The 57,671-nt window shown below is 49.0% G+C and carries 50 protein-coding genes, 1 tRNA gene and 2 riboswitches (2 of these 53 cut by a window edge); of the genes, 34 read left to right on the forward strand and 17 right to left on the reverse strand.

Going from position 1 to position 57,671, the window contains the following annotated elements:
* Both GI364_RS05385 and GI364_RS05390 read right to left on the reverse strand, forming a co-directional pair.
* Window positions 1-1,093: the 5' portion of a phospholipase D-like domain-containing protein gene (locus tag GI364_RS05385; RefSeq protein ID WP_198852664.1), read on the reverse strand. 605 nt of this gene lie to the left of the window's left edge; the window shows 1,093 of its 1,698 coding nt (coding positions 1-1,093); the start codon lies at window positions 1,091-1,093; its stop codon lies beyond the left edge, outside the window.
* A gap of 142 nt (window positions 1,094-1,235) precedes the next feature.
* Window positions 1,236-1,886 carry a hypothetical protein gene (locus GI364_RS05390; RefSeq protein ID WP_198852665.1) on the reverse strand — a complete coding sequence of 217 codons (651 nt, stop codon included), beginning with the start codon at window positions 1,884-1,886 and terminating at the stop codon, window positions 1,236-1,238.
* An 88-nt stretch (window positions 1,887-1,974) separates the two neighbouring features.
* On the opposite strand from GI364_RS05390, the gene GI364_RS05395 reads away from it, so the two are divergent.
* Entirely contained in the window at window positions 1,975-2,220 is a 246-nt protein-coding gene (locus tag GI364_RS05395) for a YkuS family protein (protein ID WP_198852666.1), read from the forward strand.
* A gap of 239 nt (window positions 2,221-2,459) precedes the next feature.
* On the opposite strand, the gene GI364_RS05400 is transcribed toward GI364_RS05395, so the two are convergent.
* Entirely contained in the window at window positions 2,460-4,658 is a 2,199-nt protein-coding gene (locus GI364_RS05400; protein ID WP_198852667.1) for a peptidoglycan D,D-transpeptidase FtsI family protein, read from the reverse strand.
* A 517-nt stretch (window positions 4,659-5,175) separates the two neighbouring features.
* Here GI364_RS05400 and trxB point away from each other — a divergent pair.
* Entirely contained in the window at window positions 5,176-6,138 is a 963-nt protein-coding gene (trxB, locus tag GI364_RS05405) for a thioredoxin-disulfide reductase (RefSeq protein WP_198852668.1), read from the forward strand.
* A gap of 947 nt (window positions 6,139-7,085) precedes the next feature.
* Here trxB and GI364_RS05410 read toward each other — a convergent pair.
* Window positions 7,086-7,808 carry a demethylmenaquinone methyltransferase gene (locus tag GI364_RS05410; protein ID WP_198852669.1) on the reverse strand — a complete coding sequence of 241 codons (723 nt, stop codon included), beginning with the start codon at window positions 7,806-7,808 and terminating at the stop codon, window positions 7,086-7,088.
* 510 nt (window positions 7,809-8,318) lie between these two features.
* On the opposite strand from GI364_RS05410, the gene GI364_RS05415 reads away from it, so the two are divergent.
* Complete coding sequence (locus GI364_RS05415; RefSeq protein WP_198853863.1) at window positions 8,319-9,380, forward strand: ATP-binding cassette domain-containing protein; 1,062 nt, start codon at window positions 8,319-8,321, stop codon at window positions 9,378-9,380.
* Complete coding sequence (locus GI364_RS05420; RefSeq protein WP_198852670.1) at window positions 9,377-10,192, forward strand: ABC transporter permease; 816 nt, start codon at window positions 9,377-9,379, stop codon at window positions 10,190-10,192. Before GI364_RS05415 ends, GI364_RS05420 begins: the two co-directional genes overlap by 4 nt.
* Before the next feature lie 387 nt (window positions 10,193-10,579).
* Here GI364_RS05420 and GI364_RS05425 read toward each other — a convergent pair whose 3' ends face one another.
* The 3 genes from GI364_RS05425 to GI364_RS05435 all read right to left on the reverse strand — a co-directional run bounded on the left by GI364_RS05425 (window position 10,580) and on the right by GI364_RS05435 (window position 13,608).
* The gene (locus tag GI364_RS05425; protein ID WP_198852671.1) at window positions 10,580-11,740 is read right to left on the reverse strand and encodes a sensor histidine kinase; all 1,161 of its coding nucleotides are present in this window, start codon (window positions 11,738-11,740) and stop codon (window positions 10,580-10,582) included.
* Window positions 11,737-12,411: a response regulator transcription factor gene (locus GI364_RS05430; protein WP_198852672.1), complete on the reverse strand. Its 675-nt coding sequence runs from the start codon at window positions 12,409-12,411 to the stop codon at window positions 11,737-11,739. The genes GI364_RS05425 and GI364_RS05430 overlap by 4 nt, the downstream gene beginning before the upstream one ends.
* Window positions 12,412-12,528: 117 nt before the next feature.
* The gene (locus tag GI364_RS05435; protein WP_198852673.1) at window positions 12,529-13,608 is read right to left on the reverse strand and encodes a sensor domain-containing diguanylate cyclase; all 1,080 of its coding nucleotides are present in this window, start codon (window positions 13,606-13,608) and stop codon (window positions 12,529-12,531) included.
* 210 nt (window positions 13,609-13,818) lie between these two features.
* Between GI364_RS05435 and rbsK the strand changes: the two genes are divergently transcribed.
* Entirely contained in the window at window positions 13,819-14,730 is a 912-nt protein-coding gene (gene rbsK, locus GI364_RS05440) for a ribokinase (RefSeq protein WP_198852674.1), read from the forward strand.
* A 101-nt stretch (window positions 14,731-14,831) separates the two neighbouring features.
* Here rbsK and GI364_RS05445 read toward each other — a convergent pair whose 3' ends face one another.
* From GI364_RS05445 to GI364_RS05455, 3 genes are all read right to left on the reverse strand, one after another.
* Window positions 14,832-15,746: an aldo/keto reductase gene (locus GI364_RS05445; protein ID WP_198852675.1), complete on the reverse strand. Its 915-nt coding sequence runs from the start codon at window positions 15,744-15,746 to the stop codon at window positions 14,832-14,834.
* 170 nt (window positions 15,747-15,916) lie between these two features.
* Window positions 15,917-16,741: a L,D-transpeptidase family protein gene (locus tag GI364_RS05450; RefSeq protein WP_198852676.1), complete on the reverse strand. Its 825-nt coding sequence runs from the start codon at window positions 16,739-16,741 to the stop codon at window positions 15,917-15,919.
* Window positions 16,742-17,100: 359 nt separating this feature from the next.
* Window positions 17,101-17,439 (reverse strand): winged helix-turn-helix transcriptional regulator, encoded by a 339-nt coding sequence (locus GI364_RS05455; protein ID WP_198852677.1) that lies wholly within the window; start codon window positions 17,437-17,439, stop codon window positions 17,101-17,103.
* A 372-nt stretch (window positions 17,440-17,811) separates the two neighbouring features.
* Here GI364_RS05455 and GI364_RS05460 point away from each other — a divergent pair, with 372 nt between their 5' ends.
* The 6 genes from GI364_RS05460 (at window position 17,812) to GI364_RS05485 (ending at window position 24,338) form a co-directional block, all read left to right on the forward strand.
* Window positions 17,812-18,702: a phosphotransferase gene (locus GI364_RS05460; protein WP_198852678.1), complete on the forward strand. Its 891-nt coding sequence runs from the start codon at window positions 17,812-17,814 to the stop codon at window positions 18,700-18,702.
* A gap of 11 nt (window positions 18,703-18,713) precedes the next feature.
* Complete coding sequence (locus GI364_RS05465) at window positions 18,714-20,378, forward strand: glycosyltransferase (protein WP_198852679.1); 1,665 nt, start codon at window positions 18,714-18,716, stop codon at window positions 20,376-20,378.
* 137 nt (window positions 20,379-20,515) lie between these two features.
* Window positions 20,516-21,052 carry an N-acetyltransferase gene (locus GI364_RS05470; RefSeq protein WP_198852680.1) on the forward strand — a complete coding sequence of 179 codons (537 nt, stop codon included), beginning with the start codon at window positions 20,516-20,518 and terminating at the stop codon, window positions 21,050-21,052.
* A gap of 65 nt (window positions 21,053-21,117) precedes the next feature.
* Window positions 21,118-21,318: riboswitch (cobalamin riboswitch) on the forward strand.
* 193 nt (window positions 21,319-21,511) lie between these two features.
* The gene (locus GI364_RS05475) at window positions 21,512-22,528 is read left to right on the forward strand and encodes an ABC transporter substrate-binding protein (RefSeq protein ID WP_198852681.1); all 1,017 of its coding nucleotides are present in this window, start codon (window positions 21,512-21,514) and stop codon (window positions 22,526-22,528) included.
* Window positions 22,525-23,544 carry a FecCD family ABC transporter permease gene (locus GI364_RS05480; RefSeq protein WP_198852682.1) on the forward strand — a complete coding sequence of 340 codons (1,020 nt, stop codon included), beginning with the start codon at window positions 22,525-22,527 and terminating at the stop codon, window positions 23,542-23,544. Before GI364_RS05475 ends, GI364_RS05480 begins: the two co-directional genes overlap by 4 nt.
* Entirely contained in the window at window positions 23,541-24,338 is a 798-nt protein-coding gene (locus GI364_RS05485) for an ABC transporter ATP-binding protein (RefSeq protein WP_198852683.1), read from the forward strand. Before GI364_RS05480 ends, GI364_RS05485 begins: the two co-directional genes overlap by 4 nt.
* 47 nt (window positions 24,339-24,385) lie before the next feature.
* On the opposite strand, the gene GI364_RS05490 is transcribed toward GI364_RS05485, so the two are convergent.
* Window positions 24,386-24,841, reverse strand: coding sequence for a DUF420 domain-containing protein (locus GI364_RS05490; protein WP_198852684.1), 456 nt, complete (start codon window positions 24,839-24,841; stop codon window positions 24,386-24,388).
* A gap of 173 nt (window positions 24,842-25,014) precedes the next feature.
* Between GI364_RS05490 and GI364_RS05495 the strand changes: the two genes are divergently transcribed.
* The 5 genes from GI364_RS05495 to GI364_RS05515 all read left to right on the forward strand — a co-directional run bounded on the left by GI364_RS05495 (window position 25,015) and on the right by GI364_RS05515 (window position 29,214).
* The gene (locus GI364_RS05495; protein ID WP_198852685.1) at window positions 25,015-26,253 is read left to right on the forward strand and encodes an MFS transporter; all 1,239 of its coding nucleotides are present in this window, start codon (window positions 25,015-25,017) and stop codon (window positions 26,251-26,253) included.
* A 149-nt stretch (window positions 26,254-26,402) separates the two neighbouring features.
* Window positions 26,403-27,689 carry an MDR family MFS transporter gene (locus tag GI364_RS05500; RefSeq protein ID WP_198852686.1) on the forward strand — a complete coding sequence of 429 codons (1,287 nt, stop codon included), beginning with the start codon at window positions 26,403-26,405 and terminating at the stop codon, window positions 27,687-27,689.
* A 145-nt stretch (window positions 27,690-27,834) separates the two neighbouring features.
* Window positions 27,835-28,386: a spore coat protein gene (locus GI364_RS05505; protein ID WP_198852687.1), complete on the forward strand. Its 552-nt coding sequence runs from the start codon at window positions 27,835-27,837 to the stop codon at window positions 28,384-28,386.
* 271 nt (window positions 28,387-28,657) lie between these two features.
* The gene (locus tag GI364_RS05510) at window positions 28,658-28,984 is read left to right on the forward strand and encodes a YbjQ family protein (RefSeq protein WP_198852688.1); all 327 of its coding nucleotides are present in this window, start codon (window positions 28,658-28,660) and stop codon (window positions 28,982-28,984) included.
* Window positions 28,981-29,214 carry a hypothetical protein gene (locus GI364_RS05515; RefSeq protein WP_198852689.1) on the forward strand — a complete coding sequence of 78 codons (234 nt, stop codon included), beginning with the start codon at window positions 28,981-28,983 and terminating at the stop codon, window positions 29,212-29,214. Before GI364_RS05510 ends, GI364_RS05515 begins: the two co-directional genes overlap by 4 nt.
* 47 nt (window positions 29,215-29,261) lie before the next feature.
* Here GI364_RS05515 and GI364_RS05520 read toward each other — a convergent pair whose 3' ends face one another.
* Complete coding sequence (locus GI364_RS05520) at window positions 29,262-29,501, reverse strand: hypothetical protein (protein ID WP_198852690.1); 240 nt, start codon at window positions 29,499-29,501, stop codon at window positions 29,262-29,264.
* 340 nt (window positions 29,502-29,841) lie between these two features.
* Between GI364_RS05520 and GI364_RS05525 the strand changes: the two genes are divergently transcribed.
* The 6 genes from GI364_RS05525 (at window position 29,842) to GI364_RS05550 (ending at window position 37,836) form a co-directional block, all read left to right on the forward strand.
* Window positions 29,842-31,482, forward strand: coding sequence for a spore germination protein (locus GI364_RS05525; RefSeq protein WP_233096022.1), 1,641 nt, complete (start codon window positions 29,842-29,844; stop codon window positions 31,480-31,482).
* Entirely contained in the window at window positions 31,479-32,609 is a 1,131-nt protein-coding gene (locus GI364_RS05530) for a GerAB/ArcD/ProY family transporter (protein WP_198852692.1), read from the forward strand. Before GI364_RS05525 ends, GI364_RS05530 begins: the two co-directional genes overlap by 4 nt.
* Entirely contained in the window at window positions 32,578-33,852 is a 1,275-nt protein-coding gene (locus tag GI364_RS05535; protein ID WP_198852693.1) for a Ger(x)C family spore germination protein, read from the forward strand. Before GI364_RS05530 ends, GI364_RS05535 begins: the two co-directional genes overlap by 32 nt.
* A 15-nt stretch (window positions 33,853-33,867) precedes the next feature.
* Window positions 33,868-34,092, forward strand: a complete 225-nt coding sequence (locus GI364_RS05540) for a CLC_0170 family protein (protein WP_198852694.1) — start codon at window positions 33,868-33,870, stop codon at window positions 34,090-34,092.
* 181 nt (window positions 34,093-34,273) lie between these two features.
* A riboswitch (cyclic di-GMP riboswitch) is annotated at window positions 34,274-34,364 on the forward strand.
* Between the two features lie 84 nt (window positions 34,365-34,448).
* Window positions 34,449-36,317: a FapA family protein gene (locus tag GI364_RS05545; protein WP_198852695.1), complete on the forward strand. Its 1,869-nt coding sequence runs from the start codon at window positions 34,449-34,451 to the stop codon at window positions 36,315-36,317.
* Window positions 36,318-36,405: 88 nt separating this feature from the next.
* Window positions 36,406-37,836 (forward strand): TolB family protein, encoded by a 1,431-nt coding sequence (locus GI364_RS05550; protein WP_198852696.1) that lies wholly within the window; start codon window positions 36,406-36,408, stop codon window positions 37,834-37,836.
* A 201-nt stretch (window positions 37,837-38,037) separates the two neighbouring features.
* Here GI364_RS05550 and GI364_RS05555 read toward each other — a convergent pair whose 3' ends face one another.
* Window positions 38,038-38,316, reverse strand: coding sequence for a hypothetical protein (locus GI364_RS05555; RefSeq protein ID WP_198852697.1), 279 nt, complete (start codon window positions 38,314-38,316; stop codon window positions 38,038-38,040).
* Between the two features lie 248 nt (window positions 38,317-38,564).
* Here GI364_RS05555 and GI364_RS05560 point away from each other — a divergent pair, with 248 nt between their 5' ends.
* The 3 genes from GI364_RS05560 (at window position 38,565) to GI364_RS05570 (ending at window position 41,022) form a co-directional block, all read left to right on the forward strand.
* Complete coding sequence (locus GI364_RS05560; protein ID WP_198852698.1) at window positions 38,565-39,236, forward strand: SOS response-associated peptidase; 672 nt, start codon at window positions 38,565-38,567, stop codon at window positions 39,234-39,236.
* Between the two features lie 53 nt (window positions 39,237-39,289).
* Window positions 39,290-40,258: a CPBP family intramembrane glutamic endopeptidase gene (locus GI364_RS05565; protein ID WP_198852699.1), complete on the forward strand. Its 969-nt coding sequence runs from the start codon at window positions 39,290-39,292 to the stop codon at window positions 40,256-40,258.
* 200 nt (window positions 40,259-40,458) lie between these two features.
* Window positions 40,459-41,022, forward strand: coding sequence for a beta-class carbonic anhydrase (locus GI364_RS05570; RefSeq protein ID WP_198852700.1), 564 nt, complete (start codon window positions 40,459-40,461; stop codon window positions 41,020-41,022).
* 437 nt (window positions 41,023-41,459) lie between these two features.
* Here the strand turns inward: GI364_RS05570 and GI364_RS05575 are convergent, their stop codons facing one another.
* The 3 genes from GI364_RS05575 to GI364_RS05585 form a co-directional block, all read right to left on the reverse strand.
* Window positions 41,460-43,013 (reverse strand): ATP-binding protein, encoded by a 1,554-nt coding sequence (locus GI364_RS05575; RefSeq protein ID WP_198852701.1) that lies wholly within the window; start codon window positions 43,011-43,013, stop codon window positions 41,460-41,462.
* The gene (locus GI364_RS05580) at window positions 42,967-43,383 is read right to left on the reverse strand and encodes an ATP-binding protein (protein ID WP_198852702.1); all 417 of its coding nucleotides are present in this window, start codon (window positions 43,381-43,383) and stop codon (window positions 42,967-42,969) included. The genes GI364_RS05575 and GI364_RS05580 overlap by 47 nt, the downstream gene beginning before the upstream one ends.
* Window positions 43,384-43,603: 220 nt before the next feature.
* Window positions 43,604-43,679, reverse strand: a tRNA-Pro gene (locus tag GI364_RS05585).
* 242 nt (window positions 43,680-43,921) lie between these two features.
* On the opposite strand from GI364_RS05585, the gene GI364_RS24835 reads away from it, so the two are divergent.
* Both GI364_RS24835 and ligA read left to right on the forward strand, forming a co-directional pair.
* Complete coding sequence (locus tag GI364_RS24835) at window positions 43,922-46,465, forward strand: UvrD-helicase domain-containing protein (protein WP_233096023.1); 2,544 nt, start codon at window positions 43,922-43,924, stop codon at window positions 46,463-46,465.
* Between the two features lie 105 nt (window positions 46,466-46,570).
* On the forward strand, window positions 46,571-48,643 hold the full coding sequence (gene ligA / locus GI364_RS05600) for an NAD-dependent DNA ligase LigA (protein WP_198852703.1): 2,073 nt from the start codon (window positions 46,571-46,573) through the stop codon (window positions 48,641-48,643).
* 91 nt (window positions 48,644-48,734) lie between these two features.
* On the opposite strand, the gene GI364_RS05605 is transcribed toward ligA, so the two are convergent.
* Window positions 48,735-48,890, reverse strand: a complete 156-nt coding sequence (locus GI364_RS05605) for a hypothetical protein (RefSeq protein WP_198852704.1) — start codon at window positions 48,888-48,890, stop codon at window positions 48,735-48,737.
* Between the two features lie 152 nt (window positions 48,891-49,042).
* On the opposite strand from GI364_RS05605, the gene GI364_RS05610 reads away from it, so the two are divergent.
* The 7 genes from GI364_RS05610 to GI364_RS05640 form a co-directional block, all read left to right on the forward strand.
* Complete coding sequence (locus tag GI364_RS05610; RefSeq protein ID WP_198852705.1) at window positions 49,043-49,249, forward strand: hypothetical protein; 207 nt, start codon at window positions 49,043-49,045, stop codon at window positions 49,247-49,249.
* 75 nt (window positions 49,250-49,324) lie between these two features.
* Window positions 49,325-50,284 carry an MraY family glycosyltransferase gene (locus tag GI364_RS05615; protein ID WP_198852706.1) on the forward strand — a complete coding sequence of 320 codons (960 nt, stop codon included), beginning with the start codon at window positions 49,325-49,327 and terminating at the stop codon, window positions 50,282-50,284.
* Window positions 50,285-51,289: 1,005 nt separating this feature from the next.
* Complete coding sequence (gene gatC / locus GI364_RS05620) at window positions 51,290-51,610, forward strand: Asp-tRNA(Asn)/Glu-tRNA(Gln) amidotransferase subunit GatC (protein WP_198852707.1); 321 nt, start codon at window positions 51,290-51,292, stop codon at window positions 51,608-51,610.
* 2 nt (window positions 51,611-51,612) lie between these two features.
* Window positions 51,613-53,058, forward strand: coding sequence for an Asp-tRNA(Asn)/Glu-tRNA(Gln) amidotransferase subunit GatA (gene gatA, locus GI364_RS05625; RefSeq protein ID WP_198852708.1), 1,446 nt, complete (start codon window positions 51,613-51,615; stop codon window positions 53,056-53,058).
* A gap of 3 nt (window positions 53,059-53,061) precedes the next feature.
* Window positions 53,062-54,495 (forward strand): Asp-tRNA(Asn)/Glu-tRNA(Gln) amidotransferase subunit GatB, encoded by a 1,434-nt coding sequence (gatB, locus tag GI364_RS05630; RefSeq protein WP_198852709.1) that lies wholly within the window; start codon window positions 53,062-53,064, stop codon window positions 54,493-54,495.
* 143 nt (window positions 54,496-54,638) lie between these two features.
* Complete coding sequence (rlmD, locus tag GI364_RS05635) at window positions 54,639-56,195, forward strand: 23S rRNA (uracil(1939)-C(5))-methyltransferase RlmD (protein ID WP_198852710.1); 1,557 nt, start codon at window positions 54,639-54,641, stop codon at window positions 56,193-56,195.
* A 257-nt stretch (window positions 56,196-56,452) separates the two neighbouring features.
* Window positions 56,453-57,671 carry the 5' portion of a PAS domain-containing sensor histidine kinase gene (locus GI364_RS05640; protein WP_198852711.1) on the forward strand. The gene runs 839 nt beyond the window's last position, so 1,219 of the gene's 2,058 nt are visible here — the first part of the coding sequence; the start codon lies at window positions 56,453-56,455; its stop codon lies beyond the right edge, outside the window.

The following is a 57,671-nucleotide window of genomic DNA, read 5'->3' on the forward strand; positions in this document are numbered from 1 at the left end:
GAGTAGGCACGGCCAGTTCTTCCGCAGCTTCAATCAACGGAAATTTGTCGCGAAGGGAAGCTTTTGAGCGTGCGCCGGCTTTGTTCGCGAACTTTGACGTCGAGCGTCCTTTGTGTCTGCATTTGTGTCTGTAGTTGAGATTGCCCTTTACCTTCAGTGGAACCCCGATGTCCCAGATGGCATCGAACACTTGCTGCAAATACTTCGTTCCCTCGCCTGTCAATTGCAAGTGTGTGTCGCGCCAAAACCCCGCATCTTCACTCTTACCTGTATATTCATCGCCAATGTTCATTCCGCCGATGAGGCCAGTGTGTTGGTCTATGGTGACGATTTTATTGTGATCGCGATGGGTCACCATTGGACTAAACCAGACAGACAGCGGATGCACGGTTCTGACTTCAATTCCCGCATTCGCCATAGCCAGAAGAACCCTTTTCGGCAGTTTCCGACTTCCGAGACCATCACGGAGCAGGCGAACGCGAACACCGTGCATCGATTTATCGATGAGAATCTTGGTCACAGTCTGGCCCACCTCGTCGTTCCTGTATATGTAGTACTCCATATCAATGGTTTCCTTAGCGCTTCGAAGGGTCCGAAGCAGCATTCTGTACTTCGCTAAGCCATTCTTGAGGATGACGACTTCAGCGGGCAGGGGAGGACGCTCTAGCATGCGCGTCGCCCATGCGGAAATCGTTTGTGCTGCTCTCGCGTTGAGACGAGGTGAAGGCTCTGCTTCGGAATACTTTTCCTGGGAAAACCCTGCATGAGATTGCCCAGCCACAGAGGGCTTAGCCAGAGAGGGCTTAGCCAGAGAGGGCCCAGCCAGAGAGGGCTGTGCTTCGGCAGATCCTGTTTCGTCCCCGTGCAGCAGTGTAACTGCCGTTTTGATTTTATGTCCTCGTCGCACCTGCAAATACCTGCGCACCTGACGTTGTGACAATAAGAAATAGGCCATTGGTGCGAGAACCGGAATAACGAGGCTGAAGACAATCCAAGTAAGTGCAAGGATAGGTCGCTGAACCTCGCGAATGGCAATAATGAGAGATACGATAACGGAAGTAAAATAAAGGAAAAACAAAATGGTGAACAACATACGAACACCTCCCTTCGTGCTCATCTAGAATGAGCCAAGAAGGGCTGCTCTATACCTTGCAGGTCCACAGCATTGGAGTCGTCCGTCATATCGCCTGCGCAGAAGGCAGTATGTGGAGGGAGCAGTATGTGGAGGGAGGATGTTACAAGGTTTGGAATACCGATTTCAATTCAGAAACAGGCTCCTGATACCGCGCTCTGTCCCAAGAGTTGTACGAGGGATGGGGTATGCCGTGAATGACTTTCCAATGAGGACTGGTTACATTGGCCAGTCGAAAGAACTTCTGTGCGAACCGGCCGCATGGTACGACGACAAGGGATGCATCTGTTTGTTTCAGCAACTTTCGCCGCAGACTCTCTACCAATAAGGCTTGTCCATGATTGCACTGCTCATCGGAGTAGCTGTCTCGTTGGTTGTTGGAGCGAATGAACTCCAGAGTACGGATTGCATCTGCGTGAATTTGACGTAGTGGAGAGCTGCCGTAGGCAGCAGCCTGCATAGGTACATTACATACATTAACAAGGCCGAGGGCGTCGAGGCGGGGACGGTGAACTTCGTGATCGACATTCTGTCTTATCAGTCGCCCCAAAGGGAACTTTGCATATTCATCTCCAAACAAGTGCTTCGTCATTGTACTCCCGGAGGACCCGGAGACGGGGGCACCGTACTTCAATTCCTGAACATGAGGAGATTCGAGAATGAATATGAGTTTCGTAGACGGAGTGATGATATCTGAAACCGTAAACTCCTTGGCAAGCTGGGTTAACGAATCCTTAAATGTGCTGGCTTGCAACGCAGGAACCTCCTTCTATGAGTGCATAATTCAGGTTCGTTCCGGTTAACTTGAAACAGTGTATGACAGTCCAAGGGAGGAACGAGGTATGAAACGAGTCGCAGTTGAACAGGGATTACATCCCGTAAAAGCATATTTAGAGCAGAAAGGCTGTCAAGTCATAGACATGGCCACTGGCAGCTCCAACGTCGGTGACGCCGCCGCAATTGTTCTCACAGGCGGAGACGAAAATATCATGGGTATGGAGGATAAGTTGGCCGACGTACCCGTCGTAACGGCGGACGGACTATCTCCAGAGGAAGTCTATCAACGGATTGAGCGCTTTATTCACTAGGTCCATTCTAGAATACAATACAGCTGAGGACCACCATCGACGCAGATGACGCTGCGAACTGCTTCTATACACAGAATAACAAAAAGTCACGTAAAAGGGGACGACAATACTCGCTCTCGAGTTTATCCGTCCCCTCTTTGTCGTTAAGCTGAGCTTGCTGTCCGTGAAACGCATGTGCTCAGTCTCATGTGATTGAAGGTGCGTGCAGTTACGGCTGTGCACGGTTGTTCCAAAAATGGTTACTTTGCGTTCTCCGGAATCGTGTAAGCCTTCGTTTGTTTCCAGTTCTTCGGAATATCCGTATTTGTCCACTGACTCTTTTTAAAGAATTCGTGGTGTTCTTTAAAGTAGGCATCCAGCATGTCTTTTGCGATGGGTGCCGCAGTTGTGGCACCATATCCTCCTCCAGGCACCATTACGGCAACGGCAACCTGCGGATTATTGTAAGGCGCATAGGCAATGAACACGGAATCCGTAGTCTTGTGACCGTTGAGCACAATGTCTGCAGTCCCCGTTTTGCCTGCAGCGTCATACGGCGTATTGTGAAACACGTAATAACCAGTGCCCAGCGGATCGTGGGTTACACCGTACATGCCCTGCTGCGCCAGTTTCAAGTATTGAGGCTTAATGTGCAGGTTTGTCTCGCTCGGTTTAAATTGCTTGTAGACCTGGTCTTGTCCTACCGGCGTAAGCCCTGGCTGGAGTACCTTGTCCAGCAGGTGCGGCTGAATCTTCGTGCCATTGTTCGCGATGGTGGCCACATATTGGCCCAATTCAATTGGAGTAAATTGCTGCTCTTGACCAATACCGGAGAGCGCAATGCCGATTGGGCTGATAAATCTGGTGGCCTTTCTTGTCACTGTGTGGTTCTTGCCGTTTTTTCCTTTAATGACTTCCGTGTACTGGTCCTGGGTGACATATTGATGATTTCTCTTATAAGCAGCCTCCGCTTTTTTTAGATCGAACGGATACGCATTACCAAGAGCTGCAGCATCAATCGTATAGAAGTTACCAAGCTGTTCGCCTGGTAAGTCTATATGGGTTAAGACGCCCAAGCCAAAACGTTCTTCTCCGCCAAACAAGTCAATTAATCCTTTTACTGCTGCTGTTCTACTCCACTTTGTTGCAGACATGCCAGCAGGCGGACTTCCCGGATGGGTAGCTGACGAGCCAAACCACTGACCGACCCTTAGAGCAAGTTTATAGAAAAAGACGTCCGATGACACTGCAATGGCTGTTACGTCGTTGACATATCCGTGATTCATGTCGTCGTGTTTCCTACCGCTCGGGCCCGGTGTAATCTGAAGCCAGTACGGAACTGGATATCCAGTGTACGGCGTGATGGCTCCATGCTCCAATCCGATAATCAAATTCGCCGGCTTCACTGTCGACCCTGGGTACTGAGGCTGACTAATTGCATAGTTAATTGATGCATGCGACGATAACATGTAGTTGCGGTGTTTTGAGAATTCTCCGTTCTCAAACCAATTTGGATCGTAGTAAGGATAGCTGACAAGGGATAATACACCACCCGTTTTAACATTAAGCATGACCGCACCGACATCATTGATGGAACTTCTGTGCTTTGAAGTGGCAACAGCGTGTTGAATGTCCTGCTGAGCTACAGCTTGCACATGTCCATCCAAGGTGAGCTGCAAGTTATTCCCGGAAGTTGGCGGTGTATAACCCACGTTGGCGGCTGCAGAACCGTTGGTACTGACTTGCAGGACCTTGTATCCACGTTGGCCCTGAAGGTATGACTCATAATACCCCTCAATGCCTGTGTCTCCTACAATTTGGCTTTGGAGGTATTTTAGCTTCTTGACGTACTCTTTCTGGTCAGCTTTCTGAATCGGACCCACGTATCCTAAGACGTGACCGGCCAGATCTCCGTTTGGATAAGTCCGTGTATAAGATTGCGTGATTAGGAGACCTGGCATATCTCCTTGGTTTTCTGCTATAAAACTCATTTGTTTGTTTGTTATTTTCTTAAAGAGGTTAATGGTTCGGTAGTTTTTGTTCTTATTGACTAAGTCATTATATATTTTCGAACTGGGCTCCTTAAACACTTTAGCGAGCATTTCTGCTATGCGCGCGGGATGCTGATTGACTCCCTTCATTCGCGTGTACGTAAGGCCGTAACTGGGCTTATCGTATGCCAAAAGATGGCCTTCCGCATCATATATCCTTCCTCTGGCAGGCAGCACGGGCAAGCGCTGAATGGCCGTCGTCATTGCATCGCTGCGAAACTTGGGACCCTGTGATACCTGAAGATAGCCCAAACGCAGAATGAGAGAGCCAAAGGACAGAAACACTAAACCGTACACAATGTTTAGGCGCCCAATGTGCGTACGCTTCTGATTCTTCCCTCCGGTTTGATGTGAACTTGCCTGTTTACGTAGAGACTGCCGCTTCCGTCGTGAAGGTCTCCATTTCACTACAGATATTCTTCCTTTCTAATCCGTTCTAATCTTTGGATGTGCTTTGCGAAAAGAGAGTGTTACAGCGCCACATAATGAAGCCTAGATTCTATTGACAGAGTTATTATAATAGGTAGACGACAAACCATTTTGAGTTACTCATTTTGGGTCATTCAGGATTGAATTTAACCGCGAACCAACAGTAACTCACGGGAACTAACAGCACTTGAAAAGCTTGTCATAAAATTTACATTGAACCTTATTTTACTCGGTTTCCCTCTGTACATTCATTTGGGCGAATTGCGACTGGTGAATTTGGTCTAATCTTGGGTAATTCGTATGCTGTGCGGGAAGGATAACGACTATCCTCCGATTTGGGTAACTGTACTTATCATAACATTGAAATGCCTGATTTAGGTACCAGGATATTTGACAATTACATGGTTTCTCAGCATCATATTGGATAGGGGATTGGTTGACTGCGCAGTTGCGTTATGGAACACGTCAGTCTAAACCAGAAGAGAGGTAATTTGATATGGAAAAACAACGAGTGATGATTCTAGGAACCGGTCCAGCCGGCCTTACAGCGGCCATCTATGCCGCTCGTGCAAATTTAGAACCGCTGGTTATAGAAGGAAATGAACCAGGCGGCCAATTGACTCTGACTACCGAGGTGGAGAACTTTCCTGGTTTCCCAGATGGCATCATGGGTCCTGAGCTAATGGACAGCATGCGTGAACAGGCCAAGAAATTTGGTGCAAAGTTCGTCATGGGCTGGGTATCAGGCGTTGACATGAGCGAACGTCCATTTAAAGTCACTGTTAACGAAAAAGATGAGTATCTATCGGACAGTTTGATCATCTCCACGGGGGCTTCAGCTAAACTGCTTGGAATACCAGGTGAATCTGACAACATTGGCCGAGGCGTTTCAACCTGTGCTACATGTGACGGATTTTTCTTCCGAAACAAAAATATTATTGTTGTCGGCGGAGGAGACTCTGCCATGGAGGAGGCCACATTTTTAACGAAGTTTGCTTCGGAGGTCACGATTGTCCATCGGAGAAACGAACTTCGTGCCTCGCAGATTATGCAGGACAGGGCCCGTGAAAATCCGAAAATCAAATGGCTCTTGAATGTGACTCCCGTCGAGGTTAAATCCGACGGAAACAAGGTCAATGCTTTGTCTGTAAAAGACAACGAAACCGGTGAAATTAAGGATGTGGAGACTACGGGCCTGTTTGTGGCCATTGGTCATCGTCCGAATACCGCTTTCTTAAACGGCCAGATTGATGTCGATAAAGTGGGGTATATCAAAACTCGCGGCGTATCAACAGCGACCAATGTAGAAGGTGTCTTTGCTTGCGGAGACGTTATGGATTCTCACTATCGCCAAGCCATTACGGCTGCCGGAAGCGGATGTAAAGCTGCCATGGATGTTGAAAAGTTTCTTGAAGGTTCGAGTGTCAATGATTGGCTTGAGGCCCCAGCAAAAGCATAGGCAATTTGCCTCCGCCATCCCGTGGTGGGATGCATTCGATGGCGGGGATGGCATGGAATCGAATGGAATTGAATGGAATCGAATGGAATCGAATGGAAAAAAGTTAGTGACATACAAGATGCTAGCAGGATGCGAGGGTTGGCCGATGATTCGGCTAACCCTCTTTTTGTGCGCCCGGCATGGGCGTTGCGTATACCGTGAAAATCGTGCAATGGTGAAAAATGGATTTTGTTAAAGAGGTCACATTTTAATGGATCGTGAAGGCTGGGGAGGACAGTGCGCAATTCAAAAGCAGGGACGTATAAGGTTGCAGTGAAGGGAGTCTATCATCTATGGAATCCTAGCTTACACTAACAACTGTAAAATAACGGATGTTGGTGCGGGAGGTAGGTCGAAGGTAGGCGGGGCCGATAGGGATCGCAATGATCACTATCGGTCAAAGGGAGCTGATATAGTGATCGCAAAGATCACTACCCGGAGACAGAGAAAGGTCATAGTGTCGGAAAAGATCACTACTGGCCCTCCGTAGCGGCAGGAGAGTTGGAATAGTGATCAATTGGATCGTTAAGCTCAGGGTGAAGAGGGATAGTGATCAACGGGATCACTAAATTCAGAGACTTGGGTCAATAGTGATCGATGGGATCTCTAAGTTCCGAGAGAAGTCGGATGCCGAGGAAAATAGAGATCCGTGAAGTGCTTATTATGGTTCATTGGAGGTGGGCCTGCAAAATAGGCGCTTCTGAGAGGCTTATAAGTTCATTTTCGCCGGTTTTACGCTCGAAAATGCCGAATAAGCGCTTTTCACGAGCTTATTCGCCACCTCGTGGTAATGGGAAGCGGAATAGGCTCTTCACAAGCGCTTATTCCCCGGCAGCCCCCCGGCCGGTCCCAGCAGTCCCCCGGACAGCCCCCCGGCAGCCCCCTCATGTATGCTCGTTAATGCCCTTCTAATCTTCCTTTTGTCCCTCCACTACAGCTACAACACCACCCATAAGGTTGTGAAACGCGGTCCTTGCGAGGCCGTTACTGGCAAAGCGTTGCGTCAGTTGCTGTTGTGAATCAAATTCTTTGGATGAATCGTGCAGATACTGATAGGCACTCTTTCGCTTGGCTGTGATTTTCCCCATGAGAGGGACAAGCCAATTGAAGTACAGCCAGTATACCTGTTTGAAAACAGGCGCAGTGGGTTTCGCCATGTCGACGGACACAACCCAGCCGCCTGGTTTCACCACTCGGCGCATCTCTTGAAGTGTCTTGTCGATGTCTGGAACATTACGCAAACCCCAACCAACGGTGGCAGCATCAAACGAGTTATCAGGAAAAGGCAATGCCATTGCGTTGCCTTGAATGAGTTCAATCTGCTTATTCATGTCGGAAACTTTGACTTTTTGCTCACCTACAGCCAACATTTCCTCTGAAAAGTCAAGACCTGTGACATGGCCGCTCGGACCGACCGTGCCGGCAATTTCAAGAGTAAATTCTGCCGTACCACAGCACACATCAAGTACGTTCATGCCGTTTTGAATTCGAGCACGGCGCATAGCAAACTTCCGCCAGGCTTTGTCCCTGCCAAAACTCATCAGTGTATTCATGACGTCGTATCGTCGCGCAATTCCATTAAACATCTCGCGTACATAACGTTCTTTTTGATTCTTAGATGGAAGCTCCATGAAACCTAACTCCTAACCTGTGCTCGTCAGTAAATAATTGTACAGAGTGTCAGGGTCGGAATCAATCTTCTTTTACTCTAAGACACATTATTGGTGAAAATCCGCCCATGACCACAAATATACAAATATTCCTATATTACCTATATGTTTCAGGGGTTTTCGTGATGCCAGCGCCGCTGCTTACGAGTGGAGACCATTGTTCATGTTCAGTTCACAAAGGTCCTTTATTGTTTTCTTGTACCCAATCAGACTACAGGAGGTATTGCAATGAATGAGTCATCAAATCAGGCAGATACGACGTCGCCGAGTACTCATATCGGTACAACGTCATTTTCTATGAACGGAACATCAAACAAAACATCAAACAAAACGTCACAAACAAACTCGTCGTTCAGCGGCACAGCATCTTCTTCTACAAATGGAACACACCGTGAGAGAGGGGTGTCCCAAACAAAGGCGTCCCAAATGAAGGCCTCCCAAATGAAGGCCTCCCAAACGAAGGCCTCCCAAATGAAGGCCTCCCAAACGAACGGCGTTTCTCGCACGACGAGCGAGTGGGCAGTGGAGGCAGAAGGGCTTGTAAAAATCTTTGGCCAGAACCGTGCAGTGGATGGGGTTCACCTGAAGGTTCCAACCGGTACGATTTACGGCGTGCTGGGTCCAAATGGAGCAGGGAAGACAACGACAATTCGCATGTTGGCCACATTGCTTCGACCTGATGCAGGTACTGCGCGGGTGTTTGGCCACGATGTTACGAAGGAGCCGCAGATTGTTCGCCAGTTGATTGGTGTCACGGGACAGTATGCGTCCGTGGATGAAACTCTGAGTGCGACAGAAAATCTGATACTCTTCTCACGCTTGCTGGGATTAAGTCGAAGTGAGGCACGGCGCAAGGCTAATGATTTGCTGGAGGAATTCGGATTGACGGAAGCTGCTAAACGTCCGTTGAAGAAGTTTTCAGGCGGAATGCGCCGCCGTCTCGATCTCGCTGCAAGCTTGATTGCACAGCCGCCGCTGATTTTCCTTGACGAGCCGACGACGGGCCTCGATCCAAGAACGCGTGCACAGATGTGGGGGACCATTCGGAGGTTGGTGAAAACGGGATCGACCGTGTTGTTAACAACGCAGTACCTGGATGAAGCCGATCAACTCGCAGACCGCATCGCAGTCATTGACAGCGGCCGGGTGGTCGCGGAAGGAACTGTGGATGAACTCAAGGAGACTGCTGGCACGGCAGCGTTGCAGTTGCGCCTGCAAGATACACATCAGATGAATACAGCAAGGGACATTGTCAACCGAGTGCTGAAGGTGCAGGCAACGGAGTCGCCGGAAAGCGGAAAACTCACGGCTCCTTTGAGAGATGCCGACCGAGTGACGGACCTGCTCGTCGCTTTGCGCCAGTCCGGGATTCACTTGACAGAGTTCAGCGTGCAAAAACCGACCCTTGACGAAGTGTTCTTGGCGATTACGGGACATGGCGTCGAAACACAGGCTGGGGCGTCGGATGCAATGGCAACCCACGCCATGGAGTCGCAGACAGCAGAAAACAAAAAGGAGGCAGTACGGGGATGAGCAGTCTCACGATTACGCCAGGTGCAAAGCGCAAATTGAAAAACCATACGAGTCTGGGTCAAAGTCTCCGGAACTCGTTCACAATGGCCTACCGGGGTTTGTTGAAGATTCGTCGGACACCAGAGCAATTGTTTGATGTCACATTGCAGCCCATCATTTTTACCGTCATGTTTACCTACATTTTTGGCGGAGCGATTTCCGGAGACGTGAAGAGCTACTTGCCCGTGATTATCCCCGGCATTCTGGTCCAGACGGTGATCACAACGTCCATTGTAACCGGAGTGCAATTAAGAGAGGACATGGACAAAGGGGTCTTTGACAGATTCAAGTCCCTGCCCATTGCCCGCATCGCACCGCTGGCGGGGGCATTGTTAGCCGATACGGTTCGCTATGCCATTGCAACGACGCTGACATTTACTATGGGCTATCTGATGGGTTATCGGCCTGCTGCCGGATTTGGACACGTGGTTGTGGCTGGCATTCTGGTGGTTGTCTGTTCCTGGGCGATAAGCTGGATTTTTGCCTTCTTCGGTGTCATTGCCCGCACCGCATCCAGCGTCCAAGGCATCTCCATGATTGTGTTGTTTCCGTTGACATTCCTGTCCAACGCATTCGTTCCCGTGAAAACCATGCCAAACTGGCTGCAGTGGTTTGTCAAAGTGAATCCCATTTCGCATCTGGTCACGGCAGTGCGTACTCTTGTCAACACCGGAACGGTGGGGAGCGACTTGCTCATTTCACTGCTTGGTGCGGCCATTGTTGTGGCTGTGTTTGCACCGTTGACGGTACGTGCCTATATGCGCCGTACGTAATAACCGTCCCAAGTCACAAGTTCTGTAATCGTCAGTGGCTAAACTTTCCCCAGCTCTCCTCAGTTTGGTAAGACGTAGAGGAGAGCTTTAAAACCTGTATGTTTTATTCTTTTCAATCGTTCTGGTGAGTGTGTATGCCAATGAGTTAATTTGGATTAATTCCAGTGGATACATGACCTACTTGGCAGCTCCAGGAGCAGGTAAGTTTGTAAATGCGACGTTGGCTTGGAATCAATTGTTCAACAACCTTGAAATGGTGCTATCAGGGATTACATTCGTCGTGAGCAATGGCTTCATTTTGAAAAGACAGAAACACAGATGGCCCTCCTAATCAAAGGATTTGTGTATCCATGCATCGGTCAACTTGAAGTCTGATTGGACACAAGGTTAACCTTTGGAGGGTGTCTTGGGAGACAATACAGGCAGTGTCACAGTAAATGTCGATCCCGTTCCAAACTCGGTCTCAACCTGAACATAACCGTCGTGCAGGTCTATGATTTTTTTGGCGATGGAGAGCCCCAAACCGCTTCCCAATGCGCGGTGGCTGTGGGCTTTGTCTGCTTTAAAAAAGCGTTCGAAGATACGGCTTGCGTCCTCCTGTGTCATGCCTACGCCTGTATCTGTGACGTTGACAGTTACTTCCTCGGAGTCGGCCTTTGCACGAATGACAATACTGCCCCCTGGTCGAGTAAACTTAATAGCATTGACCACCAGATTTAACCAAACCTGGCTCAGTAAGTCTTTGTCTGCAACAATCGATAGGTGTTCGGCGCCTACATCAATTTGAATTTGCTTCTCCACCCACATGGGTTCACAAGCCAGCACAACCTCCCGCAGTTGCCGGTCAAGACGATAGGTTTCCGGGTGGAATGGGTGGTGTCCGGACTCAAGGGAGGTGAGTTTGAGCAGGTTGTCGCTAAGTCGAGAGAGACGCTTGCTTTCTGTCTCAATGATATCGAGATAACGCTTTTGCTGGTCCACTGTAATGCCGCCGCTTTTGAGTGTGGCCGCAAACCCCGCCATAGATGTGAGCGGTGACTGAATCTCATGAGAGACATTTGAGATGAATTCCTGGCGCATTTGTTCCAATTTGGACAGTTCTTGCGCCATATCATTAATGCTGTATACAAGCCTTCGGAACGGATGTCTGTCACCCCCCGGCTCTTTAATCATATCGGCGTCCAGGTGAACGTCAAAGTTCCCTTTGGCGATTTGCCGAAATGCATTAAACAGCGGTTGCCACATCGCGCGTTGCTTTGGGACAGCCACCCGGCTAGTGATGGCTCCGCCAAGAATTGCGAGGATGAGAGCGCCTGCAACGATAATCATCTGATTGAGAAAACCGCCGGGGTGAAAGTCTGCCCATTTATAGATAACTTGACACAGCCAGTAGGAAAGGCTGAAAAAACCGAAGAACATAGTCAAACCAAGGCCAATTCGGGAAGTAAGCCTCCATATGTTTAGAAGCTTTTGATTGCGGAGTTTTGGTTTTTGAAGCGGCCCCTCGGGAACATGAGCCGCCGGCTTAGACCAGGTGTGACGAGTCATGACGTGACCTCCAAGCGATAGCCAAGTCCGCGAATGGTACGAATTTTAAAGGCGCACAATTGCTCTGGGAACTTGTCTCTGAGTCGCTTGACATGAACGTCCACCGTCCGCTCGTCTCCTTCAAAGTCGTACCCCCATATGTCTTCGATTAACGTGTCACGAGAAAGGGTTTGACCTGGATAACTTGCAAGTTTAAATAGCAAATCAAATTCCTTGCGGGGGAGCGTGACGGCTGTACCGTTGAAGAGGATTGAATGAGCTCGATTATCTAAGTGCAGTTTTCCAATCTCGATGATTTGTTCTGTGGCAATTTGATAACGGCGAAGCAAAGCCTGGATGCGTGCAACTAATTCGTCCGGATCAAACGGTTTGACCAAATAATCGTCGGCACCAAGATGAAGTCCTTTTACTTTCTGCGTGGTATCGCCCTTCGCAGTCAACATGAGAATGGGGAGGAGGGAGGTACGGCGAATTTCTGCACAGACTTCAAAGCCGTCAATACTTGGCATCATGATGTCGAGTACGACAAGATGGACCTTGTGTTCTTCAAGTGTCTGGAGCGCTTGCGTGCCGTCACAAGCTTCTAAAATTGTAAATCCACTGCGTTGCAGGTAGACGCCTACCAATTCACGGATGTGTGAATCGTCATCTACAATCAGCACAGTTGTCATGTCCCTTCAGCATCCTTTCTAACACGCGGCAGCAACGGTTGCAGACGTGTCCTGTACATCTCTATCCGGGCATGATACAGCACTAGTGTGAACTGAATATGAATTTACATGTGGGCTTTACACTTGTGATGTCGCAGCGTTCTTTTCTTTGTCGTTTTCCCTATCCTTTTCCCTGTCCTTGTCCTTGTACATACGCTTATCTGCAGCCTCTACGATAGTCGTGAGGCCAGACCACTTTCCTGTTGCAGTTCCGATGCTGACTTCTAAGGTTTGTTCATAACTGTTTGTCCTAAATCCCTGGCGCAGTCTCTGTTCAACTTGCATCAATGCCTGTCGGTTGCCTCCGGGTAAGAGAATCAGGAATTCGTCTCCGCCGAATCGAATGACAATCCCTTCATCACCAACAATATCAGTCAGTGATGCTGACAATTCTTGAATGCGTTTGTCCCCTTCCAAGTGCCCGTGGGTATCGTTGTATTCCTTAAAGTTGCATACATCGATGAACAGTGCCGCAACATTTTGTGAGTAAGGGAATTCCAGGTGGGTAGTCCGCTCCAGGTATTCTACAGGGTTGTCTGCAGCCTGAAGTTCGTTTAGAAAATAGCGGTTGTAAGCGCGTGTTAGTGCGTCACGATGAGACAGTTCCCGCAAGTCCTGAATCAGCTTCAGCGCGTGGATTCCTGCTGCAATCCTTTGCCCCAGACGATGCAGCAAACTCACCTGCTCAGGGGTATATGCGTTTTCCTTGCAACTCTTTAATGTCATCACGCCAAATACCTTTGAGTTAAACACCAGAGGGACACGAATGATACTTCGCAGGCCGATTTGGGCAAGCTCTTCATCCTCAAGAAATTCTGGCTCATTGGTAATGTTCGGAGAGTAGTGAGGGGCCTTGTGATTGAAAACCCACTCGAGTCCTGTATTCTTAATAATCATCAGCGATCCCGGTGGACAAGCTTGCATAGTGTCCTTGGTAACCAGTTCGTGGATTACGCAATATCTCGGATCGAGTGATGCTGACATGATGCCCATGCGATCGTAGGAGAATTTCTGAAGCATCAATTCGCGAATCTGAGACAGCATACTCAAAACGGTGGGAGCCTCTGTCGTAACAATGAGGCATTGTTCAAACCATTCAAGTTCCTCAAGTCGACGTAAGGCATCTGTGATATCAGTGGATGAAGGTTTTGTGTTCAATATCACCATCTCCTGCTATTGCTCATTCACCGGACGAAAATCGATTAAAATGTATAAAAACCAGCCGAATTCCCAGCCCAAATTGGCGAAACCAACCCGGTTGGATAAATTCTGCATCGTACAGCGAAGTCTGTAGTAGTCTGTATTCGTCAAAGCAAAAGTGATATCCTGCAAGGGACTTGTGTCGATAAGGCGAATAGAAGGGGAAAGATGATGAAAATTGTGGTGGTTGGCAGTATAAACATGGATGTGGTCAATCAGGTAAAACATCACCCGCAGATAGGTGAAACCGTTCATGGCATTGCTACTGCATACAGTGCCGGCGGCAAGGGAGCTAACCAAGCGGTGGCTGCAGCGAAATCAGGTGCACAGGTAACGATGCTGGGTGCTGTCGGCAGTGACGGCTTCGGACAGGATTTGCTGGGCGGCTTAGCGGAATATGGGATTCATACAGCAGAAATTCAAGTGAAGAATGGAACTTCCGGGCTTGCCTTTATTACGGTGAGTGAAGCAGGCGAAAACAGTATCATTCTGTCGGCTGGGGCAAACGGACGCTTAGAAGTTGAAGATGTAAAACATGCCCGAAGTACGCTGCAGGACGCGGATATTTTACTCCTGCAGAATGAAATTCCCTGGGATACTACTCGGTTTGCCATGGAGTTTGCGCACCGTTACAACGTCAAGGTGTATTTAAACCCGGCTCCAGCAATGGAATTGCCGCAAGAAGTGTACCCGTGGATCGATACTCTCATTGTGAATGAATCAGAAGCAAGTATGCTAACCGGGAAGCCTGTACATTCGGTTGCAGACGCAAGGCAGGCTGCGCAGGTATTCATTGAGTATGGTGTCAGTGCAGCGGTTGTGACCCTGGGTGCAAGTGGTTCCTTATACCTTAATCAGATAGGGACGGAAGTACAGACTCCGTCATTTCCAGTCAAGGCAGTGGATACCACGGCGGCAGGAGATACTTTCATTGGTGCGTTAGCCAGCCGCGCCGACAGCGACATAGGGGCAGCTCTTCGTTATGCAACTGCGGCCGCAGCTCTTACCGTTGCAAAGCAAGGTGCCCAAACGTCCATTCCGTCGCTTCATGAAGTGGAGAAGTTTATAAAGGCCGATTAATATAGGCCTTGTGAGCTGGCGTGTAACACGAACCAAGGTGGTGTCGCGGGGTCTCATTAGGCGCCCCTTGTGCAGTGTGTCATGAATTTGGCACTGTGTATTTAACGGTGGGATTGGTAGACAATTGCCCGGCTGACGGCTTGAATTTGTTCGATTTCAGAATCCGTCAGCGAGTCTGTCTGCGCCGACAAAATGTTTTTTTGCAATTGTTCCATTTTGCTTGCTCCGGGAACAATCGTTGCAACTACAGAGTGTGCAAGCGGGTACTTGAGAGCAATTTCTGTTGGTGGACGTGACAGCGCATCGGACACTTCCTGGAGTTTACTCAGTATCTGATGTAATTCCTGTGCGGAGTACGTAAGATATCCGCTTTCGCTGATTCTTTCAATTCCTCTGTCTGCGAGAAGTCCCTGAGCTAACGGTCCGCGGCCAATCGCGCTGATCTGATGCTTTTGAAGCAGGGAGAGAATTGACTTTTCCGGGCGGCGGTCAAGCATACTATATTGCATCATGACGCTCTGAATATTGGCTCTCTCAACATACTGACGGATAACATTGGGCCGAATCGACGAGATGCCGTACGCTCGAATCAATCCCTCTTGCTGCAGTTGTTCGAAGGCCTCAATAATCTCGTCAATTGGGTCCTCAATTGTACCGCCGTGCAGTTGGTATAAATCAATGTAGTCTGTCTGCAGTCTTCGCAGGCTTTCCTTGACTTCGGACAAAATGTATGCCTTAGAGGGATTCCAATTCCAGCCCGGTTGTCCTTTGACAAATCGGTTTCCAACCTTTGTCGCAATGACAACCTGCTTACGCTTGTCTCTAATTGCCGTTCCTACAAATTCCTCATTTAACCCCTGCTGATATAAATCGGCAGTATCCAAAAAATTAACACCCGCATCGAGGGCTGCATGAATCAAATTGACCGCTTTTTGCTGGTCATTGCCTAGAGACATGCAACCCAGTCCCATTTCACTGACCCATAATTCACTGGAACCGAGTTGTCGTTGCTGCATGGTTGGACTTTTCCTCCTCTAACTCTCATGGTATGCCGCGTGCTAAGCGCGCTCTCGAGTATATACCCTGTGCTCTTCTACAATTATGGTAGCACAACAGCATACAAGACTTGTAGCAAACTGCATACCATACTGCACATCAAGGATTAGAAAAGCTTCTTGGCAGCGCTTTATCCGGCAACTGTGACAAGGGTTCCGTAGTGAATGTAATTCCAGGATATTTTTGCCTTAGATATGGGGAGTTCAACGCAGCCGAGGCTCTGCGGGAAGCCATATGATGACCTGATGAATCCATGGACTGCATCTCCGCCGTGAAAATAGTTTACGTATGGTACACCCTTATCCTTGTAGTGACTTCCGTTCGGATTTGTCCCTTGCATGGTTTGCGACCTGTAACGCAGGTACACAGGCCACGTGCCATCCTGAGTAGGACTCTGCGAAATACCTGTATTGGCAAGGGAAGTTTCTACAACTTTGCCATTGTACCAGAGGGTCAGTCGCTCCGGGCGATGTTTGGTTACGTAGACGTAGGCATATCTGTAGTGAGCTTGCTCATGCTTGAGTGACGCTGAAATGAGCGTTTTCCATACCTCTGGACCCGCAATGCCGTCCGTTTTTAAATTGTGATCGGCTTCAAAAGACATTACGGCACCTTGGGTGATGACACTGTACGCCTCCTTGTTAAAAAAATGCGACAGATGCGTTTGCACACTGTGGCTGCGCCATTTCCACACACCTTGAGGGGGAGATTTGAAATCTGTAAGTTCAAGCTTGCTCGTCAGTTTTTGCTTGTGCTTTGGCGACCAGGTGACTGGCATGTATCCCAAACTTGCAAGGAGTTGCTGCAGACGAAGAACTGCACTGCCTTTACTGCCTGTCTGCAGACTGGGATAAGACACTGGTGGCGGCTGTTTGTGTGGTGTGTTCGATGACGCCGTGTCTTGTGGGCTCTTCTGCGTACTGATTGTGACTGATACGGACGGTTGCTTCCTCAATCGTTGGCTCTGTTTGGACGTCTTGCTCGATGAGGGAGAGAGAGTTTTCGCTGCTCCGGTTTGATTTGCGGTGTGTACTGGTGGACTTGTGGTTTCATGAGTGCTTACACTTGTACCCAATAGGGGGCTTGCACAGCCGGACAGGAGGAGGCAACATAGGGCTGACAACGCAAAAAAGCCAGAACGCAAACTGACCACCGTCTTTCCGTCGAGTTGAACCAACCGACAGAATCGGATGGAACGCTGAGAAAATATATCAGCGCTACATCATACGCGTGCATTCTGGCAATATGCTACTTACATACGTTTACTTTCGCACTAACAATGCGAAAACCAAGAAAAATTTTGATTTTACTGCATTACACCTGCTGTTGGACTACCTTCTCCGGCAGAATCCAGTCGTCAGCCCAACCCTGCACGGCATTCATGACAGATTCCAGAGCACGGCCCTTTTCTGTCAATTCATACTCGATTCGGACGGGCGTCTCGGGATAGACGCGGCGTACTAGTATTTCGGCCGCCTCCAGTTCCTTGAAACGTTCTGCAAGCATGCGGTCACTCATGTTCGGTATCATCTCTGAGATGTCCTTAAACCGCTTCGGACCATCCAAGAGGACCCGTATGATGAGACCAGTCCAACGCTTTCCTAATAGCTGAAACGCAGCTTCAAACTTTGGACAGAGCTGATGTTCTACCATACACATCCACCTCGCGTCTATTGTAGCACAAGTTGAATTTATTTGACACAGTACCTTGACAAAGGTAAGTAGACTTTTATACAGTATTTGGCTGCCATATTGAGTGAGTATTTATCGGTTGTCCTCGTGCGCATGTTGTTGAAAAACCTTTTGCAGTGCGGTTTGTCAGTCTTTCAAGATTGATGGCACTGCAGCTGAGTATCGTCTGAAACGTTGTTGCACAAGGGAAACTTTCACTAAATTGACAAATCTCCTAAGGTGTCCTAGGTTGCTGCGTACCGAAAAACATGCTGCACCGTATGAGTAAATCCTGGAACACATCAAGCCTCGTTGGCGTAGAACATAGGATGAGGAAAAGGAGGTCTCAGCCACATGGAGGCACTGCATCATACCGAATTGGAGAGAATGAGGCCTGTGCTGGAACGATATGGACTTGTTGGGACCGCGGTTTGCCCTGTAACGTCCAATCGCCCTGACTGTACTGCGTATCGCATACACACCACTGCAGGAGATGTTTTCCTGAAGGAGATTCCCAAGCAACAAGTGGGACTGCTGAGTTTGGAACACAGGCTCCAACAGCTCTATACCTGCAGTTATACAGCGATGCCTCGCTACCACAAGACACCAGCCGAGCGGTTTGTCACTGTCTTCGGCTCGAAAAAATATATTGTTGCAGACTGGGTGGACGGAACTGCAATTTCATTAGTCCGTACAGCCGAAAACTATCAGGAACTGGGTAGAAATCTTGCGCGCCTGCACCAGGTGCCGAATCCTGCTGGACGCAAGCTGAACAGTGCCAATGAAGTCCGGGCTCTGTCATTAATGAGTGACGAGGGTCGTGAACTTGTACGCAATTCCAGGACGCACCAGATATTTGTCAATGCAGTCATGAACCCAGTTCTGACACATTCAGCCCTCAGTGATACAAACGTGATTGTTGCTGGAGGCAAGGTGGTCCTCGTCAATTGGCATCGCGTGCAACCCGGCTGTTCCTACTCAGAACTTGCCACGGCTTTAATTCGGACGGCAGATTGTAACACAGACGCCATGGGTTGGCTTCTTGCTGGTTATGAAGAAGTCAAACCTTTGCTTCAGCCGGAAAGGCAATTGATTTTTGGGTTCTTTTCATTTCCGCAGAAGAGACGGCATATCATGCGAAGGGTTGAAAGAACAACGGTTCAGCGAGGAAGCTTTGACCATCATCCAGACACGGCTCGGTTTGCGCAGGCGACAGACTGGCTGCGGTCGTGGTCCGGCTGGTAAGGGGTGAGACAGTGAGCACTCAGCTAAGCGTGGTAATTCCCGCCTACAATGAGGAGAAGACAATCGGCCGACTGATACGGAAGCTGGAAAGATGGCCGAGAAAACCGGAAATTGTGGTCGTAGCCAATGGATGCACAGACAGAACGGCTGCGGTTGTAAGAGAAACGGGGGCACGACTAATTGAATTTACAGAGAGCCTCGGCCACGATGTTGGCCGTGCCATCGGCTTATCTGTAGCGACGGGTGATGTATGCGTCGTCATAGACGGCGACATGCTGTTTTCTCCTGCAGATTTGGAACCCTATGTGCAAGCTGTAGACGGCGGGGTTGATATCGCCTTGAACAGGTATCCAATGCCCGGGATGAAGCACTATTCTCACATGACAGCTGTTGCAAAACGAGCTGTGAATATTCTCACGGACAGAGACGACCTGAACGCCAGCAGCCTGACTGCGGTGCCGCACGCGCTTAGCCGCAGGGCCGTTGAACAATTGGGTTGGAAGGCTTTTTCAGTGCCGCCTGTGGCACAAGTTCAGGCGCACATGGCAGGACTCCGCGTCAGTGCAGTCCACTTAGTCCCGGTAGGCGCGAAAAACCCGGTACGGAAAAGACCTAAAGATAAATCAGTGTCCCGTCTCATTGTAGGCGATTGTCTTGAAGCCATTTCACTGTTGACGGAACAGCGGGGCGCACGGGCAGGTTATACAGATTTGGACCGGAAGCGAGATGTTTTGGAAGTGGAGGCAGATACCGTTGGGGTGAGTCCGGATGGACCGCCTAGACCGCCTCAGGAGGACATCACTGCGGATCCCTCCGAGTTAACGCAGTTTCAGCCATGGACTGCAGGCAGAGGACTGGCCGTAAGACGCGGCATTGTGCCGCACAGCGAAGTGCTGAACCTTGCCGTGATTCCGGTATACAACGAAGAACAAACGATTGGTAAGGTCATACAAAACGTGAAGCAAAGCGGACTGAATGACATCCATGTGGTGTGTAACGGGACCACTGACAGAAGTCGGAAGATTGCAAATGCCCACGGCGCATCTCTGGTTTGCATTGGTGAGCCGCTGGGACATGATGTAGGCAGAGGTGTTGGCTATTTGACGCGGCAAGCGCAACGTTATTTGTTTCTTGATGGAGACATTGTTCTCGGGCCGCAAATCTTGCGGGAGTTTGTGCACGCTATGGATCGAGCCGATGTGGCGTTAAATGATTTGGACGAAGTGATGTCCACTCGTCAACAAGCAGGAACTGTGACTGTGGTCAGAAGGTTTCTCAATCTGGCGCTGGAACGAGAAGACCTGGGTGCCGCATCTATGACCGCTGTTCCTCACGCAATGCACAGGGAAGTCATTGAAGCAATTGGTGCACACAGCTTGGCAGTTCCCCCTTTGGCACAGGTGAAGGCCATCCTGGCCGGGTTTCAAGTTGCAGCAGTACATCCAGTCAATGTGATGTCCAAAAATCGCTTTCAGCGGGAGTTGCACGGGAAGAGACACGGCAAACCTTGGGAACGACTGGTGCTGGGAGACCACCTGGAGGCATTTCATTTCATGCTCAGCGAACTTGGTCCAAGGGGCTTGTTTCCAGACAAGATCCGAAAACGGGCGTGGCTTGAGAAATGGCGAAAGCAATTGGAAGACACGCCGGATAACAGGAGTAAATTGCCTTTATAAGTCTGCTTGTGAGAGCAGAAACTAACTCCAATTCGAGCTTGGCTTGTGAACGAGTGTGTTCCTCGAAGGGCCACACGCACGCTGCTGTTCTGTCGTGGATGTGTTCACAAGGCCGACGACCGCGAGGAGGGGTACGGATGGACTGGTACGAGAAGCTGACAGATTACTTTCCAGAGCATGAGCTAAAAGACGTAAACCAGATGGAGGCATTACTGGAGCACGTGCCGGCCTATCGCAAACGCGAAACAGAAGATTACTTGGTGATGTATGCGGAATATCCAGATTTTATATTTTTGGATTACTTACTCGTTTACCCAGGTACGAGAGGCCGCGGCATTGGCGGGCAGGTCATAGGAGATTTTCAGTCCAAAGGCAAGTTACTCATAGCAGAAGTCGAGCCGGAGGACGAGGAGAACGCAGATACCGGCAAACGAATTCGGTTTTACGAAAAGAATGGTTTTCGCCTTGCCAGTAACATTGAATATACGCGCTGGGACAATGACGGAGAAGTATTCCGTATGGACATTTACTACTGGAGCCCGGATCCAACCCATGAACGTCAGGTTCTGCAGATGATGAAGCACATCTGCAGAGAGATTCACAACTTCCAAGCGATGAAGTATTATGGACGTCTTGTAGCAAATCCAGAAACCTCGCTTCAGTGGAAGCATTGACAAGGCTCTGGTCCTGGCATACGATAAAATCACAATTTGTTGCCTTTGGGTGCCCCAATGGATGAACAACTGTTAGGTGTGAAGGTTTTTTGCATCGAGCGTTTCATCGTGTCAGGGGAGAATAGGGAAGCCGGTGTAAATCCGGCGCGGTCCCGCCACTGTAAACAGCCAATACTCATGGCTGCCACTGTTTCCGAAGGGAAATGGGAAGGCGCCAACTAGAGTGGCTGTGAGCCAGGAGACCTGCCTAGAGGCCAGCGTGTGCTTAAGCCTTCGAGGAAAAGGTGAGTGGCCAGAGGTACATACCAACTACCGACCACAACCCTGCCGTGATGGCAGGGTTTTCCTTATGAAGGGGGAAGAGTGCGGATTGCCTGACCGTCCGCGTTCTTCTTCGAAGCCACGGAAATCATTGTTCAGAGCTTTTGTGTCTCGAACAAATACGTGGGAGGTTTTTTCATGAACAGAAAAACGGCAGCAGTTATTTCGGCTTCTCTTGGAACGGCCCTGTTGGTTGCGGGGTGCGGAACCGTAAATCAAGCTGCTAGTCACAGCAAAGTCAGTACGGGAAACCAGACTGCGACAAACTCAACTGGAACTGCAACCGGACAGGCGGGACAGACCCCGCAAGCACAGACCCAATTTCCCTTGACTGTGAAAGACCAGGCGGGCCACACGATTACCATTAAAAAGGCCCCCAAGCACATTGCCTCCATAACTTTGGGTACAGACACCATCTTGTCCGGACTGGTTCCAAAGAGTGAGATTGCGATGGTGACAAAGTTTTCAGCGGATCCGAATCAATCCAATATTGTGAGCTTTGTGAAAGGGATACCGAAGATTAATCAAGCGAACTCTGAGCAGATTATTGCGGCGCATCCGGATCTGGTTTTGGCTGCCTCGTACACACAGTCAGGTGTTGTTCAACAGTTGAAACAGGCAGGAATCCCGACCTATGAGTTCGCGAGTTTTAACTCTCAAAAGGCTATTGAGAAAAATATTAAAATAATGGGAAAACTAGTTGACAAACCGGCAAAGGCTAACCAACTCATCAAGACAATGAATCAGCAGTTGAAGCAGATTGGGAATGCGGTCAAGGGCATGAAAAAGCCGACAGTTATCAGCGACAGTTCTTACGGGGACGCCGCAGGCAGTCAAACGACTGTGAACGACATGATTAGAGACGCAGGGGGGGTCAACGCAGCCGCAGGTGTCACGGGTTGGAAAAAAGTGACGGATGAACAGATTGTCAAGTGGAATCCGGATGTCATGATTATTTCCAGCACAGACAAGGGATACAAACAGAAACTGCTTCATGACAAGGCCCTGCAAGACGTCAATTTTGTCAAGAACAGACGCATTTACGCAGTTCCCCCTGCAGACTTAAACAGCCTGTCACAATACTTTCCGAGAGGAGTCAGGGATATTGCCAAGGATTTGCACCCTAAGGCCAACATTCCCAAATTGACAAAATGAAACGACTTCATGCCGGCGTTGGGATAACTGTTTTATCTGCCGCCCTGGTTGTGGCTGCATTTCTCGAACTGGATTTGGGTCCCATGCATATTTCAGTGGGAAAAGCCGTAATGGATTCGTGGGCATACTTCAGCGGTCAGCGCACATCTGACGCGGTAGTCATGGGAGCCATCCGTTGGCCGCGCCTTGTGGTGGCAGCGATGGTTGGAGCCGGGCTTGCGAGTACCGGAGCCGCATTGCAGGCGGTGTTTCGCAATCCAATGGCCGATCCCGCTATTATCGGTGTTTCTGGCGGCGCCTCCCTCGGCGCGGTCGTGGTTATCAGCCTGGGATTGGCTTCCCGCAGCCAGTGGTGGACGCCGGCAGGCGCTTTCGTTACCGGACTTGTTGCTGTTTTCCTGATTTACCGATTAGGGACCATTGCCGGGCGTACAGCGGTGCATTCATTGCTCTTATCGGGAGTTGCTGTCAGTTCGCTGTCCAGTGCCTTGGTCACATTGGCTCTGTCACTTTCTCCATTACAGACCATGCAGGCCATCCTGTTCTGGCTCATGGGGGGACTTGACGGAAGTACGTGGGGCCATGCACTGATGATTACGGTCTTTTCCGGTGTCGGGCTTGTGGTGTATCTAACCCAAGCCCGTGCCCTGGACATCTTGTCCATCGGGGAGGAGCAGGCGGAAGGTGTTGGAGTTCCCTTGCAAAGTATTAAGCAAATTGTCTTGATTACCGCGGCGTTCGTAGTGGCTGCGTGTGTCAGTGTCAGCGGCGTCATTGGCTTTGTCGGATTGATTGTGCCACATTTGATTCGGATTTGGATGGGTCCTGTACACCGCGTCTTAATTGCCGCCTCAGCCATTGGCGGTGCAGTGCTTCTGGTGTTGTCTGATGTCATTGCACGAACGATTGTGCTGCCTCAAGAATTGAATGTGGGCATTATTACGTCCTGTTTAGGTGCACCGTTTTTTCTGTATTTATTGCGAAGACAATTTGGCGGACAGGGGCGAAAAATATGAGTACCCTTAGAATCGAAGCGCTTGACTTTCGGACCGCCCTAAAGGATATCTCAGCGGTGTGGGAGCCTGGGCAATTAATGGGTGTAATCGGTCCCAACGGTGCAGGCAAATCAACACTTTTGAAGCTGGTGTCCGGTGTGGAACGCCCTGACAGCGGGCGGGTATGGTTGGATGGTGATTTATTGGGGAAGCTCAATGCAAAAGAGCGGGCGCGCAGGTTAGCTTATTTGCCGCAACAGGTGCCGGTTGATGTGCTCTTTACGGTGAGGGAGTTCGTGGAGATGGGCCGGTACGCTCACCAAAGTCCGTGGGGAGGTTTCAATATCTCATCGAAACAGGCTGTCAATCAAGCCATCCATCGGTTGAATCTCGATGAACTGGTACATACACCTCTGGGACAGCTCTCTGGAGGGGAACGTCAGCGAGCAGCCATTGCCAGGTGTCTTGCTCAGGAGACAGAAGTGCTGGTATTGGATGAGCCCATTTCAAATTTGGATTTGTATTATCAAGTTGAAATTCTACAGCTGTTGCGTCAACTGGCCAGTGAAGGATACTTGGTTGTCTTGGCAATACATCACTTGGAACTGGCAGCTCAGTACTGTTCGCATATGACACTGCTAAATCACGGAGCCGTCTATGCACAAGGAAAAACTGAAGAAGTGCTGAAACCGGAAGCGGTAGCGGAGGTGTTTCATATGAATGTGAAAATGTTTCGCGATCCGTTCGACAGTTCTCTCCGTATCAGTTGCACCCCCGGCTGGCAAGCCCAAGTTCACGTGAGCAGCCAGCCGTGAGGCGTACGCCAAGCAAGTTTGCACAACAAAGCTTCAGCACAACATGCTTAGCCCAGCCAAGCGTGCAGTACGTTGGTTGTTGGTCCAGGCGGATACACTACATACAGCAACAGGAACACAACTAATCCGGTGGCTGCGGTGATAAACCAGCCGTTTACGGTCCACAGCGCAATTTTGCGATGTTTGTGGAAAACCCCTTTAAATGCAAATCGGAGTGTAATAATACCGAGAATGGCAATGACGGTTGCAAGCACCGAATGAACCTGCAAAAATCCTTGATAGGCTGGCTCAATGGACGTGGGGCCGCCAAACATGGTGTCTCCAAAAATGACTGTCTTCAATACATAAGTAATAAAAAATAGTGCTGCCAAGACAGAGGCTGTCAACATCAGTCGCTTGTGTACCTCTTTCTTGCCTTGGCGAATCATTCTCCAGCCAAACGCCATGACAATTGCACTGGAGATAATAAACGCTTCATTAATCCATGCCATTGCTTGTCCCATTCAGGCTCACCTTTCCACAGCTTCTTTATGTCAATAATGTGACTAACAGATATTTTACCAGTGTGGTGCTAGAATGACCAATGTGACTTTACTCCTCTTGTACCTTCTTTTATGCTGTGACTTACTCGTGTATTTTCGAATGAGTTCATTTTACTTCTGAAGGAGTGACTTGGTTGCACCGCACCGCGGACTTCTCGCAGCATAGATATGCCTACAGTCTGGCACTCTCCATCATGGTACTGTTTGGCGCCCTAGACATTTTGAAGGGTGTCTCGGCGCCATTGATGCAGCAGGATTGGCACCTCAGTTATCTACAGGTCGGAAATATCTTTGTCTCGAACTCGCTTGGGTATCTGGCAGGAAGTTTTCTGGCGGGTTCGTTTGTTCAAAGGTTCGGGACCAAAATCATGTTGTTAAGCGGCGGGGGAACACTGGCGGTATCCCTGCTCTTCACGGTTCTCCTGCAGAGCTATACAGGGCTCCTGTTCGCTTTCTTGCTCGGAGGGATTGGCAGCGGTTGGTTGGAAATCGGTGTGAACCACGTTGTGCCTGAAATGACAGAAGATCCGCACTTGCAATCTAAGTACTTCAATTGGCTGCACGGGCTTTACGGTGTTGGCGCAGTTATCTTTCCTGCTGTCGCAGCTTTTCTCATTCGTCGTACACATCAATGGCGGGTTTCCTATGAAGTCAGTCTAATTCTCTTAATGATGATTCTGTTAGCTTCCTTATTCTTGAACATGAGGCGCATAACAACCGTGTCTACCCGAGAAAAAGGATTGGAACAGGAGCAAACAGCAGTGCGTGAAACAACAAAGTGGAAGAAAGGCGCCATTTTTAGGTCACCAATTTTGTACGGACTGATCCTTGCCATTAGTCTGTACGTGATGGCTGAAATTGGCGTTGGTTCGTGGTTGACCACTTATCTCGTGCGGGTAGAAAGCTTTTCCGTTAGTACAGCATCATATGTGCTCTCAGCGTTCTATTTCACTTTTACGCTGGGCAGGTTGACAGCTCACTTATGGGTCCCTCGTACAGGGAATGAACGAAGCATCCTTGTGAGTGCTATCTTTGCTGCAGTTGTGTTCTCCATAGCAATCACCAATCGACAAACGGCCGTCATTGGTTTTTCGTTAGCAGGACTGGGCTTTGCAATCATATTTCCGACCATCACTGCGGTGGCAAGTTATCGATTTAAAGAGCAGTCAGGCCGAGTTCTGGGTATTCTGTTTACGGCAGCAGGGATAGGCAGTCTCTTGGTTAATTGGCTTGTCGGGCTGATTGCAACGGGGTTCGGGATGAAAGCAGGGCTTGGTATGGTCATCTTGTTCTTGTTGCTGGTGTTTGTTGTCATGTTGTGGGTACGCCGCCGCATCATCAGTGCCGATTCCACAGACCGAGAAGCAACATAACGGCACCACACAGCGCCCCTTGAGTCGAACGCTTATGCCGGCAACAAAGCACCTTGGCACAGAGCTAAAGGTACTCAGAATATTCGAATCTAGCCCGGTTCGTGGACCTGTGTCATACTCTTCTCAACATTACCGGGGGAGTGATACAAATGGTCGGACAGATTCGCACTCTTTATCGTTCATATCATCCGGCTGTTTGGTGGATGATTAGTGCTACCGCGGTAACAAAAATCACGCAGTTCATGGTGTTCCCATTTGTGGCACTGTACATGTCCTCTCATACCAATGCCAGTCCAGGTGTCATCGGTTTGGCGGTCGGAACAGGTGCCCTCACGTCAACCGTGTTTGGTTTCATTGGGGGCAGCTTTGCAGACAGGTTCGGCCGTAAACAAATGATGGCATTGGCGATGGCGCTCAGTGCCGGACTGATGGCGCTGTTTCCAAACATTCACGCTGTATATATGTTCTTTGTTTTGAGCGGATTAAACGGTATTGTCAGAACACTGTTTCAACCGGCCGCGCAGGCACTGTTGTCTGATTTGACCGTCCCTGAAAAGCGCGGAAAAGTGTTTGCAATGGATTATTGGGCAATTAATGTAGGTGCTTCCTTTGGTCCGATTCTTGGCGGGTACTTCGGGACTGTTGCAACCGGTTGGACGTTCTATCTGACTGCCGGCGTCGATCTCGTTTATGCCCTTGTGATTTTAATGATGTTTCCCGACCCTCGAAAAGACAAGTCCTTGCTGGCAAAGCATGAAAAGCAAGACCATGAACAGAAATCCGGCCCGGCAGCCGGGTTTTCCTTTCGCACCGCGTTTCTCACGGTGATTCGAGACAGAGCATTTCTCGTTTTCTTAATTGCCTTTATGCTGGGCGGCATTGGTTACGCACAAATTGAGACTACACTGCCGCAAGTCATGGGTGAAGCGGTCAATGCAAACAAGGCTGCGGAAATGTTCTCCATTGTTCTCGCGTCAAATGCCATTGAGGTTGTGTTTCTGCAGGTTTTGCTGTCAAAAATTGCATCTCGTTTGGGAATTGTCCGAGCCCTTATGATAGGACAATTTCTGTTTACATTAGGATACATTGGAATATCGCTGTCACACAGTCTCTGGCAGTATATTGGTTCAATGTTCGTTTTAACGCTGGGTGAGATCATCAACTTCCCAGTGATGAACGAGTACATCAGCGTACTGGCGGATGAGCGATATCGGGGAACGTACTTTGGTGCAAGCGCGTTGGGTGCCCTCAGCTTCTTCATCGGACCCTGGCTTGGCGGTGTAATCCTTGAACATGCAGGCGGAATGGTGTTGTTCCTGACAGCCGCTGCAGTCTCACTGCTAGCCGTGCCGTTATACCGCGTTGCAGACAGAATGAGACTAAAGCGAGAGCCAAGCGGCAATGCATCGCAAGGAGATGTAACGGTGGGTGTATAGATGTAAGCTGAGTGGATTGCGGGGGGTCCATGCTGACGTGTTACAGCATCGCTGGTGAGGCAAAAGTGTCCAGTATAGAGCTTCCCTTTGCAGATCACATTAGAAAACGGTTCACACACTTCACTTCTCCGAGGAGGGCGATGACATGCCGCTTCGTTCACATGAAGCTCATGAATTGAATGAGTTGTTAATGGGATGTGTAAACACCATCAACACCATGGGAATGTTTATCAAACAGGCTCAGGACCCTGAATTGAAAGGCATTTTGCAGAGTCAGTTGGCTGCTCATATTCAGGATTACAATGTGAAGGTTGAGTGGGCCCAATCGGGACAATCCAGTCAACAATTTCAGGTACCTCCGATGCCTGCCAAAATGGCAGGCACGCCAAAGCCTCCGCAACAGGTTGAGCCCAATCCCAATGGTACGTCTTTTGACGACCGTGGAATCGCTACTGCCTACTTGCTTGGACTGAAGGCACAAGGCAAGAACTATGCGTCAGCTGCTTTCGAAGCAGACGAACCGCAGCTCCGTCAGTTCCTTGAGGATGCTTTTGAAATGTGTTCACACCATGCTTTTCAGGTAGCCGGGTGGATGCGCAAGAATGGTTATTATCCCGGTGACCAGGCATCCAGCACGTACCTGCAGGACCTGAGCCAAACCTACGCGGCCGTTCGCCAACCGGCTGGCGTTCAGTAATAAACCTCCTCTTTAGTGATGTGTACGTGTTCCAGAAGGGACTGCCCGTCTTCTTTAGCCTTCCGGGCTGAGAACGGGAGTCCCTTTTGTTTGTGTTCCGGTACCTCTCATTCTCAACTTTCATGTGAATTAAGCCAACATTGGAACCAAGAAGCAGGATATAATACAGGTAGTGCACAATGGTTCAGCAGTGCAAATGAGTCGTATGCGGCGTTACAATGCGTTACAGAACACAACATTCGTGCTGCAGCACAAGAGAGGAGCATATAACATGCTTGTTGTTACAACCGAAAATATTCCCGGACACAAAGTGGAAAAGACTTTAGGCGAGGCCTTTGGAGTGGTTGTTCGAAGCCGCGGTATTGGCGGAAACCTTGCAGCCGGGCTTCGTAGTATAGTTGGGGGTGAAATTAAGGAGTACACGGAAATGCTTGAAGATGCTCGCCGGAGTGCGCTGGACCGGATGGTAAAGAACGCCCATGCCATGGGAGCCAATGCGGTGGTCATGATGCGTTTTGATTCCAGTGAGATTGGTCAGTCCATGTCTGAAATCGTAGCCTATGGAACAGCTGTCATTGTCCGCGAAGAAGAACAATGATGGTTGCAGCCGTGTTGGTACTGTATGTTCTCGTATCAGCAGCCGTTATTTTTGGAGTTTTCTTGTTTACAGCCTGGATGAGGCAGCGGCGTTTGCAGGGTCCGAGTAAAGTCCCGCCAGGCTTTAAAAGAACCGAGGAAATATACTACGACCCGACGACGGGTGTGAGGCAGCGAGTATGGTATAACGAAGCTACCGGCGAACGGTTTTATCAAAGAGAAGAGAAATGAGAGTCTCAGGGCTGGAGACTTGGCGATGGGTGGAGCCTCTAGCCTTTTCACACGACCATGGAAAGAAAGGAATATGTTTGCCAAATAAATGCCATAACCCAAACCAAGAGCAGGAACAGGTTTAGCAACCGCAGCCGTTTTGCATTTTCAGATGCGAGCAATCGTAAGAAGGTAAGGGTTGATGTAATGAATACGAGAATAAGGACTGGAATGGGATTAATTGCAAAGGCCATGAGTAGCGTTGATACAAGTGCTGCCATTGTGAGAATCCAGAGGGCAATTAACAAAAGATATCACCTCCCAATATGAATTTTCTTCGACAATTCCACCGAGTATATCTATTTCACCGTTACATCCATTGTTCCTGCTTGTGTGTCGAAATCCCCTATCAGCGAGTATATACGTCCGCCGCATGTTGGTAGCCTATGCTCAGAACCTTTGCTCGTCACGACCAATGAGTGTTTGTTTCATACCAGATATCTGCAGATGTCTAAGAAACGAAAAGTTTCATACACATTCATACATAGATCTGACACATCAGGTAAACAGTAATGCGAGAAACGCGTCAATCTGGTAGACCATGGTGGTCATACCGAGCGTAACACCGCTAGCTAAAGGGTGATGGTTGTGACACTGTGGAGAACTCTGTTTACAAAGCGGCTCTCATCCCAGGCGGGAAAGCTTCCTCCGGATGAAGAGCTTAACAAGATGAGAGGTACGGAATACAACGGCAATATGAAGCCTGCCGTGGACTTCATCGAGGATTTGCTGGGAGTCAATGACGATTTGGTAATTAGAAGTCTGCGGGTTTTTACGCACTACGATGCAGTTCTCATTTACTTCTCGAACCTTGTGAATCGAGAGGTCATTAACGACAGCATTGTCAAACCCCTGATGAATACGGCCAACTATCAGGCAGGTAAGAAACCGAAACGACAGGACATTCAAGAACTGATTAGCAAGGATATTGTCTTTTTCGGCCAAATTCATTGGGAAAATAACATCCCTCAAGCAGTCGAGGCTCTGCTTCGCGGAGATACCTTGGTTTTTATGGACGATGTAGACAAAATCCTTTGCATCAGCACTCGGAACGTGGAGCACAGGGGCATTGAACAGCCACAGACGGAGCAGGCCGTGCGCGGGTCGCGGGATGGGTTCATAGAATCCATGGCGACCAACATTACGTTGCTGCGGTACCGTCTGCAGACTCCCAATTTTCGCATCAAAATGCAGACACTTGGGCGGTTGAGTAAAACAAAGGTTGGGATTTGCTACATTGAAGGCATTGTAAATCCAGCCTTGGTGGAAGAGGTGGAGCGACGTCTAAACAGCATTGATGTCGACGTGATTTTGGATGCTGGCACAATCGAGCAGTACGTAGAGGATAATCACTGGAGTCCATTTCCGCAACTTGAAAACTCAGAGCGTCCCGACAAGTGTGTGAGTAATCTTTGCGAAGGCCGGGTCGTGTTACTGATTGACGGGACGCCCTTCGCCTTGATTGCACCCGCAGTCTTTACACAGTTCTATCAAACTGTGGACGATTATTCAGAGCGCCCCCTTATGGGCAGCTTAATTCGGATGGTGCGGGTGGTCGCCCTTCTGTTTTCACTGGTTTTTCCAGGTATCTACGTGGCGGTTATCTCCTTCAATCCAGAGTTAATCCCAACGCAGTTTGCCGTGGCAATCGCCGGGGCACGAGCTGGAGTTCCTTTTCCAGCAGTAGTAGAAGTACTCATTATGGAAATCTCTATGGAAGTGCTTCGGGAAGCAACGCTTCGATTACCGCAGCAAGTTGGCGGCGCCTTGTCCATTGTGGGGGTGTTGGTCATCGGACAAGCTGCTGTGGCAGCCGGTTTTGTCAGTCCCATTACCGTTGTTATCATAGCTCTTACAACTATTGGGAGTTTTGCGACTCCAGCTTACAATGCTGCTGTCGCAATGCGCATTCTCCGTTTCTTAATAACGATACTTGGCGGTATTTTTGGCTTATACGGAGTTGTTATCGGAATGATTGTCATTACAAATCACATGCTGTCCCTTCGGTCATTTGGGGTTCCTTATATGAGCCCCATCGTTCCCGTTGAGTGGCAGGGCTGGAAAGATGCTTTGATGCGTGCGCCAATTTGGTGGATGCCTGTTCGACCCCAGCAGGTTCATCCTCAAAATAATCGAAGGTTGGGAAAGGGCACTCTGGAGAAAGTGTTTCAGAGACCTCATCACCCCCTCGATCCCGTTGATCCAAAAGGGGACAGACAAAAATCATGAAGACCGCAGACTCGTTTCATTCGATAACTGTCCTCGAAGTTACAGCCATTGTTACCAGCAGTATTGTGGGAGTCGGAGTCCTTGCCGTTCCACGATTTGCGGCAATGGCAGCAGATACAGGAGCTCCTCTGGTAACCGTTGCAGGCACAGTTGTCGCAATGATAAGTGTTGCAATCATTAGTATTTTGGGAAGTCGTTTTCCGGAAGACAGTTTTGTCTCGTACAACGAACAATTGTTGGGGAAATGGCTTGGGAGACTCGGACCATTGGTCCTTGCTTTGTTTTTCTTGGTGATTACCGCTCTAACAGCCAGGGAATTCGGAAAAGTAGCGATTACTTCTGTACTTCCAAAAACACCAATCGAAGTGACCACTTTAATCATGCTCTTTTTAGCGATGACGGCTTCCAGGAACAACTTAAGTACATTTGCGTATATTCAGACCTTCTATATCCCATTTTTGCTGGCACCAGGATTTGTCATAGTCATCCTGTCGTTGAAAAATGCAAACTGGGTAAATGTACAGCCGTTTGTTGGAGGTTCCTTCACGACATTTGCCAACGGTGCACTGGTGGTAGCAGCTCTCTTTCAAGCAAGTTTTGTACTCACCATTGTCATTCCGGCCATGCGTCATCCACAGAAAGCGCTGCGCGCAAGTATCGTTGGTACCGCAGTTGCCGGAATTTTGTATGTCGCAATTGTGGTTGCATGTGTGGGGGTGTTTAGTTATGAAGGGGCTAAAGTGCTATATTGGCCAACTCTGGAATTGGCAAAAACAACGCAGATACCCGGTCAAATCCTCGAACGGTTGGATGCTGTCTTTATTTCTGTTTGGGTAGTGGCAGTCTTCACGACGCTGTATTCAAGTTACTTTTTTACAGTATGGGTACTGAAGGAGATATTCCATCTGCAGGACCACAAGTTTTGGACAATTACGCTTTTGCCAGTCGTGTTTTTATTAGCCATGTTCCCTCCTGACATTTTTCACCTATATCCAATCATTCAATTTGTTGGTAAGTGGGGACTGGTGCTAACCATCGGCTACCCATTTATGCTTTTTATGGTAGCTGTACTTCGTGGAAAAAGGGGGGAGATTCGTGTTTCTCAGCCGTCTCGTCCGAAGAAGTAATAGATGGGTTGCAGTTCTCGCGGTTCTGTTGACGACACCTTTTGTCTCTGGCTGCTGGGACCGGGTTGAACTCGAACAGCGTGCCATCATATTAGGACTAGCCGTTGACGAGGCACAATCTGCAGATTCAAACAATGAAACCAGCATGGCTCACGATAGTAAGGCAACCTTGAGTGATCCAAAATTATACAATCAATTACAAGAGAAACAAAAAATCAGTGTGACGGCACAAGTTGCTGTTCCGGGCAGAATTCCATTGGGACCGGGGGGCGGTGACGGCGGGGGTGGAGGTGGCAGCAATCCGGCGACTTCTGTCTGGGTTGTGAAGGCCACTGGTACCTCACTTGGAGACGCCATGCAGGAACTGCAGCAGCATCTGGGAGAGCGGATTTTTTTGGGACACTTGCGCATCATTACAATTTCCGAGGAAGTTGCGAAAGACATTGGGACAAAACCATATCTGGATTATTTGCGTAGAAATCCGCAAATTCGCCGCACAGCGTGGCTGACTGTCAGTAAAGGCAAAGCAGCCACACTGATGAAGACGGCGCCGCCTTTAGAGCGAGTTCCGACTTTGTACTTGCTGTCGACGATGCAAAGTGCCATACGCCTTGGAAAACTGCCTCATGACTTTCTCGGTAGTTTTGAAAGCAAAGAGACAATGTGGGGTCGCGAGCCAATTCTGCCTTACTTAGAAGTGACAGGGAAGCAAGTCAAAGTTGCAGGAATTGCCGCTTTTTGCGACGGCAAAATGAAATACACGCTGAATCCATCTGAGGTTACATCCTATGAACAGCTTGATGGGTCTCGTTCCACCCACACGACCATTATGGTTCCCATGGGTTCAAAAGGAGATTATGTTGTCTGGACCTCTTTCGCGAGAGCCCATCGCATTAAAGTGAAAATGGTTAAGGGGAAACCGGTTGTCACAGTCTATGTCCATGTAGACGGGAATGTGGAAGAAAAATCTCGCAACAGAGTTGACCTGCAAAATCATGTTTTTAGAACGAGACTAGAAAATGAAATGGCAAACTGGTCTGAAATCCATATGAAAAAAATTATTGATAAAACGAAAGTTTATCATACCGACATTTTTGGATTTGGGGAGTACGTCAGAGCCTATGAGCCAGGATACTGGAGACAACACGTTCACCACAAAACGGATTGGAGAAAACTGTACGCAGACTTGAATATCAATGTGGTCGCTACATTTCAAACCCATCGCAGCGGCATGAAAGTCTAATGAAAGGCGGACGCCATGAGTTTTATAACCTTTGATTTCACCCAACTTTATCCTGTCTTGGCTGCATTTTTGTTCCTTTTCACTGGTTTGTATCTTTCTCTCGTTGAAGTTCAGTTGTACAGGCACCTGAGATTAGCAAGAGAGCGGATATGGGCACGGCGGCTTGGGTGGGGCAATATCGCTATTGGACTCGGATTGTTCGTTCTGAATTGGATGTACCACCAAATGTTGTGGCTATAAACTTCAGTTCATTATCTATAGTTTGTTCAAATATCTGTCATTGTGTACTTTGCCACAATAAGGTAACCTATTTATGAGTGGAATCAAAGTGGTAGATTTATTTCAGAGTATTCAATCTGATCTGCTTTTGAGTAATTAGTTTAGACTATTTATTATATTTTTTACATTAGAAAATGATGCCATCGAATCAAGGCAAACCGTCGGAAACGTCGGCAACGCAAAGCTACAAGGGGCTACCGCGATTTGTATCGCCAAGCCAGCCAGCTGCTCGTCTGCGAAACCATCCGACACTGGATGGTTTTTTTGTAAATAGGGGTGTGGGCAACTAAACCGGGGTTCCAGGAAAGGTGACTTACATGCTAAAAGGACGATTTGGGAGAAAGAGTAAAGAAGAGAAAGCGGGATTGAAGACAACAACTTCTTTTCATGACGAGGCGAATGTTGCAAGTCAAGGCGTTATTGATGCAGCGAGACAACGGCGAACTCATCTTACTGTTGACGGAACTGTCGACGGAACTGTCTCGATTTTGGACGGCGAGGTCTTTGTCGCGGCACCCCACGAAAACGGAGTGAAAGCTTCTTTGTTCATACCTGAAGACCCTCGGATTTCTGTCACGATTGATGGAACTACAATGGAGTCCGGATTATATGAGTTGTCTGGCAGTGAACAAGTCACACTCACGCCAATTCAGATTGACCCTCACTGTGAAATACGTCTTATTCCTGCATCTGGAAATATGGAGTTAATTATGTCAATTGATTTACAACCGGGCATCTTATACCAGCCGGAAGACTCTCCTCCTGAAAATAAACTATCGTTGGAGTGGAATGAAGTTGAAATTTCGGCTGCTCCACCCACCGAGGCTGACTTGTTGAACATCCTGGAGCAAAGTGAGTACAAAGGTGAAGTTGACAGAAGCGCACTTTCAGAACTTGCTTTAGCCACAGACAGCGTAGAACGCGTTGTGCTGCGGGGACTGGAAGCCTATCCTAGCAAACCTGAAGAGTTCAGGGAGATTCCACTCCCAGACCCGGATTATGTAGATCCGCTTCACCGTCGGATGAAACTGCAGGCGGTACAATCAGGGACTGCAGTTGGCGTTGTTGATGCTCCTGTTCCTCCTCACACTGGTACGGACATTTTTGGACGCGAAGTTTCACCTAAACCCAGGCCAAGACAGAAACCTCCTGAACTCGGACCCGGCGTTATTCGCAATGACAATACGATTTTAGCGGCTCGTGCAGGCCGGCTTGTGTTTACCGCCCGAATCATTGACGTTGTTCCGACAGTGGAGATGAATCGGTTAACAGCAAAGGATGGACAGATTGTATTTGACGGAGATGTGAAAGTTTACGGCGACGTAGAGGATGGGAGCCTGATCAAGGCTACAGGCATGATTCAAGTGCAAGGCGGTGTCTATGGTTCTGTATTAGTCGGTGAAAACGGCATTTTGATTGGTGGACACTGTGTCAAGACAAAAGTCTATGCCGGTTGGGCAAAGGATATGGCATCCCAGACACTGACCGTCGTTAAGGAAACCGTGGAACGACTGGAACGATATTTGAAAGATGTCAGCCGGGTTCTGGACGATGCGCGCGAAAAGCTTGGAAACGAAGCATCAACCCAATTACAAGTTTTGCCGTCTGCTGTACTGGATAAGTACCACGTTGCTTTACCGAGGCATCTGTCGACGCTCGTGGAGCAGTATGCAAAGACAAGCCAGCACAGTCTTGGAAAGCATTTGGAACCTTGCATTCGTTTAATCCAGACCGATTGGATTGGACCTCGACTAAAGGAGCTTACGCTGGAAAAGGGAATTCAACTTCTGAACCAACTTCAAGCCTATGAAGAGTACCTTGAAGAACACTTGCACGCAGATGCTGCCAGCGTGGAAATCAATGCACTTACTTCTAGCACTGTGGATGCTACAGGACCGGTGTCCATTGTGGGACGGGGAACATACGCAAGCCATATCGACAGCGGGAAGAGCATTCATGTTGCAGGATTTGCGCGAGGCGGCGGGCTGAAGGCCGTTGATGCAATATCCGTGAGAGAACTAGGCTCTCCTTCAGGTACAGAGACGAGGGCTTCTGTCACTTCTCGAAGCGGAATAATTCAAGTGGAAACGAGACACCCCAACACTTTGTTAGAAGTCGGCGGAAATGTCAACCGAAACCTGACACAAGAATCCCACATCACATTTACGGATAAAAGACAAGACTAACCTTCCATCAAAGACGCCAACTGGTTGCGTATATCCATTTGCAGAGAGAGGCACCGTAATAAGACAACCCAAAGGGCAGGTGCAAACGATGAGACGATTGGTCCTCTCTCTATTTGGCGGAATACTGTTTGTGAGTTCGCTGCTTGCCGTACTCATTCATCCGATTTCCTTTGCGGCGAATCAGGAATCTACGCAACCAGACAAGAAATCTATACAACCAGATAAGGCACCTACAGACAGTGAAGGACGAGCACAGGCACAAGTACGCGGGAAAATTGCCTTCGTACGTCAGGGGCAGCTTTGGCTGCGGGATGAAAACGGCGAACGTAGAGTTCTGCAATTAGGCATTTTGAGCTCCCCAAAGTGGTCCCCAGACGGTCATTTTGTTGCTGTCACGGGAAAGTCCAAAGGGCCCCACGGAAAGCAGGATTTTGTGTACCTGCAGGTAGTGAACGCGGCAACCGGACACACGCAAATGGTGACGCGTTATTTATTTCCTGACACAATCACATTTAAATGGGGACCGAAGGGTCACCAGTTGGCTTTCGCACACAAGGGTGTGTTGAGTTCTGTCAATGTTGCACCCCGGTCGAGTGTGCATAGAGTTGCCGCGGGGATACAGAGTTTTGCCTGGGCACCGAACGGACTTGGATTCATCATCTCAGCACCAGCCCATGTGCTTCCTGACGGTTGGACGCGAGCCAAAGTTTATCAAGTTTCTGTCGGTGAAAAACCTTCGAAAAGTGCAGCAAATCATGATCCGACGTTGCTCTTCACACTGCCGAAAACGGTGCCTGGAACCGACCGTTCCATGTTAATTACGGGACTGACATCCATGAAATGGTCTTACGATGGCAAATGGGTTGCTTTCATTGCCCATCCAACTGCGGCATGGTCGAAGGACGAGAACAGACTTTGTGTTTTGTCAAAGGACGGCAAGAAATTTATTGTAGTGGGCACAATGCTGCAAAAATCTGAATGGTTTCGCTGGTCCCCTGGTGCGGATACATTGGCGTATATAAGAGGCAATCACCATGATATTTCACATGGGAAAAAGCTGAATATTGCCGCCGCGCCATTGTTCAAGTCACGGAATCTGGCTCCGATTGGAGCCGTAGACAACGGCTTGACTTGGATTGACCCCAAGCACATTATTGTGTCTCGCCGCCAGGAATCACTTCCTTCCAAGTCACCGGTACAGCTGGAATCCTCCATGTTTCCGTCACTGTATAACATTGATGTGGAGAGACCGACAGTTCAAAACCGAATTACGGCTCCTTCTCAGGGTGTTGGGGATTACAGTCCAGTTGCACAGGGGTGGCAAAAGGTTGTATGGGTCCGCTCTCCAAATGAGTCGAGTAAAGGTGAGATCTTCGTCGGAAAAGCGGACGGTACGGCTGCCCAATTGTGGCTGGAGGATGTCAATGCCGGAATGTGGGCTGTAGCACCGAAGGAAAAGAAACGCACCCGAAGGACGCCTGATATTCTGCCGAAAATAAGTACATCATTGGACAAATAAATCCGGAGATAAGTCAGTCACCGGATAAGTCAGTTACTGGATAAATTAAGTCGCTGCAGAAGTCAGTCACTGGATAAGTCAATCCGCAAACACGACAAAACCAAGGACGGTTCTGTTTTAAACTCGTCCTTGGTTTTATGGAGTCCATACCTGCGCCGTTGTGAACAGGTTTGCATCAACAAGTTGTAATGCCTAACATTTTTAGTTCTCGGCTATTTGATTTTTCGCCTCTGCCAAATCTGTTTGCACCTGACTCAATTGCTCTTTTGCCTGTTCAACAGCGCTAAAGTTCTCATCTGACTCTGCTGCCGTCATTGCATGCCAGGCACGTGACACTGCATTTTCTGCTTGCTGTACGGAGGTTGAAGACGCGTGAGATTGGGCCTCATTGACTGCGCGTTGAGCCTTGTTCACAGCATCCTGGGCATCTGAGAGCGGTGACTGTTTTTGCATACTGGACTTCTGATTGGGATTGGCCATATGAATCCTCCTCTGAGAACACGTCTGCCAAACCTGCGGCCGACGGGAAGCTGTAATTAATGAGATTTTCCTCAGTTGTAATATGGACGTGAGTACGTATTTTATGCCTGAAGTCAATTCCTGCGTATCGGAGCGTCAGCCTTGTGTTCATGTATCAGTGTAGAGTCTCTGCTAAAATGAAATGAGTGGTGAAGGAAAACTTATCCCTTGGTATACCGAGTGCCAAGTGAGAAGTGAGGCGATGCCAAATGTGCGGACGTTATACACTGGCTTATGAAGACTTTGATTTTATGTTGGAATACTACGGTATTCATCACGCGGATTTTAGTTATCCGCCGCGATATAATGTAGCGCCAGGACAACACGTTCCGGCAGTGATTCACGATGGAAAAGAGAGAAGAATCGGTCTCTTGAAGTGGGGACTTGTTCCCTCGTGGGCCGAGGATGCTAAAAGCGGATTCAAGATGATTAATGCGAGAGCAGAGACCATTACAACGCGCAAAACCTTTCACAAATTGATTCAACGAAAGCGTTGTCTGATTCCGGCGGACGGCTTTTATGAATGGAAAAAGTCAGACGACGGGACACAGCCTATGAGAATCGTTCTCAACTCAAGAAAGTTCTTTTCCTTTGCAGGCTTGTATGATACCTGGGTCTCCAGCACGGGAGAGAAGTTAAGTACATGTACCATTATTACCACCCGACCGAATGAATTAATGCAGCAGATTCACACGCGTATGCCTGTAATCCTCGACAAATCGAAGGAAGAAGAATGGGTTGACAGGAACTTCACAGATGCAAACCACATGGCTTCGCTTTTAACCAGCTATCCGTCTGAGGATATGAGAGCCTACCCTGTTTCTAAAATCGTGGGGAACGTAAATAACGACGTCCCGGCGTGTGTGGAAATGATTTCTTGACGATAGAATCTGTCTCAATGCCAACAGCTTGAATAAACCGGGGGGCAGAGAAGATGAGGTTGCAAGCACACGGGTTTAGTCAAACGTCGCCTGGAAATCTGCTTCACTACTGGGACGGTCTGAGTTATCGATTTTTGAACGGGATCGGCAATTGGAAAATCTGGTATGGGATTGTATTTTCGGTGGTTGGAATCGTGGCGAATATTGCACCCGTATTCGATGGCGCTTTGAACAATCCCTCCGCCAGCATCGTTCAAATGCTAACGCCTGCGGGCCTAGTGTTTGTTTTCAGCAGTTTGCTGTATATCCTCATGTCTCTCGCTTCCATTCCTATTTTGGGGTGGACATACTACAGAGCGCTGCGTACTGGCATGAAGCGGTTGACGCCTTCTCCTGCAGCCAAATCGCAAGTATCGGCTTCTACTCTCCTTGTGTATCGCTTTGCTGTTGTACTGTTCTTGTATGTGCTGCTTCCTCTGGCGGCACTCTCATTATTTGTCCTGCTTGGTTTTATTAGTTACCTGTTCAGCCCTCATTTTGCCTCCGATCAGCATGTACCAAGCGCTGTCCACCACATCCTTCGCGGAGTCGGGTTGTCGCTCCTGGCCAGCCTGGAGGAGATTTGGCGATGGGCAATGATTGCCTCTGCCTTGTATCTTGGGAAGGCATTGTTTCGGCGCCGGTGGCTGAGGAGTTCAAGATACCGCTTTTGGCTGTTTGCAGCCGCCGTTGCTGTAAGCTCATTTTTCTTCGGAATGGCGCATGTTGCCGAATTCAATCTCAATTACAGAATGATGGCACTGATCGTCCTCGGGGCATCAGGTGCGTTGCTGGCCGGTGTAGCGATTGTAACCAGGCGCTTATGGCTGGCTATGTTAGTTCATGCCATCTATGATTTTCTCGCCATGACAAATCTATTTGGGGTGGTTGCTCCCTATCTTCTCATTGCAGCCATTGCCGGAAGCATCACTGTTTTTCCGCTGTTCTATATACTCTACGGCCGTGTGCAAACTGGAGTCTGACCTCTACTGTGTACAACCGGTTTAGGAAAACAGGTTTAGGAAAGCCGGTTTAGGAGGCATTTACAAGCAGGACAATCGTGTAAAATCGATTTCCAACTTGAGATTTGAGGCACAAGCTGACTTTCCGAAGGCTTCTATCGTTGACTTTGCATGACTGTTTCAGGACAATATGTGTAGATTTTGTGAAAGGTGTGACCCATATGAGCCGATTGGACGATATTTTGACTTTTAACGAACAGTTTGTTGAAAACAAAGAGTACGAGCAATACCGCACGTCAAAGTTTCCCGATAAAAAGTTGGTTGTGCTGTCGTGCATGGATACGAGACTTGTGGAGTTGTTGCCACATGCCATGAACCTAAAAAATGGGGACGCTAAGATCGTCAAGAATGCAGGGGCCGTGGTTACACATCCTTTTGGCAGTATCATGCGCAGTATCCTTGTAGCCGTCTACGACCTTGGTGCCGAAGAGGTTTGCGTAGTCGGTCACCATGGCTGCGGCATGGCCAGCATTAACCCCGATGCAACGCTGAAGAAAATGACGGAGCGGGGCGTCTCGCAGGAGGTTATTCAAACCCTTGAATACTCTGGGGTGGATTTACATACTTGGCTGCAGAGAATCGAGTCCATTCCGGACAGCGTAAAGCAAAGTGTTGATTTAATCAAAAATCATCCACTGCTCCCTGCAGGTGTCAAAGTCCATGGGCTCGTCATCCATCCCGAAACCGGGAAACTTGACGTGGTTGTAAAGGATGAAGGCCAGTAACATTAAGGTGGACACGTCAACGCCCGCCTTCGGAATGGGGATGGCGTCTGGTCCCATTTCGCAGGTTCTCAGTCCAAGCGAGCTTGGACGGGATGGGGTGCGTTGATAAGGCTTTTGTTTAATGATCCCGTTGATCACTATCACGATACCCGTCAAATGAATAGTGATCGATTCCATCACTATTGCCACGAGGGCGTCAAAATAAGGATCCCATTGCTCCTTAGGACCGACCTTCCAGCATGACGCTGCCCACATTAGTGTCCATTGATGACACTAATGTCTTGGGAAAGTGGCATTAGTGATCATCGGGATCACAATTGCACAGCCGCTTCGGCGAATAGTGATCGTTCCAGTCACTAACTGCCTCTCAGCCTCTCAGCCGTGCCCGATCGCGTTAGATACTTGCCGCCGTGCCTCTCAGCCTCTCAGCCGCGCCACTATTCAACGTCCAAACTGTTTGATTCAATGGCTTGCTGCAATGTTCCAACAATCTCAACCTTGTCCGTCAGCACAATGCCTTGTTCGATGATGGTGTTGACAATGGTTGGCCTTAGGCCAGTCAGCACAGTCTTACAGCCAAGGAGCCTAATCCCCTCAATAATCCGGAACATGTGTCCTGCAATCGCAGTATCCATGAAAGCAACACCGGATAAATCTATGACTAACCGCAGCAACCCGAACTCTGCGATTTTTTCCAAGACGGTCTGTTGAATCCGTTTGGCTCGACTGGTATCAATCATGCCGATGATTGGAAGAATGGCGACGGATGGGGAAAGTGGAATTACGGGAACGGATAAATCATCAATTAATTCCATTTGTGCTCGGATTTGTTCATTCTTCAATTCCGTAAAACTGGCGGAAAAGTGTTTCAGGAAGCTATCCATGTTGTGGTTCACAGTTTGAATAGAATCGAACATTCTCTTCATTTTAAAATCAGAGGAATGAGTCCAATAATGCTGAAGCAACTCCAAATATGCTGTTCGCAGGAATTGAAACCATTCCAGCTTCACAATGAGTGTCAAGTCATGTTCCGCCCATATTTTTCCACGTCTTTTCGCTTCAAGAACTAAACCGTGTTCATTGTCCTCATTGAGCAAGCGAATGACGGAATGGGCGCCTTCGAGGATGTATGCCTCACTGATTCGCCCTCGTCCGTAGATGTCTCCAAACAGGTTCCGTGCGTTTCTTCGCAATGTCTCATTTAGCGCTTCCATGTTTCCACTATAAAATTCGTCGAAGCTTTCTTCTTTCTGGTACGACAAATCCATTAATTTAGCACCCCTTACTGTATGGCGTTTGATAGGTAAATCAATGAGGAATGCGGTTCCCTTGCCAACCTTGCTTGTTACGTCTATGGTGCCGCCGCTTTGGTAGATTGCTGAAAAAACCTGTGTCAATCCCATGCCTGTGCCGTCGCTTTTTGTCGTGAAAAACGGGGTCCCAAGCAGCGCCAACTTCTCTTCAGGAATTCCACTGCCGGTATCACGGACAATAATTCGGCATCTTCCGTTACTGACTTCCTGTTCAATTACAAGTTTGCCGCTTCCGTTTAGAGCTTCAAAAGCATTTTTGATTAAATTGAAAAATGCTCTTTTAATTTGGTTCCGCTGCCCGGTAATAACGGCTGACGGATCCCTAAAAAATTTTTCGACCTCTACTTGGTAAGATTGATCCTGAAACAGGAAGAGAAGTGATTCCAGCTCCGCACATATATTGATATCCACAAACACTTCTTCATCCATAACAGGCTTTGAGACGTTCAACAGGTTTTCCAGTGTAGCCAGAGCCCGCTCTAATTCAGACTGTGCCAAATTAATGTATGTATTTTCTGATTCTTCTTGAAGAAGTTGTAAAAATCCTTTTACAACGGTCAGCGGATTCTTTACTTCATGTGCTATCCCGGCAGAAATTTGTCCTATGGACGCCAGTCGGCTCATTGTTTGGTCATCTGTTGATTGTTGCTTGGGTTGAGGTGTTTCGCTTGCTGACACAGACCTTTGTACCCCTTTCTGAACTCTCAATGGCGAACTCGTCCATCAGTCGTTTGGTACCGGAGAGACCGAGGCCCAGTCCTTTGGCATCTGCACGCGGTGCGACAGTATCCAAAATTTCCGAAAGATTCTGTATACCAGGACCGTTGTCTTCCACCGTGATACGGATGGAGTTACTGACTACCTGCCAGGAGATAAGGCCAAATCTACTACCGTGATCGAGAATGTTTCTTGTCAATTCGGCTACACTGACAAGCACCTTTTGCTGGTCGGCTTCCGGAAATGCCGCTGACTTTAAGGTGTGCTTAACCAAGGATACCGCAATAAAAATGTCTTTCTCAGCGTAAATGTGCCAACTTTGCACTCCCATTCCTTATACGACTCCCAGCACGTCAGTATTTTACACCATCATTTTAAACTATTGAGTTTAGTTGTAAAGATTGGAAGACGCCGCAACTTCCTGTATATGACAAAATGACCACCTCATTGTTCGAAACAAACAGAGAAAGTGGTCAGTGGAGCATTATCATCTTAACTTGTCTCTCAAAACTGGGGGCCCTATCATGACTGGTATCCTCAATTTCCAAGTTTGGTCGGAATGACAGGACTTGAACCTGCGACCTCACGGTCCCGAACCGTGCGCTCTACCACCTGAGCTACATTCCGGCGCTGTGGCTTCCTGACTAGACGAAGGTCGTTCAGTTACCTTACTAACAAAGGATGCAATCATGTGTGTCATGCAGACAACAACAGGTACTATACCACGGTCTGAAAAGCGGAGTCAACTCCAAGATATCTGGGATAACATTGGTTCTGCATGGAGAGCCGTTCACTTGCTATAATGGACTGTGACAGTTAAGGGACGAGACACAATACTTGATGACTTTGAACTGAGAGGTGGCGGCGTGTTGTTTGCGGCAACTCCTAGTGTAGAGGAAATTTTAAATGGCTTGAATAAGCCACAAAGGGAAGCTGTTGAGACCACAGAAGGGCCTCTCCTGGTTGTCGCAGGAGCAGGCAGCGGCAAGACCAGCGTCTTAACCAGGAGAATTGCTTATTTAATCGCTGAACGAAGAGTGGCACCATGGAGCATCCTGGCCATCACCTTTACAAATAAAGCGGCGCGGGAAATGCGCAATCGCCTGGAACAACTGATTGGCGCTTTTGCCTCGGACGTGTGGGCAGCGACGTTTCACTCCACCTGCGTGCGAATTTTGAGACGAGATATCGATAAGCTGGGATGGGATAGAAACTTTACCGTGTTGGACGATTCCGATGTGATGTCTGTTATCAAACGCATACTTACAAATCAAAACGTAAATACAAAACAGTTTGATCCCAGAGCGGTAAGAGGGGCCATCAGCAGCCATAAAAATGTACTCCGGACGGCCGACAGAGCCAAGGATGGGGCTCAAACACCGTTTGAGGAAGTTGCAGCAGACGCCTATCTGGAGTATCAAAGACAGTTGCGCATGAACAACTCTCTTGATTTTGACGACCTAATAATGAAGACGGTGCAACTGTTCGAACAGGCCCCGGACGTGTTGGAGTTTTATCACAACAAGTTCCGCTATATCCACGTAGATGAATATCAAGATACGAACCATGCGCAGTATCGATTGGTTCATCTGCTTGCGAAGAAGCATAAGAATTTGTGTGTGGTGGGGGATTCAGATCAGTCGATTTATGGATGGCGCGGCGCAGACATACGCAATATCCTTCAGTTTGAACGGGATTACAAAGAGGCAAAAGTCATACGACTGGAGCAGAATTACCGTTCTACCAAGGTGATATTGAATATTGCCAACGAAGTTATTAAAAACAACAGCGAACGAAAGGCAAAAACACTGTGGACGGAAAATGCAGAAGGCGGGAAAGCCGTCTTGTTTACAGCGGATGATGAGCGCTCTGAAGCCCACTACGTAGTGGACACGATTGAAGGACTTCGCAAGGACAACCGAGGATACAGCGATTTTGCAATCCTCTATCGAACCAATGCACAGTCTCGCGTCATTGAAGAAATTCTGATGCAACGGGGTGTCCCGTACCGAATATATGGAGGTCTAAAGTTCTACGATAGAAAGGAAATTAAAGATATTCTCGCTTATCTGAGGCTCGTCGCAAATCCCTCCGACGAAATCAGTCTGCGCAGAGTCATTAACGTACCAAAGCGCGGCATTGGTGCTACAACACTGCAAAAGCTGCAGGACCTGGCAGATGCTCGTCAGTTTTCCTTGTTTGATGCTCTGCAGTTTGCCGAGCAGGCTAACATTAGAGGGAAAATTCTTAAGGCCGTCACGGAGTTCACTGAGCAAATTGTTCAGTTAAACAAGCAGGTCACGTACCTGAATGTTACTGAATTGACCCAAGAGATTTTAAAGCGGACAGGCTATAGACAGCAGCTTCATCTCGAAAACACACTGGAGTCTCAGAGCAGGATTGAAAACCTGGATGAGTTTCTGACAGTGACCATGGAATTCGACAAGACGTGGGATGCAGAGATTGAAGCATCCGAAGCACAGAGACCAGCCTCCGATAATTCACAACCTGCGGATGATACACAATCTGCATTGGCAGTTACAGAGGGAAATGCGGAGGAAGCCGCTCCGGCTGAACTAGTATTTACAGCGGATGTAGGCCCAGTGATTACGGGTCCAGAACAGCGTTTAACGGATTTTTTGGCAGAAGTGGCGCTAGTGGCCGATACTGACCTGAACGGAGGTAAACCAGACGGCGCTGAAGCCGATTCCAATCAAGTCGTGCTCATGACCCTACACAGTGCCAAGGGGTTGGAATTTCCACATGTGTTCCTGGTCGGTATGGAGGAAGGGATGTTTCCTCACAGCCGATCACTTTTCGACGACGGTGAAATGCAGGAGGAACGTCGGCTCTGCTATGTGGGGGTAACAAGGGCGCAGAATCAGCTGTACCTGACCTTTAGTCGCGTACGTACCATTTTCGGGGAGTTTCGCCGGCAGCGTCATTCCCGGTTTCTCGACGAAATACCTGCTCAATTATTGGAGCCTGTCGGAGGAAATCTCAGCAGCTTCGGCAGCGACGGGGGCGGTGCAGGATTCCAGAGCGACACGGAACGGAGTGAATTTGGAATACGAGATGGATTCAGAGGTGGAAATCATCAGGAATCAAGTCACTTTGGGAAAGAAGGCGCCCGGCTGCAACGAGAAAAAGCGGGACGTTCAAAGGGCTTTGACTCCACCCGAGCACAGCTACAAACACAAGGAACTGGGAACCCAACAAATGACGGTGGGCAGGCTAAGACTTTTGAGTATAAACCAGGTGATAAAGTAGAACACCGAAAATGGGGACAAGGCACTGTAATTCAAGTACGTGGAGAAGGCGAAGACCTCATGGCCAAAATTGCTTTTCCGGCTCCCGTCGGTATTAAAGAACTGGCCGTCAAGTTTGCACCGATTCAAAAAGCTGAAGACTAGGGTACAAGCCCGGCGGTAAAAATGCATAGATATCGAAGAAGTCGCAGATGGATGACGGATATATGCGCGTTGATTGTCAGTCTGTTATGAAGGGAAGAGTTGTACATGGAACTCGAGGCAGCCAAGGAACGCATCAAGACGTTGCGCAAGGAGATAGAGTATCACAACCATCAGTATTACGACTTGGATACCTCGTCTATTGCTGATAACGAATACGATGCTCTCATGCGGGAACTTGTTCATCTGGAAGGGGAGTTTCCGGACTTGTTGACGCCGGATTCACCGTCGCAGCGTATTGGCGGGGTACCAAGTGAGGGATTTGAAAAGGTGCGCCACGATACACCTATGTTATCCTTGGCAAATGCTTATAACCTCGAAGACCTGCGTGAGTTTGATAAACGTATTCGCGGTATTGTCGGCAACAGTGTGCATTATGTATGCGAATTGAAAATCGATGGTCTGGCAGTTTCGCTGAAATACCAAGATGGATTGCTCATCCGTGGAGCTACGCGGGGTGACGGCGAAGTAGGAGAGGACATTACCAGTAACATCCGTACCATCCGCAATGTTCCTTTGAAGTTGAACGAGGGAGTATCCATCGAAGCTCGCGGAGAAGCCTATATGCCTAGACAGTCGTTTGAACGGCTCAATCGAGTGAGGGAGGAACAAGGGCAGGACCTGTTTGCAAATCCGCGAAATGCGGCGGCTGGATCGCTTCGGCAGCTAGATCCGAAAATTGCTGCAGAACGCGGTTTGGCAGTGTTTGTTTACTCTTTAGCGGACATGGGTTGGTACTCTGTTGACTCTCACTCCGAAGCCCTTGATTGGATGAGTTCTCTTGGCTTGTCTGTCAACAAGGAGCGGGGCGAATTTGACAACATTGACGACGTGATGGCGTACATTGAGTCCTGGAGTGAGAAACGGCACGATTTGCCGTACGCTACAGACGGCATGGTCATTAAAGTTAATCAGTTAGCACAGCAGCAGGAACTCGGTTTTACGGTAAAAAGTCCGCGGTGGGCCATCGCCTACAAATATGCTGCTGAGCAGGCCGAGACCACCTTAAACGAGATTCGTCTCAGTATCGGACGGACAGGTGCTGTGACGCCAACAGCGTATTTTGATGCGGTTCAACTCGCAGGGACCACGGTCTCTCGTGCATCACTGCACAATGAGGATATCATTCACGAGCGGGACATCCGCGTTGGCGACAGAATTGTTGTCCAGAAAGCGGGGGATATCATTCCGGAAGTGGTTCGTTCATTACCCGAGTATCGCTCTGGAGAAGAAGAGCCGTTTCGCATGCCCGATGAATGCCCGACTTGTGGCGAACCGATTCAGAGACTGCCAGATGAAGCTGTTTGGCGGTGTGTTAATCCGCGTTGTCCGTCCTTAATCCAGGAAGGGCTGATTCACTTCGTCTCAAGGGATGCCATGAACATCGACGGACTTGGCGAACAGTGGATTCTACAACTGTTACATCACGATTTGGTCCGAGACGCAGCCGATCTATACCACTTGACGCACGAACAACTGCTTGGTCTGGAGCGTATGGGTGAAAAATCTGCTGGCAATCTGGTGGAGGCCATTGCAGCCAGTAAGAACAATTCCTTGGAAAAACTGTTGTTTGGCTTAGGCATTCGACTTGTCGGGGCAAAGGCCGCCAAAACCCTGGCCGCGTCCTTTCAGACACTAGATGCCTTGCAACAGGCCAGCCTCGAGGAACTCACCTCGATTCGTGATATCGGACCAAAAATGGCGGAGAGTATTGTCAAGTATTTTGCGAACTCAGGTGCACAGAAACTAGTGCAGAGGCTTCGCATTGCTGGACTGAACATGGAGTATCTTGGTGGCGCAGATGGAGCTGTTACCGCCGACGGAGCAGCTGTGGACAGCGAGGTGTTGCGGCGGTTTGTGGAGAGGAAGTTTGTGTTAACGGGATCGCTCGAATTTATAGATAGAAAAAAGGCCAGCGAATGGATTGAGCAGTTGGGCGGTACCACCACGGGCAGCGTCAGCAAAAACACGGACGTATTAGTTGCTGGGGAGAAGGCAGGATCGAAGCTGTCGAAGGCGAAGAAACTAATAGAGAACGGCGACAAACCCACTTTGGAAATTTGGAACGAACAGGAATTCATACAGAACCTGCAAGCTGCAGGGATTGATACAGGGCATTGATACAGGGCATTGATACAGGGCATTTGAGATTTGCGACCAAAACGAAAATCCCGGCCGAGAGGCCGGGGGAAGGTAACACCGTGTGCAGGTGTTATTGGTGATCACGCATGAATTCCGGAACAGAGTACTTTTCTTCTGTCCGCGCGTGAAACCAGGTAATCCGATTGGAGTAGCGTCCCAGTGCAAAGACAACGGGTACCCCAACCACAACGATGGCGCCAATTAATTCGTAGATATGGAGTGTCATAACCATTTCCCTCCATTCCTGTGGTTTGGTAATACGGGTTTTGTGTGCTGCGGCTTGGCAAAAGGAATAGGACATATCTTCTCTGCATCTATATCTATGAATGGACGGTCTCAGACATGCCAACTTGGCCACTGCAACTTGGCGATTGAAGTATGGCGATTGGAGAATTCGGAAGGCTGCGGCTGAAGCATGAAGTATGCCGATATGATTGGAGCATGGGGATTGGAGAATTCGGAAGGCGGGAGGCTCATAACGATTTGGGCGGCGTATCGTTTAATTCGACTTTCAGAGATTTTGTAACCTTGTGTACACCGCCGTCGTCCAATATAATGGAGCCGATTTCCGAACTGCGTACGTGATAAGATAGCGGTTGAATGGGTTTTGTGGCTTTAGCAGATACTAACAATAGCCGCAGAGTGAAGTGGAGGGTCTCTATGCACCCGGCGTGGTATTATATGATTAGTTTTAGTGTGGCCTTTTTAATCGTTTTTTTAATGGTTCCTTCAATACGAAAAATCGCATTGAGAATTGGATTTGTAGACAAGCCGAATCAGCGAAAAACCCACACCGAACCCGTTCCACTGTTGGGTGGTATTGGAATTTACATAAGTTTTGTTATCACCGCAGGCTTATTTGGTAAAGCTGGCAAGACTTTTTGGGGAATCGCATTAGGCGGCTTGTTAATTTTGGCTATCGGTGCCTTGGATGACTTTTACAAAACCAAAAGCCGAGATTTCAAACCTTGGCCCAGATTTTTGACGCAAATTCTGGCCGCACTGATACTCGTTGGTTGCAATATCACCATTAACGGTATCAACGATCCCTTTAGCGGCCACTACTATACCTTCCCCCTCTGGCTGTCCATTTTGACAACCGTGATTTGGACCGTGGGCATCACAAACATGATTAACTTTCTCGATGGCATAGACGGACTTGCTGCTGGGATTTCTGCAATTTCCGCTATGTCTTTGTTTTTCATCGCTCTGCTTAAAGAACAGTATCCAATGGCAGTTCTTTCACTAGTCCTGATGGGTTCCGCTCTCGGATTTCTCAGACACAACTTCTACCCAGCCCGCATTTTCATGGGGGATGCAGGTGCTACTTTTCTCGGTTTTGTCCTCGCTGCAATTGCCGTAGAAGGTGCGTTCAAGAGCGCAACACTGATATCGGTCATTGTGCCAGTGCTGGCTTTAGGAGTCCCTATCGCCGACACGGTCTGGGTTATCACAAAACGGTTCCGTGAGAATCGTCCCATTTACTTAGGGGACAGAGGCCATACATTCCATATCCTCATGAGGTTTGGATTAACCCAGATTCAGACTGTAGCCATCTTCTATGTTGTGGGACTTTTCTTTTCAATTGCGTCCATTGCCGTGTTGCTCGTGGCCAAGTAGTGGCTGCTATCCGAAGGTCGAGAATTGTAGCTGGCGAAGGTAGGCTGAAGGTAGGCTGAAGGTAGGCTGAAGGTAGGCTGAAGGTAGGCTGAAGGTAGGCTGAAGGTAGGCTGAAGGTAGGCTGAAGGTAGGCTGAAGGTAGGCTGAAGGTAGGCTGAAGGTAGGCTGAAGGTAGGCTGAAGGTAGGCTGAAGGTAGGCTGAAGGTAGGCTGAAGGTAGGCTGAAGGTAGGCTGAAGGTAGGCTGAAGGTAGGCTGAAGGTAGGCTGATAGGGATCGGAATGATCACTATTGCTCGAGATGCGCTGATATAGTGATCGCAAAGATCACTACCCGGAGACAGAGGAAGGTCATAGTGTCGGAAAAGATCACTATTGGCACAGCGTAGCGGCAGGGGAGTTGGAAATAGTGATCAATCGGATCACTAAGCGCGCCGACAAATTGGGATAGTGATCAGTGGGATCACTAATGTCCGAGGAGCGTGCAAATAGTGATCAATCGGATCACTAAATTCGGCGGCACCCACCGCCCCCACGGCCCCCACGGCACCCACCGCCACGTAAGCATGGAACCATGAAGTTCAGCGGAATGTGAAGGCCGCGATTCCTGTGAACCAGGATAGCTCAAGTGTTCCGTTCCCTTTCACTGTGCCAACTTGGTGCAGCCGTAGTCCAAGGAACACGGAGCAACCGTGGTCTTTTGATGAAAAACTCCATTTCACCCTCGTGTTTCCCTTATAATCGGATTTTCTGCCGGCTGTGCTTCAACACAAGAGGAGGATGTGGATAAACGGAAAACTTCCGTTTATCTTCTCGATAATCCCATTATATGGAACCGCATGACATTCACTGTCTGACATTCACTGTCTGGCACTCACTGTCTGGCCTCATTTGCGCTCGCCGGGAGAGCTTCGCTGCAATCAGTTGGCAGTCACCGTCACCCCGTGCCTGCGATTGTTGGTGTCGATATGCGAGGGTGGCGCAGGTTATGCTATAATCCCGGAAGAAATGCGACAAATTCTTAGAGGAGGGATCCCGTTGAAAATAACCGAAGAAACGGTCAAACACGTGGCCAAACTGGCACGCCTTGAGCTCAGTGACGAAGAAGCGCATGTTTTCACTCCTCAGTTGAGCAAAATTCTGGACTATGCAGAACAGCTGCAACAGCTAGACTTGGCGGATGTGGAGGCGACAAGCCATCCATTTGCTCAATACAATGTGTTGCGGAAGGACGAGCCGAGACCGAGTGCGCAGAGAGACATCATGCTGGCTTGCGCAGCGGACGAAGATGGAGAACATGTACGCGTACCAGCGGTGTTGGAGGGGTAGACATGAGTATACATAATGTGAAGGAAATCCTGGAGTCGCTGGATAGGCACGATTCTAAACCCTCGGAATGGGTCCGTGAATCACTGGATAACATTGAGCACAAGGACAAAAAAGTAAACGCCTTTTTGACTGTGGACCGAGAGCGGGCAGAGGCACAAGCTCGGCATTTGGATGAGACAGCACCGGATGCCTATATGTACGGAGTGCCTTATGCGCTGAAGGACAACATGATTACGAAGGATGTCCGGACCACGGCTGGCAGCAAGATTCTTGAACACTACATTCCGCCGTATTCTGGAACAGTCGCACAAAAACTGAAACAACAACACGGTGTTCTTGTCGGAAAGACCAATTTGGACGAATTTGCAATGGGTTCTTCCACGGAAAATTCCGCTTATAACCCAACGAGAAATCCGTATGACTTGAGTCGTGTACCAGGCGGATCGTCTGGGGGTTCCGCAGCTGCGGTGGCTGCTGGCATGGTACCGTTTGCTCTCGGTTCTGACACAGGGGGTTCCATTCGTCAGCCTGCTGCATTTTGCGGTGTTGTGGGTCTGAAACCCACCTATGGATTGGTGTCACGGTTTGGGTTAATTGCTTTCGCGTCGTCGTTGGACCAAATTGGTCCCCTTACTCAGAATGTAGAGGATTCAGCGTATGTGCTGGAGGCGATTGCGGGAACCGATGCCTACGATTCCACATCAGCAGACAGAGAGCCAGTCAACTATACGAAGAACCTGAACAAAGGTGTGAAAGGTCTGCGTATTGGGGTTGTCACAGATATGGACAGCAGCGGCCTGGACGATGAAGTGAATTCTGCGGTACAGCGCGCTATTCAACAACTGCAGGATGCAGGCGCTGAAATCGTAGAAATCAACTTACCGCATGCTGAGTATGCAGTCTCCACCTATTACTTGATTGCTCCGGCAGAGGCCTCTTCTAACCTAGCCCGTTACGACGGTGTCCGTTACGGCTATAGAGCCGCGGGGGAAACACTGCTGGAGATGTACGAGCAGACCCGCAGTGAGGGGTTTGGTCCTGAGGTCAAGCGACGTATCATGCTTGGCACATACGCGTTGTCTTCCGGCTACTACGATGCGTACTACAAACGTGCTCAGCAGATGAGAACGCTCATTCGTCAGGACTTTGACCATGCGTTTGAGAGCTGTGATGTGATTATCACGCCTACGACACCGACCACAGCGTTCAAGTTTGGTGAAAAAGTTGACGATCCGTTGCAAATGTACCTAAACGACATCTACACCATACCGGCCAACCTTGCGGGTATTCCGGGACTGAGTGTTCCCTGCGGCGTTTCCAAGGACGGTCTGCCCATTGGATTACAGCTATTGGGACAAGCATTTGATGAAGAAACACTGCTTCGAGTCGGCCATACGTACGAACAAGTTCGCGGCTTTTCCATGCCGCTGCCAAGGTTGGAGGGATAAAGGATGGCGTACGAAACCGTTATCGGCTTGGAAGTCCACGTCGAATTAAACACACAAACAAAGATTTTCTGCGGCTGCAAGACGTCTTTCGGAGACCCGCCCAATACAAATGTTTGCCCCATTTGCATGGGTCACCCTGGTACGCTGCCTGTACTCAACGAGCAGGCTGTGGAACTGGCGATTCGGGCAGCGACTGCATTGAACTGCAAGATCAACCAGGACTGCAAGTTTGACCGAAAGAACTACTTCTACCCAGACCTGCCGAAGGGCTATCAGATATCGCAGTATGATGAGCCTGTTGGGGAGCATGGGTTTATCGAGATCGACGTGAATGGTGAAACAAAGCGCATCGGTATCACTCGTGTTCATCTTGAGGAGGATGCGGGTAAGTCGATGCATGCAGAAGACGGCACACACACATTGGTGGACTACAACCGGACGGGTGTACCTCTGATTGAGATTGTGTCTGAACCGGATATTCGCTCACCAGAGGAAGCGCGCCTGTATCTGGAGACGCTCAAATCCATCATGCGTTACTGTGATATTTCCGACTGTAAGATGGAAGAAGGTTCCTTGCGCTGTGACGCCAATGTCTCTCTGCGCCCGGTTGGACAGGAGGAGTTCGGTGAGAAGACGGAACTCAAGAACATGAACTCGTTCCGCAATGTCCAGCGCGGCCTCGAATACGAAGTTGAGCGGCAGACAGAAGTGCTGACGGAAGGCGGCGAGGTATTTGCGGAAACCCGTCGTTTCGATGAAAGCAAGCAGCAGACGGTACTCATGCGGAGTAAGGAAGGAGCTCATGACTACCGGTATTTTCCCGAGCCCGATCTCGTTCGTGTCCACATCGACGACAACTGGATGAGCGCTGTCAAAGATTCGCTCCCCGAACTGCCGGCAGAAAAACGCCGCCGCTATGTGGAAGAGCTGAACTTGCCTGCTTATGATGCAGGTGTTCTGACATCTGAGCAGGAAATCGCGCAGTACTTTGAGCGGGTTGTGGGAGAAGGGACAGACGCCAAAGCCGCCAGCAACTGGGTCATGAGCGACTTGTTGGGGTATTTGAACTCCAATGATGTAGCCATTGAAGCGTCACCTGTTTCCGCGAAGCAGTTGTCAGAGTTGATTCAGACCGTTGATTCCGGAAAAATCTCATCCAAGCAGGCACGTGAGGTTTTTAAATTCATGTGCGAAACTGGAGACGATGCGGCAAAAATCATCAAGGACAAAGGGTATGAGCAAATCAGTGACGAAGGCGCCTTGATTCCAATTGTGGATGAAGTCATCGCGAATAATCCCAAGTCTGTTGAGGACTACAATAACGGGAAGAAGAAAGCCATTGGAGCGTTGGTTGGACAAATCATGAAGGCCACCAAAGGCAAGGCCAACCCGCAGATGGTCAATGAACTGATTTTGGAGCGGCTCGATAACCAGTAATCAGGAGAGTTGAAATGGACTGGTGATGTCGATATTAAAAGAGAACGCAGCACTGGCTCCACAAGTTTACTAAGTTGCTTGAAAAATAGAAGTTGAAATGACTGATGAAAGCGAAAGTAAGTAAGCCGAATAGAGGGGAACGTATGGCAAAACAACAGGTTGTGTCCGTTGGAGACATCCATGAAGTCGAAGCTATTCGGTTGAACGATGACGGTGAGGGCGTGGTTTCCATCCACGGCTTCACCGTTTTTGTTCCCGGATTGCTCCCTGAGGAACAGGGGCGCATCGAAATCAGTTCTACCGGGAAGTCATTTGCACGAGGACATTTGTTGCAGCGGATGTCTGTATCGAATCGTCGAGTTGTCGCACCTTGTCCTGTCTTTGACACCTGCGGCGGATGTCAACTTCAGCACGTGTCGTATCAGGACCAACTCCTTCATAAGCAGCAAACAGTGCAGGGTGCACTTCGCGGCGTAGGAAAATTTGAAACCGCACGCAGCGACGGAGGAGTTACGTTAGAGGCTAATTCAGGGGCTAATTCAGATGTTGGTTCAGATGTTGGTTCAGATGCTGAATCCAGCAACGCTGACTCAGGAGGTGCTGGTCTCTATACACCTGACCGTGATTGTCACCGTGATTGTAACATCACGGAAGCGGGGATGGACGCCGGTGTGTTTGAAAATGCCAGCGATGTGATTCAGGTGAGGCCTGTGCTCGGAATGGAGACGCCGTGGCGCTATCGCAATCACGTTCAGGTTCCGATTCAGTTTGACGGAAAGGGCAACTACAAAATGGGTTTTTACGCCCCAGAGAGTCACACCCTGGTCCCTGCGGATGTGTGTCTGCTGGAGCCTGCGGAGATGGAACAGACTGCAAGACGAGTTGCGGCGTACGCGGCTGAGAACATGGGCGACGCTGCCAGACACATCCATCACCTTATTCTGCGGTACTCGTTTTCAATGAACGAAGTGATGGTAGTGTTGTCTGTTGGAAAACCGATTTCACTGCAACATCATGCCGAGAACCTGCGGTTACTCCCGTATGTTGCTTCTGTCGCGGTTACTGTGCAACCGAATCTGGGCGGCGGTTCAGTATGGGGGCCAAAAGTTGAACTGTTGGCGGGTAAGTCTGTTTTGACGGAGCGGTTGAAGGGTGTTGAGTATCGGATTTCGCCGCGATCGTTTTTTCAAGTGAACCCAGTCCAAACACAGGTGCTATATCAACAGGTAGAGCAAGCCGTGAAAATAGAGGCGGGAACGCGGGTTCTTGACGCGTATTGCGGAACAGGAACCATCGCACTATGGTTGGCCAAGGCTGGTGCAGAGGTCACGGGGATAGAGAGCATTGAAGCAGCTGTTGATGACGCGCGTCTGAATGCGAAGCTAAACCACATTCACAACGTTCGCTTCGTCTGCGGTAAGGTGGAAAAAGAACTGCCGCGTTTAGTGAATCAGGGACACAACTTTGATATTGTGGTGGTCGATCCCCCGAGAAAGGGACTGGACAGACGGGTAGTGGACACTTTACTGAACGAGAAGCCTGAAAAGATTGTGTATGTCTCCTGCAACCCGTCTACATTGGCTCGGGACCTTCGGATTTTTCATGAGGGTGGCTACCGTATTGGCTCTGTCCAACCTGTGGATATGTTTCCGCAGACTTCACATGTGGAGTGTGTAACGGCGTTGACGTACCATCCATAACGCCGATATGGAATGACTATAGTACAGTTGGCGATGCTGTAGACAATTCAGACTATTTATTAAGAGATCCACTTTAGTTAATAGTAAAATGAAGGGAAAGAGCCTTTAATTCTCGAACTAGTAGTTTAGATAGTGGATAGAAGCGTGCAACGGTTTGAGGCATCGGTTTGAAAGAGAGAGAAACGACACAGGGCGAATAAGGCACGCGGTTCTCACAATAGTGGCTCTCAGTCATGTTGGAGAGGCGGGATGAACGGGTGAAGACGAGGCTTCTTTGCTACAAGTCGACAGGCGTGTTCCTTCGGGCGTTGTGGATTATTCTTTTAGTCGAAGCGGTGAACGAATTTGTTGTGGCCGCTCTGCTCCATCAACTTGGACTCACTTTTGGCAGCTTTGCAATTCATTTAGTTAAAACGGTAATTGTACTGATAGTGGGACTCCCCATCCTAATGGTCTACGTATTCTATGACCACAGACAGCTTTTGCATGAGCGAAGGGTCTCCGCTCAGGTGCAGGATGATTATTATCAGCTCTTTGATGCGAACCCTGACGGCGTTTGTTTGATGACTGTCAGCGGGCGCTTCATTCATGCAAACAAGGCTTTTCTCAATTTTGTCGGTCACGATATTCAAACCTTAAAGGAACTGCCCTCGCATCCTTTCTTAACCGCAAAAAATAAAGACAGAATCTTAAATAAATTTGAATTGGCAAAGAGCGGGGAGACAGTTCAGTTTCAAGCAGACTTGACCGACAAAGACGGACTGGAACATCCTCTTGAAGTGGTTTATGTGCCGAAATTCGACGCAGGAGAGGTCAGAAGTATCTACATCGTACTCCGGGACGTCAGTGAAGTTGTTTCCGCAGCAAATCAGCTTGAGGAGATGCGTAAATACCTGGATTCGCTGATAGACAACACAAGTGATGCCGTCATTATTTTCAAGAAAAATACGGAAATCATCCGTGTCAACCAGGCCTTTACAACAATGTTTGGGTGGACAGCCGAAGAAATCCTTGGGAAAAGTATGCCTGGGGAGATGTTTGGAGACAAGTGTGAGGAGGAACGACAACTCATTGGTCAGGTGTTTAAAGGACAAGTGGTAGCGGGTATAGAGGCAAGGAGGTACACGAAAAGCGGACGGGTCATTGATACCAATCTGACTGTTTCGCCCATTAAGAACGAAGCTGGAGATATTATCGCTGCAGCGGGTACATCGCGGGACGTATCTGCACAAAAGCGGATTGTTCGGGAACTTCAGCACACTACGCGCGTGTTAAACTCGCTGTTTCGTTATGCAGCAGATGCCATCACTATTACAGACGCGAGGGGTCGAATAACATCTGTGAACCCAGCCTGGATAAGGCTCTTTGACTGGAGGATGGAAGAAGTCAAAGGGAAGCAGCTGGCCACTGCTGTACAAGGCGACATGCTGGATGAAGTGTTGCGGGGTAACACGTGGATTTCTCAGGAACAGCTTG

It is taken from the genome of Alicyclobacillus sp. SO9 (genome assembly GCF_016406125.1).
GTDB lineage: Bacteria > Bacillota > Bacilli > Alicyclobacillales > Alicyclobacillaceae > SO9.

Bases quoted from the DNA above. Each gene is read 5' to 3' on its own strand.
- GI364_RS05395 (WP_198852666.1), top strand. From the start codon at position 1,975: ATGAAACGAGTCGCAGTTGAACAGGGATTACATCCCGTAAAAGCATAT.
- trxB (WP_198852668.1), top strand. From the start codon at position 5,176: ATGGAAAAACAACGAGTGATGATTCTAGGAACCGGTCCAGCCGGCCTT.
- GI364_RS05410 (WP_198852669.1), bottom strand. From the start codon at position 7,808: ATGGAGCTTCCATCTAAGAATCAAAAAGAACGTTATGTACGCGAGATG.
- GI364_RS05415 (WP_198853863.1), top strand. From the start codon at position 8,319: ATGAAGGCCTCCCAAACGAACGGCGTTTCTCGCACGACGAGCGAGTGG.
- GI364_RS05420 (WP_198852670.1), top strand. From the start codon at position 9,377: ATGAGCAGTCTCACGATTACGCCAGGTGCAAAGCGCAAATTGAAAAAC.
- GI364_RS05425 (WP_198852671.1), bottom strand. From the start codon at position 11,740: ATGACTCGTCACACCTGGTCTAAGCCGGCGGCTCATGTTCCCGAGGGG.
- GI364_RS05430 (WP_198852672.1), bottom strand. From the start codon at position 12,411: ATGACAACTGTGCTGATTGTAGATGACGATTCACACATCCGTGAATTG.
- rbsK (WP_198852674.1), top strand. From the start codon at position 13,819: ATGATGAAAATTGTGGTGGTTGGCAGTATAAACATGGATGTGGTCAAT.
- GI364_RS05445 (WP_198852675.1), bottom strand. From the start codon at position 15,746: ATGCAGCAACGACAACTCGGTTCCAGTGAATTATGGGTCAGTGAAATG.
- GI364_RS05455 (WP_198852677.1), bottom strand. From the start codon at position 17,439: ATGGTAGAACATCAGCTCTGTCCAAAGTTTGAAGCTGCGTTTCAGCTA.
- GI364_RS05460 (WP_198852678.1), top strand. From the start codon at position 17,812: ATGGAGGCACTGCATCATACCGAATTGGAGAGAATGAGGCCTGTGCTG.
- GI364_RS05470 (WP_198852680.1), top strand. From the start codon at position 20,516: ATGGACTGGTACGAGAAGCTGACAGATTACTTTCCAGAGCATGAGCTA.
- GI364_RS05475 (WP_198852681.1), top strand. From the start codon at position 21,512: ATGAACAGAAAAACGGCAGCAGTTATTTCGGCTTCTCTTGGAACGGCC.
- GI364_RS05480 (WP_198852682.1), top strand. From the start codon at position 22,525: ATGAAACGACTTCATGCCGGCGTTGGGATAACTGTTTTATCTGCCGCC.
- GI364_RS05485 (WP_198852683.1), top strand. From the start codon at position 23,541: ATGAGTACCCTTAGAATCGAAGCGCTTGACTTTCGGACCGCCCTAAAG.
- GI364_RS05490 (WP_198852684.1), bottom strand. From the start codon at position 24,841: ATGGGACAAGCAATGGCATGGATTAATGAAGCGTTTATTATCTCCAGT.
- GI364_RS05500 (WP_198852686.1), top strand. From the start codon at position 26,403: ATGGTCGGACAGATTCGCACTCTTTATCGTTCATATCATCCGGCTGTT.
- GI364_RS05505 (WP_198852687.1), top strand. From the start codon at position 27,835: ATGCCGCTTCGTTCACATGAAGCTCATGAATTGAATGAGTTGTTAATG.
- GI364_RS05510 (WP_198852688.1), top strand. From the start codon at position 28,658: ATGCTTGTTGTTACAACCGAAAATATTCCCGGACACAAAGTGGAAAAG.
- GI364_RS05515 (WP_198852689.1), top strand. From the start codon at position 28,981: ATGATGGTTGCAGCCGTGTTGGTACTGTATGTTCTCGTATCAGCAGCC.
- GI364_RS05530 (WP_198852692.1), top strand. From the start codon at position 31,479: ATGAAGACCGCAGACTCGTTTCATTCGATAACTGTCCTCGAAGTTACA.
- GI364_RS05540 (WP_198852694.1), top strand. From the start codon at position 33,868: ATGAGTTTTATAACCTTTGATTTCACCCAACTTTATCCTGTCTTGGCT.
- GI364_RS05545 (WP_198852695.1), top strand. From the start codon at position 34,449: ATGCTAAAAGGACGATTTGGGAGAAAGAGTAAAGAAGAGAAAGCGGGA.
- GI364_RS05550 (WP_198852696.1), top strand. From the start codon at position 36,406: ATGAGACGATTGGTCCTCTCTCTATTTGGCGGAATACTGTTTGTGAGT.
- GI364_RS05555 (WP_198852697.1), bottom strand. From the start codon at position 38,316: ATGGCCAATCCCAATCAGAAGTCCAGTATGCAAAAACAGTCACCGCTC.
- GI364_RS05560 (WP_198852698.1), top strand. From the start codon at position 38,565: ATGTGCGGACGTTATACACTGGCTTATGAAGACTTTGATTTTATGTTG.
- GI364_RS05565 (WP_198852699.1), top strand. From the start codon at position 39,290: ATGAGGTTGCAAGCACACGGGTTTAGTCAAACGTCGCCTGGAAATCTG.
- GI364_RS05570 (WP_198852700.1), top strand. From the start codon at position 40,459: ATGAGCCGATTGGACGATATTTTGACTTTTAACGAACAGTTTGTTGAA.
- GI364_RS05580 (WP_198852702.1), bottom strand. From the start codon at position 43,383: ATGGGAGTGCAAAGTTGGCACATTTACGCTGAGAAAGACATTTTTATT.
- ligA (WP_198852703.1), top strand. From the start codon at position 46,571: ATGGAACTCGAGGCAGCCAAGGAACGCATCAAGACGTTGCGCAAGGAG.
- GI364_RS05605 (WP_198852704.1), bottom strand. From the start codon at position 48,890: ATGACACTCCATATCTACGAATTAATTGGCGCCATCGTTGTGGTTGGG.
- GI364_RS05610 (WP_198852705.1), top strand. From the start codon at position 49,043: ATGGCGATTGGAGAATTCGGAAGGCTGCGGCTGAAGCATGAAGTATGC.
- GI364_RS05615 (WP_198852706.1), top strand. From the start codon at position 49,325: ATGCACCCGGCGTGGTATTATATGATTAGTTTTAGTGTGGCCTTTTTA.
- gatC (WP_198852707.1), top strand. From the start codon at position 51,290: ATGCGACAAATTCTTAGAGGAGGGATCCCGTTGAAAATAACCGAAGAA.
- gatA (WP_198852708.1), top strand. From the start codon at position 51,613: ATGAGTATACATAATGTGAAGGAAATCCTGGAGTCGCTGGATAGGCAC.
- gatB (WP_198852709.1), top strand. From the start codon at position 53,062: ATGGCGTACGAAACCGTTATCGGCTTGGAAGTCCACGTCGAATTAAAC.
- rlmD (WP_198852710.1), top strand. From the start codon at position 54,639: ATGGCAAAACAACAGGTTGTGTCCGTTGGAGACATCCATGAAGTCGAA.